Here is a 56,477-nt window from a genome sequence, read left to right on the forward strand (position 1 = left end):
GATCGATCCGCTCACAAAACCGCGCCCACTTCAACCACCCGGCACCGCTTCGTTCTGCGTCGCTGCGTCTGCAGCAGAGAAACGAGATTATGAAGGCTCTTTTTCGTTTCGTCAACAGTATTTTTTGCTTTCGCTTAAAAATCTGTTCACGTCACGGCCGCTGGTTTCTACTGCGGCCCTCGTTCGCAAACGAGGAGGCGAATCTTAGGTGAACCTGCGCCTCGTGACAAGGGTTTAGCCGAATCTTTTTTGACGACTCACTTTCGGGGCAAACTCGTCAACGCATCTACCGGTACCGCTTCGCCCATGGCCGTGTAGCCGGCATCGCTCGGGTGAATGTGGTCGCCACTGTCAAAAACCCGTTGCAAACGGTCGGGCTGCGCCCGGTCACGTAGCGCGGCGTCGAAATCGACCACGCCGTCAAATGCATGGCTGGTACGAATCCACTGGTTGACGGCAACGCGAATGCTTTCCCGCTCCGCCGGCAGCGACGCTGGCGTCAACGTTGCGCCGAAGACCTTGACGCCGCCATGCCGCGCGGCCGCAATGATCCGCTGATAGCCGGTGATCAGATCCGCCGCCGTCACCGAGGTATGCGGAGAGTCGCAATCGAGTCCGCTGCGGGGCGGCATCGCCGCGAAATTGATGTCGTTGATACCGATCAGCAGAATCGCCGTCTTGACGCCAGGCCGATGCAAGACGTCGCGGTCAAAACGCCGCGCAAGCGCGTCGCCATAACAGGCGGAGTCGCTCAACAGCCGGTTTCCGCTGATGCCGAGATTGACCACCGCAGTCGAGTGGTCGCCCGTTTCGGCTAGCCGGCGAGCCAACGCGTCAGGCCAGCGGCGATTCTGGTTCAGGCTGGAGCGCATGCCGTCGGTGATCGAGTCGCCGATTGCGGCGACCGCGGACGTCGACGGCGTCGCATCGACCGACAGCCCCGTCACCCACACATACTGAGTAAAGCGTCCGCGAAATGCGTCGGCCGATGCGTCCGCCGCGTGGTTACCCGGTGCGGAGATGTAATTGACCTGGCTCGACACGCGATGCCACGCGGCAATCCGCTGTTCCGGCCCCATGAACGCGCTAATCGCGTAGGGCTCGCCTTCCTTGATCTCGAAAACAACGGGATCGCTGTCCAGCTCCCCTCCGGCCGGAATGCTCACCCCGCCCTTGCCGCCAAAAGTCACGCTCGCCGAATCTTTTCCGGCACCCGCCGCGCCGCCCGCCGACCGCGCGATGCGCAGGTCGTCGATCACGAGCGGCTTCGTGCCGTATTCGTTACTCAAGTGGATTCTTGCGGAGTTGCCGGACAGCGTCGGGTAAATGATCTGGCGAACGGTGCGTCCGGCCACTTCAGGTGCGCGGTACAACGCCGGAAGCTCAGCCCGCTGCGGAATGGGTTGCAGCGCCGTCGCCCAGGCGGCGACCCAATGCGCGGGGGCATCGGCGGCGAAAACGGTGGGGGAAACGGCAAATTGCGCTAGCAGCGCCGCGCCGCATGCGGCAGCCAAGGTGCGAATGGTCATTCGGATCGTCGGTGGAGGGTTCAGGCCAAGCGTGCATTGTGCCCGATCACACCAACGATCGCGGGCGGCCGCTCACGCACGCCGCCCCGTCCAGCTTAAGCCGACTGCGCCCCCGTCATGTTCAACGCGAGCGCTTCGGCAACCTCGATCCCGTCGATGGCAGCCGAATAAATCCCGCCCGCATACCCGGCACCTTCGCCCGCCGGATAAAGGCCCTCGACATTCATGCTCTGATAGTCGTCCCGGCGACGCACACGAATCGGCGACGACGTTCTCGTCTCCACGCCTGTCAACACCGCGTCGTGCATGGCGAAACCGGCGATCTTCTTGTCCATCTGCGGCAGCGCCTCGCGAATCGCCTCGATCACGTAATCGGGCAGCGCAGTGCTGAGGTCAGTGGGATGCACGCCTGGTTTGTACGACGGCACGACAGACCCGAGCGACGTAGACGGCCGACCCGCAATGAAATCGCCAACCAGCTGGCCCGGCGCCATATAGTTGCCGCCGCCCAACTCGAACGCGCGCTCTTCCCACTTACGCTGGAACGCGATACCGGCGAGCGGGCCGCCCGGGTAATCGTCCGGCGTGATGCCGACGACGATACCGGCGTTCGCATTGCGCTCGGCCCGCGAATACTGGCTCATGCCGTTGGTGACCACCCGGCCCTGTTCGGACGTGGCCGCGACCACCGTGCCGCCCGGGCACATGCAGAAGCTATACACCGCGCGCCCATTACTGCAGTGATGCACCACCTTATAGTCGGCGGCGCCAAGCTGTTTGTGACCGGCGAATTTTCCGAATCGGCTGCGATCGATCAAACCCTGCGGATGCTCGATCCGGAAACCGAGCGAAAACGGCTTCGCTTCGATATAGACGCCCCGGTCGCTCAGCACCTGAAAGGTGTCGCGTGCGCTGTGACCGACCGCCAGCACGACGTGATCGCAGCGAAGCGTCTCGCCCGTCGACAGTTTCAGGCCGCGCACCTTGCCGTCATCGATCTCAATATCGTCGACGCGGGTTTCAAAGCGCACTTCGCCGCCCAGTTCGTGAATGGTCGCGCGCATCTTTTCGACCATGCTGACCAGGCGGAACGTGCCAATGTGCGGCCGGCTCAGGAACAGAATATCTTCCGGCGCGCCGGCCCGGACGAACTCCTCGAGCACTTTACGGCCGTAGTGCTTTGGGTCCTTGATCTGGCTATAAAGCTTGCCGTCCGAGAACGTACCCGCGCCGCCTTCGCCGAACTGCACGTTCGACTCGGGATTGAGCACCGACTTGCGCCACAACCCAAACGTGTCCTTGGTCCGCTCGCGCACGGCCTTGCCGCGCTCGAGAATGATCGGCCGGAAGCCCATCTGCGCGAGGATCAACCCGGCGAACAGCCCGCACGGTCCCATGCCGATCACCACCGGGCGCAGCGTGGTCAACTGCGCCGGCGCCTTCGCGACAAACTTGTACGCCATATCCGGCGTCACGCCGCAGTGCGGCACGTCGGCGAGCCGCTTCAGCGCGGCCGCTTCATCCATTACCTCGACATCGACGATGTACGTGAGCTTGATGTCGGCGCGTTTGCGGGCGTCGTGCGCACGGCGAAACACGGTGTAGCGGATGAGCCCTTCTTCACCGACGCCGAGTTCCGCGAGACGGGCGCGGACGGCCGCCTCCAGAGCGCTTTCGGGATGATCGAGGGGAAGTTTGATTTCGCTTAGACGTAACATGAGATACCGGGGATGCAGGTGGGCCGCAAATCGCGGCCAATTCGCAATTTTATAGGTTAAGTGTGGGCGCGGGGCGGCGACGCTGACGAAACGCCTCCACAACGAAACTGGGCGCACCTCTATCGACCTCCTGCACTGACCATAAAAAATTTATTAACCGACCGGTCGGTTGGCTTATACTGTGCCGACACAGACAACTTCCGCAGAGAGCGTCCCCATGTACACGCAATCCCTGGATATTCCCGGCAACGTCGCATCGCTCGAAGCCGGTGCGAGTTCGCCCGAGCAGGTTCAATTCGACGCGGTCATGGCCGCCGACGGCAAGATCGAAGCGCAGGACTGGATGCCCGACGCGTACCGCAAGACGCTGGTGCGGCAAATTTCGCAACACGCGCATTCCGAGATTGTCGGCATGCTGCCGGAAGGCAACTGGATCAGCCGCGCGCCAAGCCTGAAGCGCAAGGCGATCCTGCTCGCCAAAGTGCAGGACGAAGCCGGTCACGGCCTCTATCTATATAGCGCGGCCGAAACGCTCGGCGTATCGCGCGATCAGCTGATCGCCGCGCTGCATTCGGGCAAGGCCAAATATTCGAGCATCTTCAATTACCCGACGCCCACGTGGGCCGATGTCGGCGTGATTGGCTGGCTGGTCGACGGCGCGGCGATCATGAACCAGATTCCGCTGTGCCGTTGCACGTACGGCCCGTACGCGCGCGCCATGATCCGCATCTGTAAGGAAGAGTCGTTCCATCAACGCCAGGGTTTCGACGCGCTGATGTCGATGATGTCCGGCACCGAAGCCCAGCGCGAACTGGTGCAGCAGGCGGTGAACCGCTGGTGGTGGCCGGTGCTGATGATGTTCGGCCCGAGCGATAAAGATTCGATCCACAGCAATCAGTCGTCGAAATGGGGCATTAAACGCATTTCGAACGACGATCTGCGCCAGAAATTCGTCGACGCCACCGTCGATCAGGCCAAGGTGCTCGGCGTCACGCTGCCCGACCCAGACCTGAAATGGAACGAAGCGCGCGGCCATCACGATTACGGCGACATCGACTGGGAAGAATTCTGGCGCGTCGTCAACGGCGACGGCCCGTGCAACCGCGAGCGCCTCGCCACCCGAGTCAAAGCCCATAACGAAGGCGCGTGGGTCCGCGAAGCCGCCCTCGCCCACGCCGAAAAACAGCGCCAGCGCGCACAACAGCACGCCGCTTAACTCAAGCGTCACGCCGGACAAAGAATCAGGAGATGAGCATGAACAAGGAATGGCCGATCTGGGAAGTCTTCGTGCGCAGCAAGCAGGGACTCGACCATAAACATTGCGGTAGTTTGCACGCCGCCGACGCGCCGATGGCGCTGCGTATGGCCCGCGACGTCTACACGCGCCGCCAGGAAGGCGTGAGCATCTGGGTGGTGCCGTCATCGGCGATCACGGCATCGGCGCCGGAAGACAAGGCGGAGCTGTTCGAACCGGCCGGCGACAAGATCTACCGCCATCCGACGTTCTACACGCTCCCCGACGAAGTCAACCACATGTAAGCGCGGCCATGAACACGACGCCCCAACATCTCCAATACGTACTGCGCCTCGCGGATACCGCGCTGATCCTCGGTCAGCGCAATACCGAGTGGTGCGGCCACGGCCCGATCCTCGAAGAAGATATCGCGCTGTCGAATATGAGCCTGGATCTGATCGGCCAGGCGCGTCTGCTGTACACGCACGCCGCCACGCTCGAACAGCAGCTCACCGGCAACACGCGTACGGAAGACGATTACGCGTACTTCCGCGCCGAGCGCGAATTCGCCAACTACACGCTCGCCGAGTTGCCGCATTTCGGCCCGCTCTCCGGCACGGCGCAGGCCGAGAAGGATTACGCGGTCACGATCGTGCGCAATTTTCTGTATTCGACGCTGATGGCGCATGTGTGGACCGCGTTGACCACTTCCGCTGACGAGCAACTCGCGGCTATCGCGTCGAAGTCGATCAAGGAAACCAGCTACCACGTGCATCACGCGAGCGAGTGGCTGATCCGTTTCGGCGACGGCACCGACGAATCGCACCGCCGCGCCCAGGCCGCGCTGGATTATCTGCTGCCGTACACGCGCGAGTTTTTCAGCGCCGACGCGGTGGAAGATACGGTCGCGGCGGCAGGTATCGGCCCGAAAACGTCGGACCTCGAAGCAGCCTGGCTCGACGACATCCGCGCCACGCTCGACGAAGCCACGTTGACGCTGCCCGAAGCGGTCAAGCACATCACGACCGGCAAGCACGGCGAGCATTCCGAGCATATGGGCTTCGTACTCGCTGAAATGCAGAGCCTCGCGCGCCAGCATCCCGGCGCGACCTGGTAATCAACGGCGACCCGAACATGACGACGACTTCGACAGCCCCCCAGACAGCCGACGCCACGCTCCAACGTGCGTGGGCCGTACTCGAAGCGGTGCCGGACCCGGAAATCCCGGTGGTGTCGATTCGCGAACTCGGCATTCTGCGGGACGTGCGCCGTGACGCCGACGGCACACTCGAAGTCGTCATCACACCGACCTATTCCGGCTGCCCGGCGATGTCGCAAATTGCCGAGGACGTCGGCCATGCGCTCGACGCCGCGGAACTCACGCCCTACCGGATCGCCACGGTGCTCGCGCCCGCCTGGACCACCGACTGGATGACCGCCGACGCCCGCGAAAAACTGCGCAACTACGGCATCGCGCCGCCCACGGGCAACTGCGGTTCGGCCGCGCCGTCGCAGGAAAAAGTGGTGCGCTTCGTGCCGCGCTCGTTGCCCGCGCCTTCGTGTCCGCGTTGCGGCTCGGCGCACACCGAGCGTCTCGCGCAATTCGGCTCGACTGCCTGCAAAGCCTTGTACCGCTGCGTCGACTGCCGCGAACCCTTCGACTACTTCAAACCATACTGATATGGCCACTCCGCAATTTCATCCGCTGCGCATTCGTGAAGTTCGGCCCGAAACCGTCGACGCCGTTTCGGTTGCCTTCGAAGTCCCCGTCGAACTGCGCGATCACTATCGCTTCACGCAGGGCCAGTTCGTCACACTGAAAACCCATATCGACGGTGAGGAAACGCGGCGCTCGTATTCGATCTGCGTCGGCGTGACCGATTACGATCGCGACGGCGAGTTGCGCATCGGTATCAAACGCGTGCGCGGCGGGCGTTTCTCGAATTTCGCGTTCGACACGCTGCAACCGGGCCACACCATCGACGTGATGACGCCGGACGGCCGTTTCTTCACGCACCTGAACGCGGACCAGGGCCAGCAATACCTCGCGTTTTCGGGCGGCTCGGGCATCACGCCGGTACTGGCGATCATCAAGACCACGCTCGAAGTCGAGCCGCGCAGCACCTTCACGCTGGTGTACGGCAACCGCAGCGTCGACCAGATCATGTTCGCGGAAGAACTCGAAGATCTGAAGAACCGCTTCATGAACCGGTTCGTGCTGTACCACGTGCTGTCCGACGATCTGCAGGACGTCGAGTTGTTCAACGGCGTGCTCGATCAGGAAAAGTGCGCAGCCTTCATCGAAAACCTGCTGCCGGCCGATGCGATCGACGAAGCGTTCATCTGCGGCCCCGGTCCGATGATGGACGCCGCCGAAGCCGCACTGAAAGCGGCTGGCGTGCCGACCGAAAAGGTCCACGTGGAGCGCTTCGGTTCGCCGCTTCCGCAAGCAGGCGTGCCGCCGGTCGAGATCACCGAAAACACGCCCGCCGCCGATCTCGAAATCGTGCTCGACGGTAAACGCCGCAAGCTGCGCCTGCCGTATCAGGGCGTGAGCGTGCTCGATGTGGGTCTGCGCGCAGGTCTTGCGCTGCCCTATGCGTGCAAGGGCGGCGTTTGCTGCACGTGCCGCGCGAAAGTGCTCGAAGGCGAAGTGAAGATGGAAAAGAACTACACGCTGGAGGAACACGAAATTCGCGACGGTTTCGTGCTGACCTGCCAGTGCCATCCGATCAGCGACCGCGTGGTGGTGAGCTACGACGAACGTTGAAGCGCGCGTCGTGAGCGCGCGTGGTGCGACATCCACGGCGCTTTCAGCCGTTCGGCGATCCGCTTACACTAGGGGCCGCCCGCGTCCGGACACCCGTTCCGGCCGACGGGCGGCCCCTTTTGTTACTGCCACGCCCAGCCACTGCCAATGAGCACGATCCACCTCACCAATGGCGATGTCGCCGCCGAGTCACTGCGCGCCGCGCTCCACGAAGCGGGCCGCGACGACCGCGTGCACGCGCTGCGCGACGATCTGGCAGTCGGACCGCTACGCGGCATCGACGACATGGCGGAACTGCGCGCGAACTTCTGGGATCGCGTCAGCGCGGACAACCGGCGCGATTTCCTGCGCGAGTGCCGCGAACAGACCACGGGGCTGGAGAACATCGCCAGAGGCGAAGCCAATCTGGTGGTCTGGCACGGCGAAAGCGCGTCGGATCAGTTGATGCTGCGTCGTGTCTGCTACCACCTTCGCAATAGTCCACAGCGGCTGAACGAAGTGCGTCTGTCGATTCGCGATCTCACCGATCCGGGCGCGTGGGCGCATAGCCGCAAAGACCGCGCGACTTCCGTCGGCATGTTCGCGCCGGACGTGTTGCTGGGCCGCCTGCCGGAAGCCGCCCCGATTTCGGTGCTGCGTATCAGCCGGCTCGCGCTGGAGTGGCAGGAAGTCAAACACGCGAACGGCGAGACGCGACGCTGGCGCGACAACACGTTCAAAAGCGGCACCTTCGCCGAACTGGACACGCTGATTCTCGACCGTATCACCGAAGACTGGCAGCCCGCGTCGCGCGTCGCCGCCGACGTGATGAGCGCCGAACTGTGCTTCCTGGTCAGCGACAACATCGTGCTCTGGCGTTTGCGCGAACTGGCCGCGATCCGCCGCATCAGGCTGCGCGGCGACGCGAGCGCCTGGCGCACACTGGAACTGAGCGCAGCGCTCACCCCCTGTCCACACTATTAAAACAGACGACTATGGCCCGTACCCGAGCCCCCGACCACGAAACCCAACGCGAGCAGATTCTCGAACTGGCTGCGGCAAAATTCGCGCAAACCAGTTACCCCAGCACGTCGATGGCCGACCTCGCGGCCGCTAGCGGTACGTCGAAAGCCCGTCTGTATCACTATTACGCGAGCAAGGAAGCGATCCTGTTCGACCTGCTGGATAGGTACACAAAGCGGTTGATGCTCATCATCGCCGAAGTGGAAGGCGCGAGCCAAAGGCGCGGTCTCACTGAACGCGAGACGTTCGCCGAGTTGATCCGCGCGTTTCTTTCAGAGTATGAAACGTCGCACAGCCGGCACGTCGCGCTGTTGAACGACGTGAAATACCTGGTCGATGCCCAGCGCGAAGTGGTCCTTAACCGTCAGCGCGACGTGGTCGCGGCTTTTGCGCGGCAGCTGTCACGTGCTTATCCCGACCGGGCCACACGCGAAAACCAGACCGCGCTCACGATGATGGTGTTCGGCATGATCAACTGGACTTTCACCTGGCTTAAGCCAGACGGCCGCATGGGTTACAGCGAATTCGCCGAACAGGTGGTCAGTATGGTCGACCATGGTTTGGGCTCGGCCGAGCATTCTTGACGCAAAGCAACAATCTACTGAGCAATGCGCGACGCATGTGTCCGTCGCGCGACACCGCGTCACGAACGCTCGTTCATTTTATTTTTCATTAAAAATCAATGCTCTAAAAATAGGGCGCAAGCTTTTTAGTCACCTTCTTCAGAATTGAATACGGGTTTTCCCTAGTGATCGACGGCGGTTTCCGCTAAAATCGTTTTTGCGGTGCACCACGCCGCTCGATCAAAAGGAGAACCCGACCATGAACATTCTGACTAACCGCACCGCCGAGCAGATCGTCGCGCACGATCGCCTTCCGCGGACAGCCGGTCGTGCGCCTGTTCTGGTTCGTGAGCTCAACGCGATCGACCGTGACCGGCTGCTGGCTCACTTCCTCGCACTCGACGAAGACGACCGCCTGCTGCGCTTCGGCCAGGTCGTGCCGAATCACGTGATCGAAAACTACGTCCGCGCTATCGATTTCTCGCGCGACACCGTTTTTGGCGTTTTCAACAGCAAGCTGGAACTCAGCGGCGTCGGGCACCTTGCCTATCTGCCGGCCGAGGGCGACAAACGCACGGCTGAATTCGGCGTGTCGGTGCTGGAAAGCGCGCGCGGTCAGGGCATCGGCTCGAAGCTGTTCGAGCGCGCCGCCATCCGCAGCCGCAATACTCACGTCACCACGCTGTACATCCACTGCCTGTCGCGCAATTCGACGATGATGCACATCGCGAAGAAAGCCGGCATGAAGATCGAATACGCGTACGGCGAAGCTGATGCTTATCTGACGCTGTCGCCGGCAGATCAAACGAGCATCATCGCCGAGATGCTGCAGGAACAGGCCGCGGTGTTCGACTACGCGCTCAAGCGCCAGGCGCGTCACGCGTCCAAACTGTTCGAGTCGTTCATGCCCACAGCGGCTGCGGCCTGAAAAGCTTGGGTTGAGGCGACTTCGGACGCTTCGACGGAATAACAAAAGGGCAGCCTTCCGGCTGCCCTTTTTGCATGCTACGCGCCATTCACCGCTCGCGACGCTCTGCCGCCAACCTGTTGCTTACAAAATAGGCAGCGCCGTCGTCTCCTTGAATTTCTCCAACGAAAAACTCGATTTCACGTCGATCACCGACGGATGGTGCAGCAGTTGATCCTGCACAAAGCGCGAAAAATGCGCCATGTCCTCGACCTGCACACGCAGCAAATAATCCATATCGCCGGTCATTGCGTGACACGCAACCACCTCGGGCCACGTCTGAACCGCCGCGCGAAACAAGTCGGCGTGCGTGACGTCGCCACGCGGACTCAGCGCCGATCCGCCGCGCTTTTCCAGCCGGACATTCACGTAAGCGAGCAGATCGAGTCCCAGCTTCTGCGGATCGAGCAACGCGACGTAGCCACGAATCACCCCGCTCTCCTCCAGCCGCCGAATCCTTCGCAGACACGGACTCGGCGAAAGATTGACGCGCTCAGCAATCTCCTGATTGGACAGCCGCCCATTCTCCTGAAGGATGGCCAGAATGCGCCGGTCAATTGCGTCTATCTCAACGTGAGCCATTTTCTGCCGTCCAGGAAAAGATTTGAGCTAAAAAATAGCTCAAGCGTATCGACCGACGATTAAGTTCGCAAGTTTTCGTCGCCATGACAAATCTACACTTGCTCCATTCAGTTCACGTCAGTCGCGGCTCAGGTCGCAATCAAGCAAACATTCCCCCCGCGCACATCAGCCGGCGCTATCAGGAGACAGACAATGAAGGTCACAACTTGGGACAACCCGGTCGGTACTGACGGTTTCGAATTCATCGAATACACCGCGCCGGACCCGAAAGCGCTCGGCAAACTTTTCGAACAGATGGGCTTCACCGCCGTCGCGAAGCACCGCCATAAAGATGTGACGCTGTATCGCCAGGGTGAGATCAACTTCATCGTCAACGGGGAAAAGGATTCGTTCGCGCAGCGCTTCACGCGTCTGCATGGGCCGTCGATCTGCGCCATCGCTTTTCGCGTCCAGGATGCCGCAAAAGCCTACGAACAGGCGCTGGAAAAAGGCGCGTGGGGCTTCGACAACAAAACCGGCCCGATGGAACTGAACATTCCGGCCATCAAAGGTATCGGCGACTCGCTGATTTACTTCGTCGACCGCTGGCGCGGCAAGAACGGCGCGGAGCCGAACAGCATCGGCAACATCGATATTTACGACGTCGACTTCGAACCGATTCCGGGCGCGAATCCGAATCCGGTCGGCCACGGCCTGACGTATATCGATCACCTGACGCACAACGTGCATCGCGGCCGCATGCAGGAATGGGCGGAGTTCTACGAGCGCCTGTTCAATTTCCGCGAAGTGCGTTACTTCGACATCGAGGGCAAGGTGACGGGCGTGAAGTCGAAGGCGATGACTTCGCCGTGCGGCAAGATCCGCATTCCGATCAACGAAGAAGGTTCGGACACGGCCGGCCAGATTCAGGAGTATCTGGACGCGTATCACGGCGAGGGCATTCAGCATATCGCGCTCGGCAGCAACGACATTTACCGTACCGTCGACGGTTTGCGCGCGTCGGACATTTCGCTGCTCGACACGATCGACACCTACTACGAGCTGGTCAATCGCCGTGTGCCGGATCATGGCGAACCGCTCGACGAACTGCGCAAGCGCAAGATTCTGATCGACGGTGCGCCGGACGATCTGCTGCTGCAAATCTTCACCGAGAATCAGATTGGGCCGATCTTCTTTGAGATCATCCAGCGCAAGGGCAATCAGGGTTTCGGCGAGGGCAATTTCAAGGCGCTGTTCGAATCGATCGAACTCGATCAGATTCGCCGCGGTGTAGTGCAGGATAAAGCCTGACAAGTGAAAATTGACAGTTGGCAAGTCCAGATTGCCGACCAGAAATGAAAAGGGCGGAGATCGCGAGATCTCCGCCCTTTTCATTTGCGCTGTCGCTCAGGTTAAGCGAACAGCCGGTTATCAACCAATGCGCCGCCTGTGCGGTGCATCACGAATTCTGATCTTCCTCGTCCGATCTCGTGGAGCGCGACACACGCGCCGTTGCCACGCTGACGGGAGAAACTTGCGCCGTACGGCTAATCGCGTTCGACAGCGCCCCTGCGCTGCCCGAGTTGGAGCGCACCGGCGCGCTCATCGCGAAGAATGCTGCTGAGACCATCAGGAAGGTCTGAATATTTCTAGTGTTCATGCGTACTCCTTTTCTAACTGCCCTGTTGTCCTGAAGCTTCGCCGAATGCGAAGCGTTGCGTAGACATTGCTCACAGGTGCCGGTTAGACACCAATTTGCACGACGGTTCCGCGATTTCTTCGCTTTTACAGCTTGTTACAGCCACGCTTAATTAATCAGCAGCGAATCGATACATGTGCCCGTTTTCGCCGCAAATCACGCTGCATTGCGGCAATTTTGACCCAAGGCGGCGGGTTTCTCCGAGTGCTACCATCACTTAAAACACGTCAATATGACGGTCCCGGCCCCACGCATTCACAAGATGCTGCCGGCCCAAAAAAGTTTTGGTGATCCCAAGCTGAGTGGAGGAGTACACATAATGAATGCCCCGCTAGACGCCGGTCAGCGAGCCACGCTCGAAGCCGCGCTGACGTCCGTCACGCTCGACGATAAATACACACTTGAACGCGGCCGCGCGTACATGAGCGGCATCCAGGCGCTGGTCCGTCTGCCGATGCTGCAACAGGAACGCGATCGGGCCGCTGGCCTCAACACTGCCGGCTTTATCTCCGGCTACCGTGGATCGCCGCTCGGCGGACTCGACCAGTCACTGTGGAAGGCGAAAAAGCATCTCGCCGCGCACCAGGTCGTATTCCAGCCCGGCGTCAACGAAGACCTCGCGGCGACCGCCGTCTGGGGTTCGCAGCAAGTCAACCTGTACCCCAGCGCCAAATACGACGGCGTGTTCTCGATGTGGTACGGCAAGGGCCCAGGCGTCGACCGTTCCGGCGACGTTTTCAAGCACGGCAATTCAGCAGGTTCCGCGCGAAACGGCGGCGTTCTCGTGCTAGCCGGCGATGACCACGCGGCCAAGTCCTCCACCCTCGCGCATCAGTCCGAGCACATTTTCAAGGCGTGCGGTCTGCCGGTGCTGTTTCCGTCGAACGTGCAGGAATATCTGGACTTCGGTCTGCACGGCTGGGCGATGAGCCGCTACTCCGGCCTGTGGGTCGCGATGAAGTGCGTGACCGACGTGGTGGAATCGTCGGCTTCGGTGGATATCGACCCGCATCGCACCAAAATCATCCTGCCGGAAGATTTTGCGATGCCCGATGGCGGTCTGAATATTCGCTGGCCCGATCCGCCGCTCGTGCAGGAAGCGCGTCTGCTCGACTACAAGTGGTACGCCGCGCTCGCCTACGTGCGCGCGAACAAGCTGGATCGCATCGAGATCGATTCGCCGCATGCGCGCTTCGGCATCATGACCGGCGGCAAGGCGTATCTCGACGTGCGCCAGGCGCTCACCGACCTCGGTCTCGACGATGAAACCTGTTCGCGCATCGGCATCCGGCTCTATAAGGTCGGCTGCGTGTGGCCGCTCGAAGCGCAAGGCGCGCACAGTTTCGCGAAGGGGCTCGACGAAATTCTGGTGGTCGAGGAAAAGCGCCAGATTCTCGAATACGCGATCAAGGAAGAACTGTACAACTGGCCCGACGCGCAACGTCCGCGCGTGTTCGGCAAGTTCGACGAGAAAGACGGCGCAGGCGGCGAATGGTCGGTGCCGATGGGCAACTGGCTGCTGCCGGCGCATTACGAACTCTCGCCCGCGATCATCGCGAAGGCCATTGCGACGCGGCTCGACAAATTCGATCTGCCGTCCGACGTGCGCGCGCGCATCGCCACGCGCATCGCGGTGATCGAGGCGAAGGAAAAGGCGCTCGCCCGGCCGCGCGTCGAAGCCGAGCGCAAACCGTGGTTCTGTTCGGGCTGTCCGCACAACACGTCGACCAATGTGCCGGAAGGCTCTCGTGCGATGGCCGGCATCGGCTGCCATTACATGACGGTCTGGATGGACCGCAGCACCAGCACGTTCAGCCAGATGGGCGGCGAAGGCGTCGCGTGGATCGGCCAGGCGCCGTTCACCAACGACAAACACGTGTTCGCCAATCTCGGCGACGGCACTTACTTCCACTCCGGGCTGCTGGCGATTCGCGCAGCAATCGCGTCGAAAGCGAATATCACGTACAAGCTGCTCTATAACGACGCGGTGGCAATGACGGGCGGCCAGCCGGTCGACGGCGTGTTGACCGTGCCGCAAATCACCCATCAACTCGCCGCCGAAGGCGCGTCGAAGATCGTGATCGTCACCGATCAGCCGGAGAAGTATTCGGCGAATGTCGGGCTCGCGCCGGGCATCGACATCCATCATCGCGACAAGCTCGACGACGTGCAGCGCGAACTGCGCGAAATATCGGGCACCACGATCCTGATCTACGACCAGACCTGCGCGACCGAAAAACGGCGTCGCCGGAAACGCGGCACTTATCCCGATCCGGCGCGGCGCGTCGTGATCAACGAGGCGGTGTGCGAAGGGTGCGGCGACTGCTCGGTGAAGTCGAACTGTCTGTCGGTCGAACCGTTGGATACCGAATACGGCACCAAGCGCCAGATCAATCAGTCGACCTGCAACAAGGATTTTTCGTGCGTGAACGGCTTCTGCCCGAGCTTCGTGTCGGTTGAAGGCGGCCAGTTGCGCAAGCCGAAAGCGTCGTCCGGCATAGCGAGCGACGGCAATGCGATGCCGCCGGTACCGGAGCCAGAGCTGCCGTCGATCGAGCGTCCTTACGGCGTGCTGGTCACGGGCGTCGGCGGCACCGGCGTCGTGACGATCGGCGCGCTGCTCGGCATGGCTGCGCATCTGGAGAACAAGGGCGTCACCGTGCTCGACGTCACCGGCCTCGCGCAAAAAGGCGGGGCCGTGATGAGTCACGTGCAGATCGCGAACAATCCGGCCGATATCCACGCCACCCGCATCGCGATGGGCGAAGCGAGTCTCGTGATCGGTTGCGACGCGATCGTCACGGCCAGCGACGAATGCGTGTCGCGGATGCAGGCCGGCCACACGCGCGTGGTGCTGAACAGCGCGCACACGCCGACCGCGGAACTCATCAAGAATCCGAACTGGCGCTTTCCGGGCAGCAGCACGGAAGCCGACGTGCGTGCCGGCGCGGGCGACGAAGCTGTCGATACGGTCGATGCAAATCACTTCGCCGTTGCGCTGCTCGGCGACGCGATCTACACGAATCCGTTCGTGCTCGGCTATGCGTGGCAGAAGGGCTGGGTGCCGCTCACTTACCAGTCGCTGATGCGCGCAATCGAGTTGAACAACGTGCAGATCGAGAAGAACCGTGCGGCGTTCGAATGGGGCCGGCGTGCCGCGCACGATCTGGCCGCGGTACGCAAGCTCGCGCAATCGCAAGGTCGCGGGGCGGCGGAAGAAACGGTGAGCAGCAAAATCATCGCGCTGCACACGCCGAAGGCGCTCGACACGCTGATCGACAAGCGCGCACAGTATCTCGCCGCATGGCAGAACCAGGCGTACGCGGATCGTTACCGCGCGCTGGTGTCACAAGTGCGTGCAGCGGAATCGGCGCTCGATTCGATCGACGGCCAATTGCCGCTGACCGAAGCCGTCGCGAAAAACCTGCACAAGCTGATGGCGTACAAGGACGAGTACGAAGTCGCGCGCCTCTACAGCGACCCTGCGTTTATCGAAAAGTTGAAGGCGAGTTTCGAGGGCGACTGGAAGCTGCACATCCACCTCGCACCGCCGACGTTCTCGAAGAAAGACGCTCATGGTCATCTGGTGAAGAAAAAGTACGGCCCCTGGGTTTTCAGCGCAATGCATGTGCTGGCCAAACTCAAGTTCCTGCGCGGCACGGCGCTCGATGTTTTCGGCAAGACGGAAGAGCGTCGGACCGAGCGGGCGTTGATTGTCGAATACGAAGCGCTGGTACGCGAACTGATCGGCGGGCTGACTGCGCAGAAACGCGACCTGGCGCTTGAACTCGCGAATCTGCCAGACGGCATTCGCGGCTACGGCCACGTGAAGGAGAATAATCTGAAGGGGGTGCGGATCAAGTGGAACGAGTTGCTGACGCGCTGGCGCTCGCCGGAAACCGGGAAGACGCAGCACGCGGCTTGATCTCGATTTTTTGACCTGGCGAGTCCAGGTGGAATGAAAAAAGCGGTTGTCCTTTCGGACAACCGCTTTTTTTTGCATGCCTTGAAACGCGCTACGGAGTCGTTCCCGCAGCGCGCCCAATCACACGTTACTTGTTGTTCACCGGCTTGCGCGCGTTAGCCGAGGCCACCGCCGTCATGTTGATGATCCGGCGCACGGTCGCAGCCGGCGTCAGGATATGCACCGGCTTTTCAGCGCCCAACAGGAACGGACCGACGGTCACGCCTTCGCCACCGATCATCTTCAGCATGTTGTACGTGATGTTCGCGGCTTCGACGTTCGGCATGATCAGCAGGTTCGCTTCGCCGCTCAGCGTCGTGCCCGGGAACGCAGCCTTGCGGATCGCTTCAGACAACGCCGCGTCGCCATGCATTTCACCGTCGATTTCGAGCGTCGGCGCGCGTTCGGCAATCAGCTTGCGAGCCGCCGCCATCCGTTGCGACGACGACGACGGCGCGCTGCCGAAGTTCGAGTTCGACAGCAACGCGATCTTCGGCGTGATGCCGAACTTCTCGATTTCGCCCGCAGCGAGGATCGTCATGTCGGCGAGTTGCTCGGCGGTCGGCGTTTCGTTCACGTACGTGTCGCAGATGAACAGATTGCGGCCCGGCAGCATCAGCAGATTCATCGCGGCGAAATTCTGCACGTTCTCCGCCTTGCCCAGCACCTGCTCGATGAACTTCAGATGCGTGTGGTACTGGCTGATCATCCCGCAGATCATGCCGTCGGCTTCGCCCAGACGCACGAGAATCGCGCCGATCAGCGTGTTGAACTTGCGCATCGCGGCCTTCGCGACGTCCGGCGTCACGCCTTCGCGCGCGCCGAGTTCGTGATACGCCTGCCAGCATTGCTGGTAGCGCGGATCGTCTTCCGGGTCGACGATCTCGAAGTCTTCACCGCACTTCAGCTTAGAGCCCATCTTCTTCAGACGCATCTCGATCACCGACGGACGGCCGACCAGAATCGGCTTGGCGATCTTTTCGAGCAGCACGAATTGCGCGGCACGCAGCACGCGCTCGTCTTCACCTTCGGCGAACACGATGCGCGCCGGTTGCGACTTCGCAGCCGCGAACACCGGGCGCATGACCATGCCCGTGCGATACACCGTCGTGCCGAGTTCTTCGCGATACGCGTCCATGTCCTTGATCGGACGGGTCGCGACGCCCGAATCCATCGCAGCCTGAGCGACAGCCGGCGCGATCTTGATGATCAGGCGCGGGTCGAACGGCTTCGGAATCAGGTATTCCGGGCCGAATTCGAGCGAGTGGCCTTCGTACGCCTTCGCGACCTCGTCGCCCTGATCGGTTTCTTCGGCCAGTTCAGCGATCGCGCGCACGCACGCCAGCTTCATTTCTTCGGTGATCGTGGTTGCGCCGACATCCAGCGCGCCACGGAAGATGAACGGGAAGCACAGCACGTTGTTAACCTGGTTCGGATAGTCCGAACGGCCGGTCGCGACGATGCAGTCGGGGCGAACCTTCTTCGCTTCTTCCGGGCGGATTTCCGGTTCCGGATTGGCCAGCGCCAGAATCAGCGGCTGGGTGCCCATGTCGACGACCATTTCCGGCTTCAGCACGCCTGCGCTCGAGCAGCCGAGGAACACGTCGGCGCCGCGAATCGCGTCAGCCAGCGTGCGCGCTTCGGTGTTCGCCGCGTAGCGTTCCTTCGACGGATCGAGATTGCCGCGACCTTCGTAGATCACGCCCTTCGAATCGGTGACGAGAACGTTCTTCTTCGACAGACCGAGGTTCACCAGCAAGTCCAGACACGCGATGGCCGCAGCGCCCGCGCCCGAACACACCAGCTTCACTTCGTCGAGCTTCTTGCCGACCACTTTCAGGCCGTTCAGAATCGCCGCCGACGCGATGATCGCCGTGCCGTGCTGATCGTCATGGAAAACGGGGATCTTCATGCGCTCGCGCAGCTTCTTCTCGATGTAGAAGCACTCGGGCGCCTTGATGTCTTCGAGGTTGATGCCGCCCAGCGTGGGTTCGAGCATCGCGATGGCGTCGACCAGCTTGTCCGGGTCGGTCTCGGCGAGTTCGATATCGAACACGTCGATGCCGGCAAACTTCTTGAACAGACAGCCCTTGCCTTCCATCACCGGCTTCGCGGCGAGCGGGCCGATATTGCCGAGACCGAGCACGGCCGTGCCGTTCGTGATCACGCCGACCAGGTTGCCGCGCGACGTGTATTTCTGGGCGTCGAGCGGTTCGTCGTAGATCGCCATACAGGCCGCGGCGACGCCCGGCGAGTAAGCGAGCGACAGATCGAGCTGGTTCGACAGCGGCTTGGTGGGCGTAACCGAAATCTTGCCGGGTTTCGGATTCTGGTGATATGCGAGAGCGCTTTGCTTGAGTTGTTCGTCCATTTTTTTAGCCTGCGAGACGTAAGAAATTGGCCGGGCACCCTGCACCGTTGACGTCGTATTCATCTATCGAATAGACAATTGACCGAGGCGGATTATTGCGTGCGCCGAGTAGGCGACGCGCCGAGCCGCGACGGGGGACGAGACAGTGCGGAGTGCTTCGCGGGCCGATCAGTGTACACCCCGAAAGCGTCGCTGAACTGCGTGGTTAACACTGCTCACCATACGCGAAACACCCGCTGGCTATGGTGCGCCGCCGCATGACGTGAACTGGTTGTCGCAGGGTTCGGTGCGGATACTGGCGCGCGTTTCAACGCTCATCTGCACAAATCGCAGGCAGTTCGCGGAGCGCTTTTTCAGCAAACAAACTGCGTGCGAGCTTATTCGAGCTCCGCGCCGCGTCGTTCGGGAATCAGAAAGAGCGTGGCGAAGATGTCGAGCAGGTAGATCGACGCCAGAAAGGCCAGCGCGGCGCCGAATGAATAACGTGCGGCGAGCGCGCCGACCACGACCGGACCGAAGCCGCCCACCGCGCGGCCCACGTTGAACAGCACGTTCTGAGCGGTGGCCCGCGCATCGGTCGGATAAAGCTCGGAAATCAGCGCGCCGTAACCGCCGATCATCCCGTTGACGAACACGCCCATCGCCGCGCCGCCGATCAGCAAGGCCATGGGCGTGCTCAGGTGCGCGTAGACGAACACCATCACAACTGCGCCCACCTGATAGAACAGGAAGGTCGGCTTGCGGCCGAAGCGGTCGGCGGCCAGGCCGAACAGCCAGATGCCGGCCGCCATGCCGAGCACCGTGACCGCCGTCCACACGCCGGATCTGGTCAGCGAATAGCCGAATGTTTTCGACAGATAGCTCGGAAGCCAGATCATCAGCCCGTAATAGCCGAAGTTCTGAACCGAGCACAAGATAGCGACGCCGATGCTTGCCCGCGTGGTGCGGCCATCGGCGACCAGCAGCCTGAACGGCTGCTTGCGCATGCCGCGCGCGACGCGCTCGGTGAACAACGCGGGTTCCTCGACGCGGCGTCGCACGAAAAACGACACGATGGCGGGCAGCAGGCCCAGCGCAAACATGCCGCGCCAGCCGATCAGCGGCAACAGGAGCGGCGTCAGCAGCGCAGCCGCCAGCACGCCGAGCTGCCAGCCAAGCCCGACATACGACGACGCCCGCGCCCGCTGCGACGCCGGCCACGCTTCAGCGACCAGCGTCATGCCGATGCCGAACTCGCCACCCAGCCCGATTCCGGCGATGGTCCGGTAGATCAGCAGGTCGGTATAGCCCTGCGCCAGCGCACATAGCCCGGTGAAGACCGCGAAAATCAGGATCGTCCACGTCAACATTTTCACGCGGCCGAAATAGTCGCTCAGCGCCCCGAAAATCACCCCGCCCGCAACCGCGCCGATCAACGTCCACGTGACCAGCGAGCCCGCCTGCGTCGAACTCAGGTGCAGATCGACGGCGATCACGGGCAGCATGAAGCCGAGAATCAGCAGATCGAAGCCGTCCATCGCGTAGCCGAGCACCGACGCGATCAGCGCCCGTCCCGCGTAGCCCTTCTGGGTGGAGGCGCGAGTGTCGGTGGCGGAGGAGGCGGCATTCATTGGAAGCATTCCGTAGGTCAGAGGGGCACGCGGGGCGTCGGCAAGATCGCGGCGCCCGAGAAATTCGCGTGAGTGTAAAGCCGCTCCAGACTGCTCACAAGCAGGCAAAAAAGGGCGGAGAGCCGTTACGAGCGCAGTGCCGCCATGGTCCGCAAAGCCCGAGCCGCGCGGCCGTTATGACCGCCATTCGCGCCGGCCGCGCACGACGGCCTCCTCGGGAGCACCCATTTCGGGTAAAATATCGGCCTACGCGCGTAGCAAAAACCGGCCTGCACTCCAGACCGGCAGCGTATTCCGCCCAGCATGGCGCGGCATACCTCGCTTGCTGCGCCACCGGGCCCCGCGCCCGCTTCTCCCGCTCATACCCAAGGATCCCGCCCATGACAGGCTTCGATCGCCAGACGATCTCCGACACGACCGCAAAAATGCTGCTGGAAGTTCAGGCAGTGCACTTCAACGCGGAGAAACCGTACATTTTCACGTCCGGCTGGGCGAGCCCGGTTTATATCGACTGCCGCAAGCTGATTTCGTATCCGCGCGTACGCCGCGGCCTGATGGAAATGGCCGAAGCCACCATCCTGCGCGATGTCGGCTATGAGCAGATCGACGCGGTCGCCGGTGGCGAAACCGCGGGCATCCCGTTCGCGGCATGGCTCTCCGACCGCCTGATGGTGCCGATGCAATACGTGCGCAAGAAGCCGAAGGGTTTCGGGCGTAACGCGCAGATCGAAGGCCTGCTGACCGAAGGTCAGCGCGTGCTGCTGGTCGAAGACCTGACCACCGACAGCCGCAGCAAGATCAACTTCATCAACGCGCTGCGCACCGCCGGCGCGACGGTGAACCACTGCTTCGTGCTGTTCCACTACAACATCTTCAAGGAAAGCGTGTCGGTGCTGAAAGACATCGACGTCGATCTGCACGCGCTCGCCACGTGGTGGGACGTGTTGCGCGTCGCGAAGGAAAACAAATACTTCGACACGAAGACGCTCGACGAAGTGGAAAAATTCCTGCACGCACCGGCTGAATGGTCGGCCGCGCACGGCGGCGCAAACGCGACGCCGCAGTAAGCTTCGCCGCGTCTGGCAGATTAAGCAGACCCGTTGAGTTGAAAAAAGGCCGCCTGTCTTACGACAGGCGGCCTTTTTGTTTCCCACGCTTCGGGGCGAAAAAAGAATTCACTGAGGAATTTCGCCCTTATCGCCCGCCGAATGCGATGACAGGTTCAGCAAGCCATTGCTCTGCGCGTACTGAAACAGTTCGGAATCGCGATCAATGCCGAGTTTGCGCATGGCCGTATTCTTTTGCGTGCTGATCGTCTTGATGCTGCGGTTCAGTTGCTCGGCAATCTCCTTGATCGTCATGCCGGATACGAACAGGCGCACCACTTCCAGTTCGCGCCTGGACAGCATTACTTCGTCGCTCTTACCACCGGAATTTATGCGAAGTGCGTCAAGCGCGGCTTTAACTGACGGGCTCATATATTCCAGATTGCGGCTGACGTGTTGCACCGCTAATCCAATATGACTCAAATCGTCCGATTTGTTGACGACCGATATCACGCCGAGCTCGCGCAACCGTTGAAGCAACGCGGCATTTTCCAGCATGGTGAGGACGACGATAGGTAGATTGGGAAAATTCCGACGCAGGTATCCAATTAGTGGCAAGCCGTCGCCGTACTGGCCGCCAGGCATGGCCAGGTCTGTAACGAGCACATCGCAGGCGTCGTTCTGCAGCATCTTGATAAGTTCTGTCGACTGCCGCGCACGCCCGACAATTTGCATTCCTGGAAACTTTAGCAGCGCATGTTCCGCGCCGAACAGGATCACCGGGTGGTCGTCGGCCACGATCACTCTGAGTGGATTTGGCATTGCCCTCCTCTTGATACAGAAAAACCACTCTCCACAACGTCAAACATTTCTTTTTTGAATTCTAAATAAGCAGGGAATAAGTAACCCGCTAAAAAGGCGCGCGGAGAATACTTTGACTATATCCGATTTCCTCTCTTTTCAGCGTCGGATGATGCATCGGAGAGCTAATGTTAGACTTGATTCGACCCTCGGGCAAAAATTAGGGACAATAATCATCGTGAGGAATCGCCTCGCGCCCTGACAGGAGAAGCGGCACATGCGCTCGCGTTGGCTGGTTGTTTCGCTTGCTTCGCCGTTCTACCGTACGCCGCCCTTTGCCTGCGCAATCCTGGGTGTCGCGCTCTATGCAGTGTCATGCCCGCGCGCGTTTGCCGAAGGTACCTTCGCGATCAGCAGCGCCAGCTTCAAATCGGGCGGCAACGTAGACGCCGCGCAGATTTTCAATCAGGACGACTGTAAAGGCGGCAATCGCTCGCCGCAATTGACGTGGCACGATGCGCCACCCGGTACCCGCAGTTTCGCCGTCACCATGTTCGATCAGGATGCGCCTGGCCGGGGCTGGTGGCACTGGGCGGTCGCGGGCATTCCGGCAACGGTCAGCAGCTTGCCTGAGAACGCGAGTTCGTCGGGTTTCCTTACCAAGCTCGGCGCGGTCGAAGCGCGTAATGACTTCGACACCGATGGCTACGGCGGCCCTTGCCCGCCGCCAGGCAAACCGCATCGGTATATCGTCACCGTTTATGCATTGAGCACCGCCGATTTGCGCCTCGCGCAAGGTCGGCCCGCGCTGATGTTCGATCACGAAATCGGCACGGCGGCGCTGGGTAGTGCGCGGATGGTGGTGAATTACGGACGTTGACGCAACTAGATGTCTGCGCGTGTGGCGATGGGCTGTAGCAGTCGAAGCGTCAGAGGATTCGTGAGCTTTGCAGCGAGCCTCGGGGAAACAGCGACCTTCTCGCGCCTAAGGAGACGTTGGTATTTATCGCGCGCGGCGGCCGAACGCTCCGAACGCTACCGGTATTGCAGGAGCATTCGCGTCGATTTCCACAGCATTGCTGACGAAAACCAACTGGCTTGCCAATTGCATCGCATCGGATTGCCGCCCGCGTGGAACGAATGTCATCCGCGTGGGTTAATGTCAGGCGGAGCGGCATGCGTCATGCTGATCGAGACGGCGCGGCCGCATCGTCGCACCATGGTCGTACCTCACCCCATCCCGTGTCATCTTGCCGGAGCGTTGCATGTCAAAAATTGTCATCGTTTATCACAGCGGCTACGGCCATACGAAGAAAGTCGCCGAGGCCGTGCTGACGGGCATGCTCGAAGCAGGCGCGCAGGCGAAGCTGATGCCGGTCGGCGACATCGACGATGCGGGCTGGGCCGAGCTGGCCGAAGCCGACGCGATCGTGTTCGGCGCGCCCACGTACATGGGCGGTCCATCGGCCGATTTCAAAAAATTCGCGGACGCGAGTTCGAAACCGTGGTTCGGTCAGACATGGAAAGACAAGATCGCGGCCGGCTTCACCAACTCGGCAACCATGAACGGCGACAAGTTCTCGACGATCCAGTACTTCGTCACGCTCGCGATGCAGCACGGCATGATCTGGGCGGGCACCGGCATGATGCCGTCGAATACCAAGGCAGCCACCCGCAACGATCTCAACTACGTGGGCGGTTCCACGGGGTTGCTCACGCAGTCGCCTGCGGATGCGTCGCCTGAAGAAGCACCTCCTTCCGGAGATCTGGAGACGGCGAGGATGTTCGGCGCGCGCGTCGCCGGCGTCACGGCGCGCTGGATTGCGAACGCGGGCTAGGTTGTTGGGGGGATGCGGGGCGCGTTTGGTGCCGGGTGGCTTGTGAAAAGTGACGACGCTTGCCGGGTGGGTTCGACGGCTTCGACATCCTGGCCCGTCAGCCCAATGTCCCGCCTCCCCTCAAACCACCACCAGTCCCATAAACCCGCTTCAAACGCGCACAGCAAGGACACGCCAATCCACCACCCCCAATCCCCACCCTGTTCTCCCGCCAACTCGATGCCATCAGCCTGCATCTGCCGCACAACAGGTCACGTCAGTGTCACTTTCAGCGCGCATCGTCGTTTTTTCACCCTTTTTTGCCCCGTTACGCACGTCCGCCGCCGTGTGGTCTTAAAATAACGTTCCGGCGCGGCGTCGCGCCCCGTTTCCAGCAAGCGAGTGAGATCGAGATGAGCACGAAAGTTTTTGTCGACGGACAGGAAGGCACCACCGGCCTGAAGATTTTTGAATATCTGTCGTCGCGCGCCGACGTAGAGATCCTGCGTATCGAAGAAGCGAAACGCAAAGATATCGAAGAGCGCCGCCGTCTCATCAATGCGTCGGACGTCACGTTTCTGTGCCTGCCCGATGTCGCGTCGCGCGAATCCGCTTCGCTGGTCGACAACGACCGTACCGTGCTGATCGACGCGAGCACCGCGTTCCGCACCTCTGCCGACTGGGCGTACGGCCTGCCCGAACTGGCCCGCTCGCAGCGCGAACGCCTGCGCACCGCGAAACGCATCGCCGTGCCGGGCTGCCACGCGTCGGCCTTCGTGCTGGCCATGCGTCCGCTGGTCAAAGCAGGTGTCGTCGCGCCGGAGTTCGCCGCGCACGCCTACTCGATCACCGGCTACAGCGGCGGCGGCAAGAAAATGATTGCCGACTACGAAGCCGGCGGCAACGACAAGCTCAAGAGCCCGCGTCCCTATGCACTCGGTCTCACGCACAAGCATCTGCCGGAAATGGCGGCGCACACGGGCCTGAAGTCGGCACCGGTCTTCACGCCGATCGTCGGCGATTTCTACAAGGGCCTGGCCGTCACCACCTTCTTCTCGCCGAACCAGCTCGCCAAGAAGACGACGCCGCAAGACGTGCAGGCGCTGTTCGCCGAGTACTACGCAGGCGAGCAGTTCGTGCACGTCGCGCCGTTCGACGCCGAAGCGAATCTCGACAGCGGCTTCTTCGACGTGCAGGCGAACAACGACACGAACCGCGTCGACCTGTTCGTGTTCGGCAATGAAGAGCGCTTCGTGACCGTCGCGCGCCTGGACAATCTGGGCAAGGGCGCATCGGGCGCGGCGATCCAGTGTATGAACCTGGCCATCGGTGCCGCCGAAGACGCAGGCTTGAAACGCTAAATCCATTCAGACGCAGACGGTAATCAACCGTCGCTCTGCCGAAAAGCCGGTCTTTCAGACCGGCTTTTCTGTTTTAAAAATCCATCGATTTAAATTCCCGCAAAAACTTTATCGGTATTAGTCCGCATTACTTGAAAAATAAAATGCGGAATGCGTTCCAAAGCGCCGGTAATTCATTCCTGAAGCTGACCGCACAGCATAGTTTTCCGCCTAGGGAAAGTCCGCATTCTTACGCGAACGGTCGTTCGAAGATGATAGAGCCATTTTGCTGTAACGCCTGTCGGTAAAGGGCGTGCGCCTAAGCAACGGACCGGCTTCCAAGGCGAAATTTCATTTTTTGTTTAAAAGGGCCGCTGACGTCCACGCTGTCTACGCATGCTGAAATTCTCGCTGTTTGAATCGGTCTTTTTAGACACCTCATTCAATTGACAGGCATTAACCGCGCAGCGAAATTAGTCCGCACAATTACATGACAGGGAGATAGCCGCATGTCGAATGCCATGATTCGAGGCGTTGCAATGGCAATTGCCACCACGCCATTGCTGATTGCATGCGGAGGCGGCAAAGCCGACAATCCGGCCGCGATTAATTCACCTCAGTGCTCGGGTTCGAGTTGCGGCACACAGGGCGCGCCCGCCAGCAGCGACAGTTCGGCGGCACTCTGCCCGGCCACCGCCGACATCGTCAAAAGCACGTATCTGGGTGGAGCGGGTAGCGGCGAAGTCGTGCAGTTGAACATCGACGCCACCGCGATGACCTACACGCTGAAGTGGCTCGAATCGCCGATTCCGTTGCGCACCGGCCAAGTCACGCCGACCCGCGCGGGCACCACGATCACCGGCGCAGTGATCCACCCGCCTACCGGTGCGCTGCCAACCGCCGAGCAAACGCGTTGCGCATTCATTCTCGGCGCGGGCAGCGGCACGGCAGCGGGCGACGGTCAGCCTTATACGACGCCGGACTACGTCAACAACCCGAACCCGCCGATGGTCCTCGTCGGCCTGGGTGTGGCCGGCGGCGGCATTCCCGGTGCGACGGTCGAGTTCGACGGATTGACGATCCCGATCGTCGGCTCCGGCATTGGCGCGGTTCCGAACCGTCATTTCGACTTCTATCCGTTTCTGGGTTTCGCGAGCACGACGACCGACATCAGCAAATTGCCCGGCACGTATAACGGTCTGCTGTATCACCTCGCACCGTCCGGCAACTATGCGACGGTCGCCACCAACACGGTCGAGACCTTCGACGCCAGCGGAAATTGCACCAGCAGCAACACGGCCAACGCCAGCTACTCGGCCAACGCGGGCGGCTGTCTGACCACTGGCAATGCGTTGACGCTGAACAGCAACGGCTACTTCGACAGCCAGGCGGCGCCGCAAATCGTGCCGCAACTCCAGCTTCCGCTGATTGGCGCGACCGGCAAATCCGCGACGGCACACATGATCCTTGGTCAGATCAACGGCGCAACCGTGCCCCTCGTGGTCCGGACGGGTTTCGTCGATCTTGGCACTGCGCCGCTCCATCTCGATGCGAAAGTCGACGACGAATCCGGCATCGCGATGCTCGCCGCCGCCACGCCGCTGGCGTCCGGCGGTTTCGACGGCGGCTATGTCGGCGCGGATTCGAACTTCAAGTCGACCGCGACCCTGATCCAGGGCGGCGTCGGCTCGTTCATCAACCCGTCGACCTCCGCCGCCGAAGACGGCTTCGGCCTGACCTACGGTCTGCAAAGCCCCGGCCTGGTCGGCGTTGCGCAGGCGAACGGCCAGACCGGCTACGCAATCGCGTCGGGCGGCCTCTACGCAATCGAAATCCAGGGCACGGTCAACGGCGGCATCACGTCGACCTCGGCCAATTCAGATACGCCGAATGCGCCGTACTTCGGCATCGGCGCGCAAATCAGCAAATGAAGTAACGCAAACGCATTGAAGCAGAGGAATCAGTAAAGGCATCACGTCGCAGTTCGTACTACGGGACCGACATAAGCAAAAGGTGGCCGGACTGGGAGCCGGCCACATACAACGAAAATATTCTGGAGGCGGTATGAAATGGAGAATCCTTTCGGTGCTCGCTCTTGCTGCACCGTTGCTGGGGGCGTGCGGCGGTGGCGGCGGCGGAGATGGACCGGTGACGGAAGTGCGTCTGTGTCCTGCGTCGCTCGACTACGGCACGGTGTTCACGGGCGGCGGCGGTGACGGCGAACTGGTCAAGCTGCAACTCGACACGACCAAGATGACCTGGCAGATCAATTACATCGAGTCGCCGATTCCGGCGACCACCGCCACCGTCGTCCCGACGCGCGCCGGTCAGACTGCCAGCGGCACCCTCACCCAGGAAACTCTGCTGCCGACCAACAAGCTCAACCAGTGCGCGTTCCGGCTGAACGGCGCAAGTCTCGACCCGACCCGTCCGGCGCGTATTTTCGTCGGCGAAGGTGTGGCGGGCGGCACGATTCCGGGCGCGGAAATTTCGTTCGGCGGGATTCTCGGCGTGGGCGCGGTGCCGGACACCACGTTCCCGTACTACCCGTTCATCGGTTTTTCGTCGATTGAAACGAATCTTGCGAACGTCGCCGGGACTTATAACCAGCTCGGTTATCACCAGGTGCCGTCGCAAAGCTTCGCGCCGGTCGCGGTCGATTCGAAGATCACGATCAACGCCGACGGCACATGGACGGAGTGCGACAACTCCGGCGTCAACGCGGGCAAATGCCAGCAGCCGGGCAGCAACTTCGCCGCGGCGACCGACGGCAGCGGCGCGTTCCAGACCAACAACTTCCAGGGCCAGGCCAAGCCGACACTCGCGACCACGCCGCAAGCGCGCGGCTACATGATCGTCGGCAAGCTGAAAAACCAGCTGGTGCCGATTCTGGTGCGCACGGGCGCGGCCAACTCGTCGGTGACCACGCCGGTCAATGGCTCGCTCGGGCCGTTCGCCGACGACGAGTCGGGCATCTCGATCCTGTCGCCGCAAACGTCGGTCGCGGTGAACTCGCAGAACGGCGAGTACATCGGCGTGGATAGCCAGTTCGACTATCGCACGACCGCGCTCGAAGGCACCGAGGCCACGCTGCTGGATCCGTTCAACGCGTCGCAGGCATCGCTCGCGACCGCGCTGAATCTGGACTTCACGCAAGCCACGCCAGGCGTGGTGACGACCACACAGGTGGGCGCATCGACCGGCACCACGCCGACCGGAAAGATGATTTTCACCGGTGGCGTATTCGGCTACCTCGATCTGACCAACGCGACCTCGCCGTACTTCACGATCGGCGCCTTCGTCCAGTAAGTCAGGTAACGGGCGCCGCACGCGCCGTCTCGCAGCAGCGAGGCGGCCGCGTCCCGGCTGCTGCGCGAAACCACGATGCAGCGCAGCGGCCGGCGTCCCAACGAATATCCAGCGCACTGGCCGGGTCGATGACCCGCCGCCGTCCATCGCATGCGATGAGCGACACGAGCGCCTGAGGAGAAAGAAGATGAAAAAAGTCTGTCTCGCGATACTGTTCGCTGTCCTGTCGGCCAGTGCGTACGCGCAGCACGCGGGCGACAACGTCGCCGTGCTGGGCTGGTTCCACGTGATGCCGCAGGATTCGAGCACGCCGCTCACCACCAACGTCGCGCCGACGCCGATCAATACGCCGCTGCGTCTGCCGAGTTCGTTCACGTCGCCGGGCACGGGGTTGTCGACCAATAGCGCCAATACGGTCGGTCTCGTTTTCAGCCATTACCTCACCGATCACATCGCGGTGACGACGGTGGCGGGCGTGCCCCCGGTCTTCAAGATTTACGGTCACGGCACGATTCAGCCGCCGGGGCCGGCGGGCGCGCTCGGTCAGCAGGATCTGGGCGATCCGCAAGCTAATCCGATCGTGAAGAGCGTGCGCCAGTGGAGCCCGGCGCTGCTGTTCCAGTATTACTTCAACGAGCCGACCGCGAAATTGCGTCCGTTCGTGGGCGTGGGTGTGTCGTACAACTGGTTCTCCGATGTCCAGTTGAGTCCGAACTTCGTGGCATCGACGCAGAACAATCTCGGCGCGGTGCTGGCCGCCGGTGCGGGCAAGCCGGGGACGACGCAGGTGTCGGCGAAGGCGTCGTCATCGTGGGCGCCGGTGTTCAACGCAGGTCTCGCGTACAACATCACCGATCACTGGGGGCTGGTGGCCTCCGTCACGTACATCCCGCTGAAGACGACCTCGTCGGTCATCATCAAGGCGGCGGACGGCACGGAGCTGGGGGTGTCGAAAGCGGAGCTGAAGGCGGACCCGATCATTTCCTTCCTGGCCGTTTCGTACAAGTTCTGAGTTCGGGCGTTCTGCCTGGGACGTTCAGGACGCTCACACGACAAAGCCGGCGACCTCACGCGAGAGGTCAGCCGGCTTTGCTTTTTCTGGTATCGATCGGGTCGGGCGAAGCGCGAATAAGATTCGCCGGGAAATTCTGGGCAAAAAAAAGCCCACCTATGTGGGTGGGCTGAATCCATATCAGAGGAGACATGGAGGAGACAAGGCAAATCTTAGCAAAAGGTTTGATGCGGCGCAACATGCAAATTAGGGTAGACCCTCAATGTCACAAAAATACAACGCAGCGCTTTTTAGCCTTGTGTCCCCTTTTGGTCACTCTGTGTTCTGGCCTTTCGCTTAGTGGCGTACCAGCGCCATCATCGCGCCAAAGCCGACAAAGACCCCGCCAGTCAGACGATTGAACACGCGGGCGACGCTCCGGCTCTTCAATTTCGCCCCAATGCGCGTGCCGAAACCCGCATACACGAGATACCAGCTCACTTCGATCGCGGCGAAAGTGGCGAGCAGCACCGCGAATTGCGGCAGCTTGGGCTGTGCGGCATCGATGAATTGCGGCAGCAGCGCGGCCGCGAACAGAATCGCTTTCGGATTGCTGCCCGCCACGAGGAACCCGTTGCGATACAGAGCGAAGCGCGAGCGCGCGGGTTTGGCGGCCAGCTCGTCGGCGTGTTCGGCGGCGGCTTCGTCGACTGGAGCGCGCCATGCCTTGATGCCCAGGTAGACGAGATACACCGCGCCGATCATCCGCAGCGCGTTGAACATGGTCGGCCACGCGGCGAGAAACACGCCGAGCCCCGCCGCCGATACCGCCAGCATCAGCACCAGCGCCGACAGACACCCCGCCATGGTCGCGCTCGAACGACGCAAGCCGTGCTGCGCGCCGTGCGTCATCACGAGCAGCATGTTCGGACCGGGAATCGCGGAAACGACGAAGACGGTGGCAACGAACAGCCACCAGGTATGCAAAGTCATTGGAATCAACGCGGATAAAAGAATCGGGCAGCTATTATGCCTGCCCGGTCAGAACCCAAGCGACAGCGGCGGTCGAACCACGACCCGCCACCCACGCCACGCCGCAAAGAAAAAGCGCGGCGAGACGCCGCGCACATGGGCCTTTCACACGCCGCTGTTCGCTCAGAAACGGCCAATCGGCCGCTTAGCGCCCTGCGCGCCGCGCAGCGACTTCACCCAACACGGCGAAATCCTTCTCGCCATCACCGTGAGCGACCGCTTCGATCAGGCTGTCGCGCACGACGCTCGCAATCGGCATCGGCGTCGTCACTGCGTCGGCGGCGGCCAGCGCGAGGCGGATGTCTTTCAGACCGAGACGCGCCTTGAACAGCGCCGGCTCATAGCTCCGCTCCGCGATCAGCTTGCCGTAGCCCGAATAAACCGGCCCCGGAAACAGACCGCTCGTGATGACATCGAGGAAATCCTGCATCGCGAGACCGTGACCGGTCACCAGCGTCGCGGCTTCACCGAGTGTCTCGACCGCCGCGCCCAGCATGAAATTCGCGGCCAGCTTCATCACGTTCGCCTGTTGCGGCAGCGAGCCGATGCGCCACGTTTTCTGGCCGATCGCGTCGAAAACGGGCTGAACCCGGTCGATCGATTCCGCCGGACCACCCGCGACAATCGTCAGCTTGCCCGCTGCAGCCACATCGGGCCGGCCCAGCACGGGCGCAGCGACGTAGTGAACGCCGCGCGACGCATGCGCCGTCGCCAGTTCTTCGGCCAGCGCCACGGAAATGGTCGCCATGTTCACGTGGATCAACCCACGCGGAGCATGTTCGAGCAACGACGCAGTGATCACTTCGCGCAACGCGTTGTCATCGGCCAGCATCGAGAACACGGCTTCGCCCGCAAACGCTTCGGCCGGCGTGGCGACGAGTCGCGCTCCTGCGTCGACGAGCGCTTGCGCCCGTTCCGGCGAGCGGTTCCATACGCGCACCTGATGCCCGGCTTTCAACATGTTTGCAACCATCGCGGCGCCCATCTCGCCGAGACCGATAAAACCGATGTCCATCTGTCACTCCGTCTTCTAAAGAACCTGAAGTAAAGCACACCCATGCGACAAGCGCAGGACAACGTGCAATGAAACATGCAATCGGACACAGTGCGATACTGCGTAAATGGTCACCGCGACATTCCGCTTCTATGAGGAGTTGAACGATTTTCTCGCCCGGCCGCTGCGCCGGCGCGAGTTCAGTTGCGCATGCGCGCGCGGCGCGACCGCGAAGCACATGATCGAAGTGCTCGGGGTGCCGCATACCGAGGTCGAACTGATTCTGGTGAATGGCGAGTCGGTGGGTTTCAATCATCCGTTATCGGACGGCGACCGCATCGCCGTTTATCCGAAGTTTGAAGCGCTCGACATCCAGCCTCTGCTGCGCGTACGCGAGCGGCCATTACGCGTGGTGCGTTTTATCGCCGATGCGCATCTCGGCGGCCTTGCACCGCTGCTGCGGCTCGCCGGCTTCGACACGCTGTACGACAACCACTATCCCGATGCCGATATCGAAGCGCTCGCCGCCGCTCAGCAGCGCATTGTTCTGACGCGCGACCGCGAGTTGTTGAAACGCCGCAGCATCACGCATGGCTGCTATGTCCGCACGCTCAGGCCGCGCGAGCAATTGCGCGAAGTGTTCGAACGGCTCGATCTCGCGCACAGCGCGCAGCCGTTCCGCCTATGCCTGATGTGCAACGCGCCGCTACGGCGAATCGCCAAAGATGAGGTCGGCACGCGCGCGCCGGATGGCGTCCTCGAGCGGCATAACCAGTTCGTCACCTGCGACGTTTGTCAGCGGGTGTTCTGGGAAGGCACCCATTGGCAGAGAATGCGCGCGCTGATGGACAGTGTCGCCGCGCTGGGCCGGCTGCCACACGCCACCACGCAAACGCCTGGCGCGTGACTCACCGCGCGTACAATACGGGGTTACTTATCTGGCAGAGGCCTTCCGTATGGCGATGAAAAAAACCGACCTTGAAAAGAACAAGGCGCTCAAGCTGAACAACGCGATGAAGCTGTCGACCGCCGACCGCTTCGGCAAAGCCTCGGCAGCCGAGCCGAAACTCGACCGCCGCGAACAGCGCAAGCTCGATCAGGCGCAAGGCCTGGTGCCGTTTGCCTGCAAGCTGAACAGCGAGCTGGTCGAAGACCTGAAAGCGCGCGCGGCGAACCACCCCGAGGGTCTGAGCGGTCTGTTGACCGAAGTGATCAAGCGCGGTCTGGCTGACTGAAGCCGGATCGATCGCGTATCGCAAGAACGGCGAAAAACGCGAAAAGAATGCAAAAAGGCCAGAGCACACGCTCTGGCCTTTTTGCTGGTCACGCCCTTTTCCACTTTGCGCTGCATGAGCCGACTCGCGACAAAATGCGGCCAAGCGGAACAGCTCGCCCGATTGAACGGGCCTGAGCTTAGTTTTGCGTACCCTTGTCGTTCGTGCCCGCTGCCGAAGCTGCTGCGGAAACGCCAGCGCGCTTGCCGTGCGTCTTCAGCTTCTTGCTGTGATGCTTAGCCGGAGCTGCTGCAGCGGCCGGTGCTGCGTCCGATGCCTGTGCGAAAGCTTGAACGGAAACCAGCGCGATCGATGCGGCTGCGAGCGAGATAATGACTTTTTTCATGTGTTGTTCCCCAAACCTGACGACTGATTCAATGTGAATGAAGTAGCTGCACGGTAAAGCAGACAGGGCTTGAGGCGCCTCCCGCTCCCCGCGGGAGAGTATTACCCAGGTGTAGGCCATTTGTCATGCCCAAAACTTGATATGTATTTTCCGGGAGACAGCGTGCTTTCACGGTGCTTTCAGACATTCAGCATTCCGTATCAGGGATATCACTTAGGCGGTTTTGGGCCGCTAATTCAAGCATCTGATTCGAGCCGCGATTCAGACCAGATTACGCAGCAGACTCGCGGTCTCCAGCAACGTCGGCAGTACACGATGCAGCGCGGCATTGGCCGACTCCTGGCCGATCGGCATGCTGACGCTGATCGCCGCCACCACCGACCCATGCCGGTCACGCAACGGCACTGCGACACCGCGCACACCCAGTTCGAGTTGCTGATCGGTGACCACGTAGCCGGTGCGGCGAATCTCGGCGAGCACCTCGCGCAATCGCTCGATGGTGGAATACGTGTGCGGCGTGAACACCTTGATTGGATAAGACGCGAGCCACTGCTCGATGCTTTCGGGCGCCTGGAACGCCAGCAACACCAATCCCGCCGACGATAACGGCGCCGGCGCGCGCGAGCCGAGCACGAAGCCGACCGCCATCGCCCGATTCACTCCGTTGCGCGCGACGTACACCACGTCGTGTTCATCGAGGATCGCGACCAGCGCGGTTTCCTGCACCGTTGCGGTAATGCGTTGGAGAAACGGCTGCACGGTGCGCGGCAAGCGCGCGGAATCCAGATACGACTGCCCCAAGCGCAATACGCGCGGCGCGAGCCAGAAAAGCTTGCCGTCGGTGTCCACGTAGCCGAGTTCGCGCAGTGTCAGCAGATAACGGCGTGCCGCCGTGCGTGACAACGCAGCCCGCACCGCGACCATGGTCGGTGTCATGCGGGCGTGTTCTTCGTCGAATGCTTCGATGATCGCCAGCGCCTTCGCGGCGCCCGCGATCCAGTCTTTTTCATCCATGGAATTTGCCTGAATTTGCGTGGGAATGTGGAGGACGATTCCGGTCGTAGGCCGCGTGGAGTTTGCGCGATTATCGCGCGAGTCGGTGCATGCGCGGTGGCGGGCGTCGAGTGCCAGGCGAATCGGGCTTGATCCGCGACGTTCTTCCGCGCAGCGCTTACACCCTTGCCGATCCCGAATGCTCGTCGTAAGGTGCACTGCGCTGTCGTCACACGGTAGGTGCCGAGCGCCGCACAACAACCACAACTTCCGACAAACCTCCTTTGAATTCCGATACCCACCAACACCTGCGCGCCAATCTGCTGATGCTGATCGCCGCCATCATCTGGGGCTCTGCTTTCGTCGCGCAACGCCTGAGCTTCGACGCGATCGGCCCGTTTCTGTTTACCGGATTGCGCTTCCTGCTCGGCGCCCTCGTCGTCCTGACGATGATCGTCTGCGTCAGACGCTCCGCACTCGCGGAACTGACCAAGCGCGGACCAAACGGCGCACGCGAACTGCTCGGCGCAGGCGGCTCGCTTGGCGTGGTTCTCGCCGTATCGATCTCGCTGCAACAGATCGGCCTGCAATACACGAAGATCGCCAATGCCGGTTTTATCAGCTCGCTTTATGTCGTGATCGTGCCTCTGCTGGGCGTGTTGTTCAGGCATCGCACGGGATTCGGCACGTGGCTCGGCGCAACGCTGGCGGCGATCGGCATGTACTTCCTGAGCGTCGACGAACATTTTTCGATGCTGTACGGCGACTGGTATCAACTCGCCGGCGCACTCGTCATTTCCGTTCAGATGATGCTGGTCGGCCGCTTCGCGCAACGACACGACACACTGATGCTGGCGCTCGTGCAGTTTGTCGTGTGCGGGCTCGCGTGCCTGGTTGTCGGGCTGGTCATCGAGCCGGTCAGCCTCACGGTGATAAAGCGCGCCGCGCCGACCATTGCGTACGGCGGAGCGTTGTCGGTCGGCGTCGCGTATACGATTCAGGTGGTCGCTCAACGCTACGCGGCACCCTCGCACGCGGCGGTGATTTTCAGTATGGAAGGCGTGTTTGCAGCGCTGGCCGGTTGGTTCGTGCTCGGTGAGACGCTGTCGGAGCGCGCGCTGATTGGATGTGCGCTGATGCTGGCGGGTTTGATCGTCTGTCAGGTCATGCCGAACTGGCGGCGGGACCGCGTTCCTCGGGCGTCTTCGTCTTAAGCGCGACGGGAATCGCGCTTTGTGGGCCGACGATCTAAATGATCTGCTGTATTCAACCGTCGGAACCTTGATGCGCCAACGGTTCTCGCCCAGCCCTAAGCCGCTCGCGGATGAGCGAAGAAAGTGGGTGTATCCGCGGTGGGTGGGAATACGCACCAGCAGCCATCGTCATGTCGAAAGAAAAACAGGCTTCGCGAACCCGCTTCAACCGATGTCTCGACACGCACATAACGCCGCCCGCCCACGCGGGTCCGGCTGAATTCAGTGACATGGACGGGCGCCGAAGGTAACGGCGCGAGCCATTTCTCAACCAGAAAACGCAATGACTGTTCGCTTGCGGCTCTCATGATCCGCTCCGCACGGGCTTGGTTTGATGCGCTTCGCGGATGGCGTCGGCGTTGTTGTCGGTGTCGTCGGCATCGGCGTCTTCTTCAGCGGATGCAAGGGCGATTGCCCGGTTGGTCGCTGCTGCCCGCAACGTACTGCAATGGGCCGCATGCCGGATATCCGAGAGAAGCCGGACTAGCTGTCGTGCTGATCTGCGTTTCATACACCCCCCGCACTGCACCAAGAACCTCAGAAAACACTTTAACTCTATGCCTGGATCAAGCGTTGCCGAAATGGTTTTGACGAAATAGCAACACTCGCGCTTGCAAAAAGAGAGACGCAATCTTCGTACCGCGCATCTTGAATGTGCGCGTGACGTGGGAGGTGGTCTGTACGCTGGCGAGCGGTTTACGTCGCAGGAAATGCCGATGAATTGGCCGCAGGAAATATTGCTAAAAAATTGGGCACTGGGAGGAGGGAAAAATACTCGCCGAAGGGAAAGTTATCCACAATTGCCTATGAATAACTTCGGTATAGCCCCCTGAACAGCCTGTGCGCGGAATCTTGATAAGAGCAGCTTGTCACTCAGCGCCATCAAAGTTATCCCGGTTATGTAGTTTTTCTACAGACGTATTCCGCAGAGTTATTGTTTCTGCACGGCGTTGATGTCACGGAACATTTGGGAGTTATCCACAGAAGGGGTTAACCCTTGTTAACTATTACTACATATGTATACAAACAAAGTAAAAGACATAGGATAAGTACCGCTTCGGCGCTGAGTTTCGAGGCTGTGCAAGTTAACCGCCCTTCTCCTCGAAGCCCGCGTTCGATCAAGGCGTGACGAAGTTAACTCCACTTGCCGGCAAAGTCGCCGCAGCAGCGGCCTGGCCGATTGCATCCGGCAGAGCAGGAGCAGGTGCCGAAGTTGTCGTTTCAACCTGAATCTGGACCGGCACCGGCAGCAGTCGTGTTTCGACCGAACTGCTCGTCACCGGCTGCGTGCGCACCACCGTCTGAAGATAGTGATCGACGAGTCCGAAGAAACGGTCGTAGAACTTGCCCGAAGGAATCGTCTCGCTCGACACCTTGACCATCGCGTCGTTGTTCGAGCGAATAGGCAATGACAGCGAACCCAGCACGCTGAGCCCGACACTGGCCGAGGTATCGCTTTTCTTCAGTGCAAAACCGTTCTGCACCGCGTTGACGTAAACGATGCTCGTATCGGCCGCCTCTTCTCCCGGCGTGCAGACCACATGAAATTCGACGACCACATGGGTATCGCCGGTCGGCTGAAAATTCTTGGTGCCGTCGACGGTATCGGTGCGCGGCATCGTCGTCAGATAGCCTTGGCTCAACAGTGCGCGGCGAGCGGCTTCGCAGCTGTCCGTCGTGCTCGAATTGAAATTGCGCGCATAAGGGCTCGCGCCCGTTTCGAACAATTCCTGCTGGAATTTGGGCTGTGGCGTGCTGCTGCAAGCCGCGAGCGTGAACAGGCCACATAGGCCGAAGGCGCCGAACAGAGCGGAAACTGTGCTTTTAGGGGACGAGGGCAACATGGTCGATCGCAAGAAACGCTGCGTGAGCGCGGATGGGAAAGCATTGTAGAGCGGTTATCCGGCGTGCGTAAAAGCTCGCCAGGCAGCCCGTAGAGCGGTACGGCGCGGTCGTTTACATGCAGGGAAAGAGATGACCGCAGCCAGGGTGCCACGGCGGTAAAAAGCCACGCAGAAAACGCGGTTTTATTTCGAGGCGGCAGTCGATCCGACGGCAACCGGCTTCGACGCCGCACCACTGCTCTCGCCGATGGCATTGAGCATCGGTACGGTAAACGCGTCGGTCCAATGATCCAGCGGCAACGGTGCGCAGCGGTCTGCTTCGCATACGTCCGTTTTTACGTCGGACGACGACGCGGCGTCTTCCGGTGCGGCGACCGCGGCGAAATCTTCGACGCGCAAGCTCACTTTCTGCGCGTACGCCTGCGACCCGCCGTAGCTCTTGAGCGCGGCATTCATGTCGCCGTTGGCGTTACGCATGTAGCCGTAAAGAATGGCCGACCCGACTTCGATGTTGGCGGTCGGTTCGGTGAGGTCCTTGACGTTCCTCAGCAGCCCGCGATGGGCGCCCGGCACGACCTGCATCAGCCCGGTTGCGCCGTTGGCGCCTCTGGCCTTTTCCTTGAAGCGGGATTCGATCGAGATGATGGCCAGCAGAAGCGCCGGCGGGAGGGAATATTTCGACGCGGCGGATTGCACGGCGTCGGAAATCTTTTGAGCTTTTTCCTTTGCCAGACCGAATTTCTGCGTCAGATACGCGGACATGCGGTCAGTATTTTCGTCGGCCGAAGCGGTTTGCATCAGGCCGAGCGAAAGCACGATCAGGCAAAGTAACCGGCTCATAGCGGTGGACGGGAAAGGAAGGGATTCGGGCATTATAGCGCTGCCCCAAAAAGAGGCACGGATCGGCGAAATTTTCCCTTTTGAATCAAGGCCGATCGGCAATCCTTTTCGTCTTACTTAAGCGGTTTCGACTTGAGATCGTAGTCGTCGTTGAGGGTAGTCAGGAAGGCCGCGACATCGTCGATATCGCGTTCGGACCACACCGGGCGTTCACCGGCTTTGCGGGTCAACGGTTCGTCTGTCGTATCGACATTGCCGCGCAACGCGACCGGCAAATCGTTGAACTTGTCCACCTTGCCGTGCGCGTCTTTCGGATACCACTTCGCCGGATTCGTATCGCGCTGCACGTAAAAACGCAACGCATCCTTCAGCGTGTGGAAGCGGCCATTGTGGAAAAACACATGACGTGTTGCCGTATTGCGCAACGAAACCGATCTGAACAGTCCGCAATTGATCTTCTCTTTCGACTGATCGGTGCGCAGCGGTCCGCACAAACCCATGTCGAAATACTTGGGATCGGCGTTCGCTTTCAACTCAGGATTGCGCGGCACGCCGAGCGCCTGGAAGTTGAAATCGGTGAAGAGCGGATGGGACCCGTCGACACCCTTCTGGTCGATATGGCAGGACGCGCAATTGCCGCCCGCTGGATTGTCGAACAGTTTCTGACCTCGTAATTCTTGTGCCGTTAGTTGCACTTTTCCGTCGAGGTAGTAGTCGTACTTGCTGGTATACGGGTGGAAGCTCGGGTCTTCGAGTTCGAAGCGCTCGATCGCGTACATCGCCTGAGCGAACGCCTTGGTGCGATCCACGAAGATGTTCTGGCCGAACACCTCCTTGAACCGTCCCGCATATGGCGCCTGCTCCAGCTTCGCCAGCACGGCGGCCGGGTCCTTGTTCGCCATCTCGCCCGGATTGAACAGCGGGAAGGTCGCCTGATCGTGCAAGCTGTTAAAGCGTCCATCCCACGCGAAGCCGCCGACTGGCGCGTTGTCCGTTTCGCTTAACCGCTCGGAGAGACTGGCCGCCTGTGCATGGCTCCAGATCGGCGTGCGGTTGAGGATGTAGCGCAGGCTCGGCACGGCCCGCGTGCCCTGCTGATGCATATCCGCCCCTCCCAACTGCGCGGCCAGCCCGTCAGGCGGCCCGTACGCGTGCGAGGGGCTATGGCAGCTCGCGCACGACATCTTCCCCGACGCGGACAGCGACGCGTCGAAGAAAATCAATTTGCCGAGCGCCGCGGCATCGCTATAAACGGGTTTGGGGCCGGCCGACGAGGCGGGCTTTGTATCAACCGGGGTCACCAAAGCAGAAGCCGCGGCATGGGCCGCGGCTGGCAGCAAAGCGGCGGCGCTGAGCAGAGCAGCAAGCGCTGCCCAGCGCGCGCCGCCGCGCGCTGTGAGTCGTGTTGCGGAAAACAGCATCGAATCGCTTACAGGTTCGTGAAAATGTCGCTGCCGAAACCAACCAGACCCGCCTGACCTGCATAGCCGAGGTGATCCAGCTGGAAGATGTCCTCAATACTCTTGAGCATCGAGTAATGGTTGTACGGCACCGTCGACACCGTGCCCGGCTTGATGAACTTCGAGATCATGACCGCGCCGGTCTGGTCGCCGCCGTAGCTTTGCTTGGTCAGGTTGATCGTGATGCCCTGGTAGGTCAGCGACGAAGTCTGCGGATACGGCGCGAGATTCGGACCCGGCTGTTCGCTACAGCAGGTCGCGCCGGTGAACACCAGATCCTCGCCTGTCGCCGAAGTCGTCACGGTCGCGTAACTGCTTTCGTCGAAATTGATGATCAGCAGGCCGTCCTTCTGGAATGCCGGCGACGCCGTGATGATCGGCACCCACTTCTGCAGGAACGTGTTCGCGCTCGTCAGGCCGCCAGGCTGGCCGTTCACGCAAGGCGAGTCGTGACCGTCATCGCACAGGCTCGGCGTAATCAGGTTGAAGTTGGCGGTGGTCGAGATCGACTGAAGATCGCTGGTGAGGTTGTTCAGATTGACGACGTGCTCCCCGCAATCCGACGAATCGATGATCGAGTGGAAGTACATGAACGGGTTGTGACGCGTCGCGTACTGGTCGCCCAGCGGCACGGCGGCGCTCGGCGCTTCTGCAGATTGCGTCAGGTCGGTCGTGTTCAGCGTCGGGTGACCGCAAGTGGCGGCTTCGCGTGTCGGGTCGTTGCCCATGTCGCCTTCATAGCCCTTCCACGTGTAACCGGCCGCCTTCAACTGGTCCGGCAGCGTCTTGATGCTCGCGGGATACACGCAACCCGAGCCGATCGCCTGACCATCCGACGTCGTGCCCGTGAGCTTGTAGTCCTCATAGGTGATGCAGTCGTTGTCGGTTTCGGTCGTCGGCGCCTGGCCGCTGATCATCGAGATGTAGTTGTCGAGACTCACGTGGCCCGTGCCGTAGTACTGCTGCACCATCGCGCCTTGCGCCGCGAGTGTCTGCGCGAGATACGGCGCCTTGGTACTCGCGCCGAACGTGGTCGCGTAGTTTTCGTTTTCGAGCGTGATGACGAAGACGTGGCGGATCTGCTGCTGGCCCGTCGGTCCGATCGACGACGAGCCGCAAGCCGCGACGATCACGCTGACTAAGGCCGCGAAAACGACCAGAAATAAAGCACGCAAGCCATTGCGTTTTGACATGTCTTTTTGCCCCTGGGGGATTAGAGTTTTAATAAGCGGGGCAGACTTTATGCAGCGTCTGTGACATGCGCGTGAATTGCGCGACGTAGTGTCACAGGTGGAATATATACAGCGACGAATGATTGTTTTCGCGGAAGAAACTTGCATAGCCCGCAAACAGGCCGGCTTTGGCGGGATTTGAGACAATAGGCGACGCCGGTGAATATGTCGTCTCTGTCGTCAGTACGGCCGGTTGCACCAGCGTTGGCCTTTCGTGCCGCATTTCAGCACCGGATTTGCGTGCCGGTTTCCGCGCCGACAGCGGTCCATCGAACAACAGAAGTTTCCAGATTTCAGGTATGAGCAAGACTGCATTTATCCCCAGCGTCCCTGCCAGTTCGGAGGACGATTTCGACATCACGGCCATGTCCAAGATGGCGGGCTACCGCCGTTTCTACGGCGTGTTGAAAGTGGTTCGAACCACCGACGGCCGCGTTCTGTTTCCGTTCGACGGCGCGCCCGAACTCGGCCCGTACGCCACCAAACTCGAAGCCATCGCGGCCGCGCAGGTGTACGGCGAACACATCGTGACGAGCGACCTCGCGCGTCCGGAAATGTAGGCGTGCGTCGTCGTTGCACGAGGCGGCCTGCGTGAAGACTTTGGGAGCTACGCATGACCTCCTGGCTGCGCAACATGAACTCATCGGCTGCTGTCACGCGGAGCGCGGCCGCGCTGCTAAGCGCCCTGTCGGCCGCCTTCAGCCCTGCGGGATTCGCACAGGACGCCACCAGTTTCGACGCCGCGCAAACCGCGCTTGGCAACGCCGAAATCGTCCACGCGCAGGTTCGGGTCGCCGCGATCTATGCCCCCACCAACAGCGTCACGATCCGGGGGGCGCACGGCAATCTCGCGGATGTCGACGTCAATCCCGCCGTGGCCGATGTCAGCCGCCTGCAAGTCGGCGACCGGCTTAACGTCGCGTACCAGCAGGCCATCCTGATTCACGTCGACAAACTGGCGACCCGAGGCGTGCGCGAGCGCGTCGAAACCACCGTGGCAATTCCGGCGTCGGCGGGATTCGTGTCGTCGGCGCACCGGGTGCGAGTGGTCGCGACGGTGGTCGCTATCGATCGAAAAAACCGCATGATGACGCTGCGTGGGCCGAAGCACCGGCAGGTGCTGCGGGCATCCAGTGCGATCCCGCTCGACGAGCTCAAAGTCGGCGACAGCGTGCGGGCGGAGTTCGTGTCGGCGGTCGCCGTGGAACTCGTGAGGGACTGACGTGCACGCGTTTCGCTGCGCAAGCGGCCCGAATCCGCGCATTTAACGGTGCGGCGGCAATGACTTGCCTGCATCACAGGCGCTATACTCGCCGGATGGACACGAAACCGACCCCGCCGAATCAGCATCGTTGGTGGCACGCCTAACCTGGGCGGCCCGTTTCTACTCGTACATCGAAAACGTGATGCCGCCAGTTCTGGCGGCATTGTCGTATTTGCGCGCCAGGTACCGGTGGGGTCGATAACCACGGAACACCAGACTATGTCGCAAGCAGAACAATCGTCGAAACAAGCCGTCATTCTCACCGGCGACCGCACGACCGGCCCGCTGCATCTGGGTCACTACATCGGTTCGTTGCGCTCGCGCGTGCAGCTTCAGCACGAAGCACAGCAATTCCTGCTGCTGGCCGACGCACAGGCCATGACCGACAACGTCGGCAAGCATCAGAAAGTGACCGAGAACGTGATCGAAGTCGCGCTGGACTATCTGGCGGTCGGCATCGACCCGGCGAAGTCGACGATTTTCATTCAATCGCAAGTCGCCGAACTGGCCGAACTGACGCAATATCTGCTCAACCTCGTCACGGTCGCGCGTCTCGAACGCAATCCGACCATCAAGTCGGAAATCGTGTTGCGCGGATTCGAGCGTGATATTCCTGCCGGCTTCCTCACCTATCCGGTCAGCCAGGCCGCCGACATCACCGCATTCAAGGCAACGCGCGTGCCGGTCGGCGACGACCAGTTGCCGATGATCGAGCAAACCAACGAACTCGTGCGCCGCTTCAACTTCACCGTCGAGAAGGAAGTGCTGGTCGAATGCCAGGCGGTGCTGTCGCACGTCGCGCGTCTGCCGGGTATCGACGGCAAGGCGAAGATGAGCAAGTCGCTCGGCAATTCGATCCCGCTCGGCGCGACGCCGGATGAAATCTCGCAAGCCGTGAAGAACATGTACACGGACCCGAACCACCTGCGCGTCGCCGATCCGGGTCAGGTCGAGGGCAATGTCGTGTTCTCGTTCCTCGACGCATTCGAGCCCGACACGGCGAAGGTCGACGAGATGAAGGAGCACTATCGTCGCGGCGGCCTGGGCGACAGCGTAGTCAAGCGCGCGCTCAACGAACGCCTGCAGGAAATGCTGACGCCGATTCGCGAGCGTCGCCGTGAATTCGAGGCGGATCGTGGCGCGGTGCTGGAAATTCTGCGTCAGGGCACCCTGCGCGCACGCGAGGTGGCGGCTGCGACTGTGTCGGAAGTGAAGGCAGCGCTGGGGTTGAACTACTTCCAGAGCTAAGCGCGTGATTTTGCGCTGAAGGGAGTTTGTTTTGCGCGCGATTCAAAACATTTGAATCGCGCGTTCTCTGCTTTTCCAGGCTGGTGCCAGGACGACCGGCCCGTCGTCCGAATGAACGGAACGGCAGGCCGCGAAACCGCTTATTCCACCGTGACCGATTTCGCCAGATTCCGCGGCTTATCCACATCGGTTCCGCGCGCACACGCCGTGTGATACGCCAGCAACTGCAGCGGCACGACGTGCAGGATCGGCGACAGCAAGCCATAGTGTTCCGGCATCCGGATCACATGCAGACCTTCGTCGTTGACGATCTTCGTATCCGCGTCGGCGAAAACATAAAGCTGACCGCCGCGTGCACGCACTTCCTGAATATTCGACTTCAGCTTTTCGAGCAGCGCGTCATTCGGCGCGACCGTCACCACCGGCATCGCTTCGGTCACGAGCGCGAGCGGCCCGTGCTTCAACTCGCCAGCCGGATAAGCCTCGGCGTGGATATACGAAATTTCCTTGAGCTTCAGCGCGCCTTCGAGCGCGATTGGGTAATGCAACCCGCGGCCCAGGAACAGCGCGTGTTCCTTGCGCGAAAACTCTTCCGACCACGCGATGATCTGCGGCTCCAGCGCCAGCACGCTGTTCAGTGCAGCCGGCAAATGGCGCAACTGCTTCAGATAACTGGCTTCCTGTTCGTCGTTCAGATGACCGCGCAGTTTCGCCAAAGTGGCGGCCAGTACGAACAGCGCGACCAGTTGCGTAGTGAACGCCTTGGTCGACGCCACGCCGATCTCGCGGCCCGCGTGCGTGAGGAACGACAGTTCCGTCTGACGCACCATCGCGCTCGTGCCGACGTTGCAGACGGCCAGCGTGTGCTTGTGTCCGAGCGACTGCGCATGCTTGAGCGCGGCGAGCGTGTCGGCCGTTTCGCCGGACTGCGAGATCACCACCACCAGCGACTTCGGATTCGGCACCGATTCGCGATAGCGATACTCGCTCGCGATTTCCACCTGGGTCGGGATCTTCGCGATCGATTCGAGCCAGTACTTCGCGGTCAGCCCCGAGTAATAGCTCGTGCCGCACGCGAGAATCAGCAGGCTGTCGATCTCGCCGAACACCTTCCCCGCGCTCTCGCCGAAGATCGACGGATCGAATGAATCGGCTTGCGGGATCGTGTCGGTGATCGCGCGCGGCTGCTCGAAAATTTCCTTCTGCATGAAGTGGCGATACGGGCCGAGTTCGACCGCGCCGCCGTATGCCGCAACCTGACGCACTTCACGCTGCGCGTCACTGCCGTCGCGATCGGCGATACGCACGCCGTCGAGCGACAGTTCACAGACATCGCCTTCTTCGAGGAAGATGAAGCGCTCGGTGCTGCCAGCCAGCGCCAGCGCGTCGGATGCGAGGAAGTTCTCGCCGTTGCCGAGCCCGACCACCAGCGGCGAACCTTGCCGCGCGCCGACTACCGTGTGCGGCTGATTCTTATGCAGCACCGCAATCGCGTACGCGCCGTGCAATTGCGCGATGGCTTCGCGCACAGCGGCGAACAGATCGCCCTTGTACACGCTGTGCACCAGGTGAGCGATAACCTCCGTGTCGGTCTGCGAGACGAAGGTATAGCCCTTGCCGCGCAGCATTTCGCGCAACGACTCGTAGTTCTCGATGATGCCGTTGTGTACCAACGCAAGCTCATCTTTCGAGAAGATCGGGTGGGCGTTGTCGGTGACCGGCGCGCCGTGCGTGGCCCAGCGCGTATGCGCAATACCCGTGATGCCTTCGAGATGGCTCTCGCGCACCTGTTCTTCGAGATCGGCCACGCGCGCGACGCTGCGCGCCCGGCGCGGACCATTTTCGCCGAGCACGGCGACGCCGCACGAATCGTAGCCGCGATATTCGAGGCGTCGCAGTCCTTCGATCAGGACGGGAACGATATTACGTTGCGCAACCGCGCCGACAATGCCACACATGTCTTCTTCCTTTATTCAGTGCTGGATTTCAAGGAGCACGCCTTGCGGCGCGCGTCGCTGCCGTCAGCTCTTCTTCTTGACCGGGCGCACATAGCCCGTTTTACTGGTTTGCGTCTTGTCGTTCAGAACCAGCGTGCCGGCTTCGACGTCCTTCCAGACCGTCGTGCCCGCCGCGATCGACGCGCCGCGTTTCACGCGCACCGGCGCGACCAGCTGGGTGTCCGAGCCGACGAACACGTCGTCTTCGATCACCGTGCGGAATTTGTTCGCGCCGTCGTAGTTACAGGTGATGGTACCCGCGCCGATATTCACGCGCGCACCGATGTCCGCGTCGCCGATATAGGTGAGGTGGTTCGCTTTCGAGCCGTGGCCGAGCACCGCATTTTTCACTTCGACGAAGTTGCCGACGTGCGACTCGTCCTGCAGCGACGCGCCCGGACGCAAGCGCGCGTACGGCCCGAGCACCACGTTCGCGCCGACTTCGGCGCCTTCGATATGCGTGAACGCATCGACCCGTGTGCCGGCGCCGATGCTCGCATTGCGGATTACGCAGTTCGGTCCGATGGTCACGTTGTCGGCCAGCGTCACGCGGCCTTCGAACACGCAGTTCACGTCGATGGAAACGTCGCGGCCGCACTCGAGCGAGCCGCGTACGTCCAGACGCGCCGGGTCGGCCAACGTCACGCCCGCGATCAGCAAGGCGTCGGCGACGTTGTGCTGGTGAATGCGCTCCAGTTCGGCAAGCTGCTGCTTGCTGTTCACGCCGAGCGTTTCCCACTCTTCATCGGGCTGCGTGGTGACGATCTCAAGACCCGCTTCGATCGCCATCTCGACTGCGTCGGTCAGATAGAACTCGCCTTGCGCGTTGTCGTTTTTCAGCGACGCGAGCCAGCCCGCGAGCCGTTCGGTCGGCGCCACGATAATGCCGGTGTTGATCTCGGCGATCTGCAGCTGTTCCGCGCTCGCGTCTTTCTGTTCGACGATGCGCTGCACCTTGCCCTGCTGATCGCGCACGATGCGGCCGTAGCCGCTCGGGTCGTCCAGCGTGACGGTGAGTACGCCGTAGCCGCCCTGCCCCGCGCGGTCGGTCAGCGCCTGCAGCGTGCTGGCGCGCGTGAGCGGCACGTCGCCGTAAAGCACCAGCGTGGGTTCGGACGGATCGAGCAGCGGCAATGCCTGCTGGACTGCGTGCCCCGTGCCGAGTTGCTGTTCCTGCACGGCAAACTGGACGTCGGGCGCCGCGACGGCCTTGCGCACGGCTTCAGCGCCATGTCCGATCACGACGACAAGACGCGCGGGTTTGAGCGCGCGAGCCGTGTCGATAACGTGAGCGAGAAGCGGCTGGCCAGCCAGAGGATGGAGCACCTTGGGAAGCGCGGACCGCATACGCTTGCCGGTGCCTGCCGCCAAAATAACGATGTTCATGGCGTTGGCAATGGGACGAGTTTTGAGCCGTGGATTCTATCACGCAGCCTATAACGACAAAGGCCGCTAGTGCGGCCCCAAGTCATGCTGAAATGTGCGGAAACGCCCATTTTTCAGGGCGTTTTCCGCTTTCGTCAAAGATCGTCAAACTGCACAATCGAGATCGTTTTCGACGCGGTGAGCGGCGCACCTTCACCGCTGTCCGGCGAACACGGATCTTCGTCGAATGCAATGTCGCCTTGCGGATCGGCTTCGCCGGTCGCGCGCAGATTGGCGAACGGATACAGCTTGTGATCCATCAAATGCGACGGCACGACGTTCGACAATGCATTGAACATATTCTCGATGCGGCCCGGGAAACGCTTTTCCCAGTCGCGCACCAGCGCCTTCATTTCCGCGCGTTTCAGGTTCGGTTGGCTACCGCACAGATTGCACGGAATAATCGGGAATTCGCGCAGTTCCGCGTACTTTTCCAGATCGGTTTCCTTCACGTAGGCGAGCGGACGGATCACGATGTTCTTGCCGTCGTCCGATTGCAGCTTGGGCGGCATTCCCTTCAGCTTGCCGCCGTAGAACATGTTCAGCAGCAGCGTTTGCAGAATGTCGTCGCGATGATGGCCGAGCGCGATCTTGGTCGCGCCGAGTTCGCCCGCCACGCGGTACAGAATGCCGCGACGCAGCCGCGAGCACAGCGAACAGGTGGTTTTGCCCTCAGGCACCAGCCGCTTGACGATGCTGTACGTGTCCTGATTCTCGATGTGAAACGGAATGTCGAGTTGCTTCAGGTATTCGGGCAGCACGTGTTCGGGGAAGCCGGGCTGCTTCTGGTCGAGATTCACCGCGACGATGTCGAAGTTGATCGGCGCGCGCTCGCGCAACCGCATCAGGATTTCGAGCATCGCGTAGCTGTCTTTGCCGCCCGACAGGCAGACCATCACCTTGTCGCCGTCCTCGATCATGTTGAAATCGACGATCGCCTCGCCGACCTGGCGCGCGAGTCGCTTGAACAGCTTGTTGTTCTCGTACGCTTCTTTCTGCTCGCGACGCGTGAGCGGTGCCTTGACCCTGGCTGCGGGCGCGGCGGCAGTTGCGCCGTCGTTCAGGATGTCTGGAGCGTTCATGGCTCAGTCCTCTTTGATACGGAAGACTTCGACGCCCACAGCGTCGCAGTCCGGGTACACGTCCGGCTTCTCAGTCGACACGCGCGCCGCCCGCACTTGCGGATGTTCGAGCATGGTCTTCACGAGGTCGTCGCACAGCGTTTCCTGCAGGTGAATATGACCCTGCTCGACGCGGCGCGAAATGGTGGAGCGCATGAAGTCGTAATCGACGACTTCGTTGAGCTTGTCCTGAACCGGCGTGGACAGCGCGAGCGGCACGAACAGTTCGACGTTGATCACGACGCGCTGTTCGCCGCGCTTTTCGAAATCGTGCACGCCGATGTTGATATGCACTTCGTAATTGCGCAGAAAAAGGCGGCGGCAATCGGCGAGCCGGGGATGCGAAAGAGCGGCAAACATGTTCGTTCCAGTCAAAAAAGCGTGCGGGGCACGCAGGGGGCGCTTGGGTGGCGCGGCATTTTTCTGTCTGCCAGTAGACAGCAGAACCGCCGCGCGCGTCAGGCGCCCGTCAAAAACATAACGTCGCGCGGCATGGGCAGCAGATGCTGCCCGCCGTCGACCACCAGCGTCGTACCGGTGACGCCCGCTGCATCGGCGAGATACAGCGCGGCGGCGACAATATCTTCGGGTCGCGACGCGCGGCCCAAAGGCGTAATACGGTGAGCGGCTTCAAAACCGTCTTGCGTCTGGTCGCCGGATTGCAGCGTCAGACCGGGCGCGAGCCCGACCACGCGCACTTTCGGCGCCAACGCCTGGGCCAGCGCGACCGTGGCTGTCTGTAACGCCGCCTTCGACAGCGTGTACGACAGATAGTCCGGATTCATGTTGTACAGCTTCTGATCCAGCACGTTGATCACGACGCCGCGCAGGCTTTCGTCCGTGCGCGCGGCCTCGGGCGTCGCCTCGAACAGCATGCGCGCCAGCACCAGCGGCGCGCCGAGATTCATCGCGGTCAGCTTCAGCAGCAGCTCGTAACCGACGTTCTGCGCCGTGTCCTCTTCGAAGCGCGACGCATTGTTGACGATACACGCCGGCCGGCCGAGCGCCGCGATGCAGTCCGGCAAAAGCCGTTCAACCTGCGATTCGTCGCCTAATTCGGCCTGCAGAGCCACCGCGCGGCGGCCCAGAGCGGTGATTTGCGCGACCGTTTCGTCGGCTTCCTCGCGGGACGCACCGTAGTGAACCGCCACGTCCCAGCCGCGAGCGGCAAATCCGAGCGCGAGCGCACGCCCGATGCGGCGGGCGGCGCCGGTTATCAGCACGATACGCGGCGTTTCGCGAGTTTCCGGCGAGCGGGCGGCGGCGGTGTCCACGGGGGTATCCGAAGAGGCGGTCATTTACAATACGGGGATGAATCCGAAAGCTCACCAACCCGATAGTTTACCTGCTCCCGGCCCGAGCGCGCTCGCGCAGTCCGAAGCGCTGGTCTCGCAGATCCGCTCGGAGCTCGAAAATGCGGGCGGCTGGCTGCCGTTCGACCGCTATATGGAACGCGCGCTTTACGCGCCGGGACTCGGCTATTACAGCGGTGGTTCGCGCAAATTTGGTCTGCGTGGCGACGACGGCAGCGACTTCGTGACCGCGCCGGAATTGTCGCCGCTATTCGCCGCGACGCTCGCGCGCCCGCTGGCCGAGGCTTTGCAGGCAAGCGGCACGCGCGACGTGATGGAATTCGGCGCGGGCACAGGCAAACTGGCCGCTGGCCTGCTGAACGCGCTCGACGGGTTGGGCGCGGAGTTCGACAGCTATTCGATCGTGGATCTGTCCGGCGAACTGCGCGAGCGTCAGCGCGAGACGATCGCGGCGGTCGCGCCTGCTTTGCTGGCGAAAGTCCGCTGGCTGGACGCGTTGCCTGAGCAGTTCGAGGGCGTGGTGATCGGCAACGAGGTGCTGGACGCGATGCCGGTGCGGCTTTTCGCGTTCACCGGCGGCATCTGGCACGAGCGCGGCGTGGTATGGCGCGACGACGCGTTCGCGTTCGACGACCGTCCGGTTTCCGGCACGTCTACCGACCTCGCGTTGCTGTCGGAAATCGACACGAGCGCGGGCGATGACTACGTCGCCGAAACGCACGAAGCGGCGAGCGCGTTCACGCGCACCGTCTGCACGATGCTCACGCGCGGCGCGGTGTTTCTGATCGACTACGGTTTTCCGCGACACGAGTATTACCACGCGCAACGCGCGCAGGGCACGCTGATGTGCCACTACCGGCATCGCGCGCACGGCGATCCGTTCCTTTATCCGGGCTTGCAGGACATCACCGCGCACGTCGAATTCACCGGAATCGCCGAAGCGGGCGTCGAAACGGGCGCGGATTTGCTGGGTTTCACGTCGCAAGCGCGGTTTTTGCTGAACGCGGGAATTACTGAAGCGCTGTCGGAAATCGATCCCGCCGATACCGCGCGGTTTCTGCCGGCGGCGAATGCGGTGCAGAAGTTGTTGTCGGAAGCGGAGATGGGTGAACTGTTCAAGGTGATCGCCTTCTCACGCGGACTTGACGACACGCTGCAAGCCTTTTCCAGCGGCGACCGTTCGCATACGCTGTGATTTCCGGCCTACTTCGTCTCAGGAACGCACGATGATCCGCTGGCTATTGACTACGTTTATTGCGGTGGCGGTGCTGTCGTCCTGCTGGCCGTGGCTGCGGAAAATCGGCATTGGCCGGATGCCCGGCGACGTGACCTTGCGCATGTTCGGCCGCGAGTATCCGTTTCCTTTTATGTCGACGCTGGTGTTGTCGATGCTGTTGTCGCTCGTGGCGCGGATGTTGTAGGTTTTCGCCTGCCTCGGCGATTGCCCTCTGCGTTCGATCACAGCCGGCCGCAACCGCAGCGGTCCGTTGTGATCGAAGCGCAAAAGACAAAGCGCACTATCCCAGCGCAGCCTCCACTGCGCGAACCCGCTCCTGATGCACCGCGTCCTTGATCCCGGCAGGCGCATCGGCGAGACGTTTGGCCACTGCACCGGCATCCACACCCCGCGCAGCGACCAGCGCCACGCGTAAGCGCTCGGCCTGTGGATAATCCCGCGTCTCAAAACCGAGCCGCCCGCGCGCATCCGCCTCGCAAGCCTGCAACGCCTCGGCGAAGCGCGCCGGTTTGCGGATTGCGTCGCCGCGTTCCAGCAGCCTGACCAGTGCAGCCGCCCCCATTTCCATCACGCGATGAATGTTGCCGTGCTCGCGCGCCACCAGCAGCGCCAGATCGCGGCAGTCGTTCGGCACGCGCAGGCGCTCGCAAAGCGGTTTCAGCAGATCGACGCTGCGCCCTTCGTGGCCGATATGTCTGGGCAGCACGTCGTCGGGCGTGGTCGCCTTGCCGAGGTCGTGCGTCAGCGCCGCGAACCGCACCGGCAGCGCGTAGCCCTGCTGCGCGGCATGATCGACCACCATCATCACGTGGACGCCCGTATCCACCTCCGGGTGATAGTCGGCCCGCTGCGGCACGCCATAGAGCGCGTCGATTTCCGGCAGAATCCGCGCCAACGCGCCGCATTCACGCAGTACCTCGAACATTCGCGAAGGCTTTTTCTCCATCAGGCCGCGCGACACTTCCTGCCACACGCGCTCGGCCACCAGCGCGTCCACCTCGCCGTCGGCGACCATCTTGCGCATCAGCGCCAGCGTTTCCGGCGCGACGTTGAAGTCGACAAAGCGGGCCGCAAAGCGCGCAATCCGCAGAATCCGCACGGGATCTTCGAGAAACGCATCGCTGACATGGCGGAAGAGCCGTGCCTGCAAGTCGCCTTGTCCATTGAACGGGTCGATCACCGGACCGGTCAGTTCACCGTCCGGGCGAACTTCGCGAGCCATCGCGTTGACCGTCAGGTCGCGGCGCGCGAGGTCCTCTTCGAGTGTGACGTCCGGGGCATAGAAAAACTGGAAGCCGTGATAACCCGCCGCCGTCTTGCGCTCTGTGCGAGCGAGCGCGTATTCCTCATGCGTCTGCGGATGCAGAAACACGGGGAAATCCTTGCCCACCGGCCGATAGCCCTGCGCCACCATCTGCTCGGGCGTCGCGCCGACCACCACGTAATCGCGATCCAGCGCCGGCACGCCCAGCAATTCGTCGCGGATCGCACCGCCTACCGCGTAGATTTTCATGGGCATACGTCTTGGTACGGAATCGCGTGGGTTTCGCGACGCGACGCGTCGATCCATTCGCGGACAGCGGGCACCGCGTTGATCCGCTCGACATAAGCCGAGGCGGTGTCGGACAAGGCCGGCTGCCAGGTGTTGAAGCGCATCACGACCGGCGCGTACATCGCGTCGGCAATACCGAACTCGCCGAACAGGAACGGCCCGCCATACGTATCGAGGCAGTCGCGCCAGATCGCCTCGATTCGCGCGATATCGGCGAGCGCCTCGGGCGTCGCGTTCCTGCCTGGAAACGATGCGCGGATATTCATCCACATATTCGAGCGCAATGCGCCGAAGCCCGAGTGCATTTCGGCGCTGACGCTGCGGGCGCGCGCACGCGCCAACGGGTCGCGCGGCCACAGCGCGTGCTGCGGAAAGCGCTCGGCCAGCGTCTCCGCAATCGCGAGCGAATCCCACACGGCGGCGCCGGTTTCGTCGATCAGACACGGCACCTTGCCCGGACCTTGAGGCGCGTGCGCGAGCACCGCCGTAGTCGTGTCGGCCTGGTACAGATGGATCAGCACTTCTTCGAACGAAATATCGAAATGCTTCAGCAGCAGCCATGGGCGCATCGACCATGACGAATAATTCTTGTCACCAATAATCAGCTTCATGCTTCGTCTACTTGGTTTAACCGCAGATTCAAGCGGGTTTGAACAGAAAAAAGAAGTTGCTTCAACGGCCCGCGGTGGCGCGGAACGCATCGAAGCGCGAACGCGTAGACGCGCCCGTCAGATACACCGGCGCGATGGTTTCGATGCTGGTCGGCTCGATGCCGAGTTCAGGCGCGACCGGTGCGCTCAACACGTTGTCGACTTTCATCGAATCGAGATTGTCGCGCGAGATGACCGGCTTACCGGGCGCCATTTCGAACGTGAGCGCCTGCAAACGCGCGAACGCTTCCGGCAGACGGATGATCCGCGCGTGTTTGCCGATCACGTCGCCGCAATAGCTGACGAGATCTTCGAGCGTGTAGACGGTCGGGCCGCCCAGTTCGTAGGTATGGCCGCTGGCGGCGTCGAGGTCGATCACGTTGGTGATGGCCTTCGCCACGTCGCCGACATACACCGGCTGAAACTTTGCGTCCGGCATCGCGAGCGGGATGACCGGAAACATCCGCTGCAAGAACGCGAACTTGTTGAGGAACTCGTCTTCGGGACCAAACACCACGGACGGACGAAACACCGTCCACGCCAGATTGGCCGCGTGCACCGCTTTCTCGCCGTCGCCCTTCGAGCGCGCGTACATGCTCGGCCCGTTCGAATCTGCGCCGAGCGCGCTGACGTGAATCATCCGATGCACGCCCTTGCCCTCGCACGCGGCGACGATGCGGGTCGGCAACTCGACATGCATCAGCGCGAATTCCGAACCGTACGGTTTGCCGCGATTGCCGTTCAACGTCGCCACGAGATTGATCACGCAATCGGCGCCCTCGACAAAGCGCGCGAGCTGAACCGGATCGAACACATCGGTTTCGATCACGTCGATTGGCAACAAGGTGAGATGGCGGGCGTTATAGCGCCGCCGGGTGGCGATGCGAACGTCTTTGCCCAGTTCGACGAGCGAGTTGACGAGGTGGCTACCGATAAACCCGGAACCGCCGATGATCGCAATGGCTTGATGTCGCATTTTCGACTCCCTGGTGGAAGCCGCGGCAACGGCTGGCGTGGCGCGCTGCAGCCTCGGGCGAGGCTGCAGCGGCACGGCGCTTACGGTGCGATGTAACCCAGACGCGCCTTCAGCGATTGCGGACGGCCTTCGAACAATGCCGCGTAGTAGACCGTGTTGGACAACACGTTCTTCACGTAGTCACGCGTTTCCTGGAACGGAATCGCTTCGGCGAAGATCGCGCCTTCAACCGGATGCTGCAACGAAGCCCGCCAGTTGCGCGGACGGCCAGGACCCGCGTTATAGCCTGCGGTGGCCAGCACGGCGGACCCGTCGAACTGATTGTAGATCATGGACAGGTAGTTGGTCCCGAGCAGGATATTGGTGTTGATGTCGTTCATCTGTTCGCGCGAAATCGGGCCGAGGCCGATCTTTTTCGCGACCAGTTGCGCGGTGCCCGGCATCAATTGCATCAAGCCGCTCGCGCCGACTTCGGAGCGCGCGTTCATGATGAAGCGCGATTCCTGACGGATCAGACCATACGCCCACTCGACGTCGAGCCCGTTCGACTGCGCGTCGCGGTCGACGATATCGCGGAACGGCGACAGATACCGCAGCGAGAAATCGTGTTCGCTCTTCGTGCGGTCGGCCGTGTTGACGGTGCGGTCATAAAGCTGGATACGGCGCGCGTATTCGGCGGCCGCGAGCAGTTGCCGGTCGCTCATGGTGCGCAGCGGCCAGTTCCATTCGCGATTGCCTTCAAGCCGCAGATTCATCGCGTAGAACCGCTGCGCGAGATCGAAACCAGGCGTGTTTGCAGCCTGCTGGACTTCGGCATCGCTGACAGTGGTTTTCGGCGGAACGGTGATTTTCTGGCCGAGTTCTTCAGCGGCCAGTTGACCGTAGAAGTTGAAGCCCGGCGAGATCGATGCGAATTCCTGGTTGGCGGTGGCCGTGTCGCCGGCCTGCTTGAGTGCGCGCGCATGCCAGTACACCCACGACGGCTGATTGCGCAATGCCTCGGGCATCTGTTCGATCGACCAGCGCACCATATTCCAGTCGCCGGCCAGCAGCGCGGTGCGGGTGCGCCATTCATACGCGGGATTCGACAGCGGCGCATTCGCCGACAGGCGGTACCAGTCGACTGCGCTCGGCATCTGCTTGGCGGCGGCCTGATAGGCAATCGTGCCCCAGCCGATGGCGCGCTCCGGCGAACTCAGCGACGGCGCCACCGACGCAAACGTAGCCGCGGCCATGGCCGGGTCGTTGCGCGCCATGCGCGTGATCGCGAGCAACGCCAGCTGATGCGATTGCGAATCCGGACCGACACCACGCGCCAGCAACAACGGCGGCGCATTGGTAGCCTGCGCGAACAGCGTGGGATCGGGCGGATTGTTGCTCAGCGCGTCGACGAGCTTGCTGCCGGTGTTGGTGTTGTTCTGCTCGTAAGCGAGACGGATCTGTTGCCAGATGTCGTCGGTGCTGAACTGGCGGCTCACGCCCAGCGTCGTGATCAGGTCGACACAGCCGTCGCCGTACCACTTCGGATCGACCAGCAGCGCACGCGCCGCGTCGGCCACGTTTTCACCCCGCGACGCCCGCGATTCGAGCGCGTAGCACTTCACCTGCGTGTCGTCGTTCAACACGAAGCGGGCGTACTGCTGATCGAAATTGCGCCAGTCGTGACGCGTGCCGAGCACCGTGAGGTAGTCGTTGCGCATGCGGTCGGCGATAGCCTGGCCGTCGTACTTCTGCAGAAACGCCAGCACCGGCGCGTCCGGCGCGTCGACGCGTGCATGGCCGGACGAATCGAACAGTTGCGGCTTGATCTGGAAGTACTCCAGATAAGCAGGCGCCGGATAGTTCGGGATCATGCTCGCCAGTTGGGCTGCACGCGCCGCGTCGTTATTGCGGGACGCTTCGCGCAACTGGACGAAGGTCTGGTCGTCGTTGGTGAGCTGCGAAAGGGGGATGGGCTTGACGGCTACGGCCGTGCTGCACGCGACGAGTGCCGCAGCGGCAAGCGCCAGACCGGCCGCGCGATATACTCGGTAAAGGCGTTTTGACATCGTTGTTTCTGGAGCGCGAATTGAACCCAAGCATAGCATGCAACCCTGTCCCGGAATCGAAAAAGGCGTTGCGTCGAATGCTATTGGAAGCAAGGCTACAAGCGGCTTCCGACCCGGCATACAACGCTGCGCTCGGCCGTCGTGTGCTGGACGCGCTGAAGCACTTCGGAGCAGCCAGCGTGGGCTTCTACTGGCCGCTCGCGGGTGAGTTCGACGCACGTCCCGCGGTCTCGGTCTGGTTGACGGCCAATGCGCAGCGCGAAGCCAGTCTGCCGATTGTCAAGGAGCGTGGCGCGCCGCTCGAATTCCATGCATGGACCCCCGCGACGCCGATGAAAATCGGTCATCACAAGATTGCTGAGCCGACCTCGGGACAGGTAGTCGTTCCCGAACTGCTGTTCATACCGTGTGTGGGATTCGATGCCGATGGCTACCGGCTAGGCTACGGCGGCGGATACTACGATCGCACGCTGGCCGCGTGGCCGGGATCGAAGCAACCGGTCACGGTGGGCATCGCTTATGAAGCGTGCCGCACGCAAGATCTTCAACGTGAAGCGCACGACATTGCGCTCGATCTGATCGTCACCGAGGCTGGGGTTTATCCGCCCCGTTGAATTGAACGCCGGGCGAGCGCCACCCGGCTACAAAGACGCCGCCGCCCGCGCCGCCGTGTCGTACAAGCCGGACGCGTTGCGCATCAACTGCGCCGCGTCGCCGATCTGCTCGTTGGTCAGGCCGCTTTCCTTCAGCGTCGAAATCAGGCAACTCTCGCGCACTTCCCGATATTTCAGACACAACTCGCGACCCGCTTCGGTCGCGGAGAAGAACACTTCCTTGCCGGTCTTTTCGCTTTTTACATACCCTCTAGCTACGAGTTTCTTCAGCGCGTAGGTGGCGACGTGGGTGTCTTCTATGTTCAGCACGAAGCAGATGTCCGCCAGTTTCTTGCGACGTTCGCGATGGCTGACGTGATGAAGCAGCGATACTTCGATGGCGGTCATGTCCTTGTCGCCGGCCGCCGACATGCAGCGCACCATCCACCGGTTGAATGCATTGCCGGCCATGATCAGCGCGTACTCGAGTTCG

At 61.7% G+C, this 56,477-nt stretch carries 55 protein-coding genes (1 of these 55 running past the window's edge); 27 read left to right on the forward strand and 28 right to left on the reverse strand.

Translation table 11 applies throughout. The features are described 5' to 3' along the window. Positions 1-208, forward strand: a 208-nt coding sequence (locus ABH945_RS09190; RefSeq protein ID WP_429250390.1) for a hypothetical protein, incomplete at its 5' end; no start/stop codon positions are given. A 49-nt stretch (positions 209-257) separates the two neighbouring features. Here the strand turns inward: ABH945_RS09190 and ABH945_RS09195 are convergent. Together ABH945_RS09195 and ABH945_RS09200 are read right to left on the reverse strand one after the other, a co-directional pair. After that, complete coding sequence (locus ABH945_RS09195) at positions 258-1,529, reverse strand: SGNH/GDSL hydrolase family protein (RefSeq protein ID WP_429250391.1); 1,272 nt, start codon at positions 1,527-1,529, stop codon at positions 258-260. 95 nt (positions 1,530-1,624) lie between these two features. Further along, a complete protein-coding gene (locus tag ABH945_RS09200) occupies positions 1,625-3,247 on the reverse strand; it encodes an NAD(P)/FAD-dependent oxidoreductase (RefSeq protein ID WP_429250392.1) in 1,623 nt (540 codons plus the stop codon). 217 nt (positions 3,248-3,464) lie between these two features. On the opposite strand from ABH945_RS09200, the gene paaA reads away from it, so the two are divergent. The 8 genes from paaA to ABH945_RS09240 all read left to right on the forward strand — a co-directional run bounded on the left by paaA (position 3,465) and on the right by ABH945_RS09240 (position 9,744). Beyond that, positions 3,465-4,463 (forward strand): 1,2-phenylacetyl-CoA epoxidase subunit PaaA, encoded by a 999-nt coding sequence (paaA, locus tag ABH945_RS09205; RefSeq protein WP_074762378.1) that lies wholly within the window; start codon positions 3,465-3,467, stop codon positions 4,461-4,463. Positions 4,464-4,501: 38 nt separating this feature from the next. Further along, positions 4,502-4,786: a 1,2-phenylacetyl-CoA epoxidase subunit PaaB gene (paaB, locus tag ABH945_RS09210; RefSeq protein WP_007179854.1), complete on the forward strand. Its 285-nt coding sequence runs from the start codon at positions 4,502-4,504 to the stop codon at positions 4,784-4,786. Positions 4,787-4,794: 8 nt separating this feature from the next. Further along, entirely contained in the window at positions 4,795-5,598 is an 804-nt protein-coding gene (gene paaC, locus ABH945_RS09215; protein ID WP_074762379.1) for a 1,2-phenylacetyl-CoA epoxidase subunit PaaC, read from the forward strand. Positions 5,599-5,615: 17 nt separating this feature from the next. Then, the gene (gene paaD, locus ABH945_RS09220; RefSeq protein WP_429250393.1) at positions 5,616-6,161 is read left to right on the forward strand and encodes a 1,2-phenylacetyl-CoA epoxidase subunit PaaD; all 546 of its coding nucleotides are present in this window, start codon (positions 5,616-5,618) and stop codon (positions 6,159-6,161) included. A gap of 1 nt (position 6,162) precedes the next feature. Then, on the forward strand, positions 6,163-7,251 hold the full coding sequence (gene paaE, locus ABH945_RS09225; RefSeq protein ID WP_074762381.1) for a 1,2-phenylacetyl-CoA epoxidase subunit PaaE: 1,089 nt from the start codon (positions 6,163-6,165) through the stop codon (positions 7,249-7,251). A 147-nt stretch (positions 7,252-7,398) separates the two neighbouring features. Beyond that, positions 7,399-8,214: a DUF1835 domain-containing protein gene (locus ABH945_RS09230; RefSeq protein WP_429250394.1), complete on the forward strand. Its 816-nt coding sequence runs from the start codon at positions 7,399-7,401 to the stop codon at positions 8,212-8,214. An 11-nt stretch (positions 8,215-8,225) separates the two neighbouring features. Further along, positions 8,226-8,837: a TetR/AcrR family transcriptional regulator gene (locus tag ABH945_RS09235; protein WP_429250395.1), complete on the forward strand. Its 612-nt coding sequence runs from the start codon at positions 8,226-8,228 to the stop codon at positions 8,835-8,837. A gap of 238 nt (positions 8,838-9,075) precedes the next feature. Further along, the gene (locus ABH945_RS09240) at positions 9,076-9,744 is read left to right on the forward strand and encodes a GNAT family N-acetyltransferase (RefSeq protein ID WP_074762384.1); all 669 of its coding nucleotides are present in this window, start codon (positions 9,076-9,078) and stop codon (positions 9,742-9,744) included. A gap of 123 nt (positions 9,745-9,867) precedes the next feature. Here ABH945_RS09240 and ABH945_RS09245 read toward each other — a convergent pair whose 3' ends face one another. Next, complete coding sequence (locus tag ABH945_RS09245; RefSeq protein ID WP_074762385.1) at positions 9,868-10,365, reverse strand: Lrp/AsnC family transcriptional regulator; 498 nt, start codon at positions 10,363-10,365, stop codon at positions 9,868-9,870. 192 nt (positions 10,366-10,557) lie between these two features. Here ABH945_RS09245 and hppD point away from each other — a divergent pair, with 192 nt between their 5' ends. Continuing rightward, entirely contained in the window at positions 10,558-11,655 is a 1,098-nt protein-coding gene (hppD, locus tag ABH945_RS09250) for a 4-hydroxyphenylpyruvate dioxygenase (protein WP_429250396.1), read from the forward strand. A 148-nt stretch (positions 11,656-11,803) separates the two neighbouring features. On the opposite strand, the gene ABH945_RS09255 is transcribed toward hppD, so the two are convergent. Further along, positions 11,804-12,004: a hypothetical protein gene (locus ABH945_RS09255; RefSeq protein WP_074762387.1), complete on the reverse strand. Its 201-nt coding sequence runs from the start codon at positions 12,002-12,004 to the stop codon at positions 11,804-11,806. 358 nt (positions 12,005-12,362) lie between these two features. Here ABH945_RS09255 and ABH945_RS09260 point away from each other — a divergent pair, with 358 nt between their 5' ends. Then, positions 12,363-15,968, forward strand: coding sequence for an indolepyruvate ferredoxin oxidoreductase family protein (locus ABH945_RS09260; protein ID WP_429250397.1), 3,606 nt, complete (start codon positions 12,363-12,365; stop codon positions 15,966-15,968). Between the two features lie 127 nt (positions 15,969-16,095). Here the strand turns inward: ABH945_RS09260 and ABH945_RS09265 are convergent, their stop codons facing one another. Beyond that, positions 16,096-18,378, reverse strand: a complete 2,283-nt coding sequence (locus ABH945_RS09265; RefSeq protein ID WP_429250398.1) for an NADP-dependent malic enzyme — start codon at positions 18,376-18,378, stop codon at positions 16,096-16,098. Between the two features lie 377 nt (positions 18,379-18,755). Next, positions 18,756-19,988: an MFS transporter gene (locus ABH945_RS09270; protein WP_074762390.1), complete on the reverse strand. Its 1,233-nt coding sequence runs from the start codon at positions 19,986-19,988 to the stop codon at positions 18,756-18,758. Positions 19,989-20,368: 380 nt separating this feature from the next. Here ABH945_RS09270 and ABH945_RS09275 point away from each other — a divergent pair, with 380 nt between their 5' ends. Continuing rightward, positions 20,369-21,055, forward strand: a complete 687-nt coding sequence (locus tag ABH945_RS09275) for an orotate phosphoribosyltransferase (RefSeq protein WP_042326936.1) — start codon at positions 20,369-20,371, stop codon at positions 21,053-21,055. Positions 21,056-21,163: 108 nt separating this feature from the next. Here the strand turns inward: ABH945_RS09275 and ABH945_RS09280 are convergent, their stop codons facing one another. After that, positions 21,164-21,856 (reverse strand): response regulator, encoded by a 693-nt coding sequence (locus ABH945_RS09280; protein ID WP_074762391.1) that lies wholly within the window; start codon positions 21,854-21,856, stop codon positions 21,164-21,166. A gap of 256 nt (positions 21,857-22,112) precedes the next feature. Between ABH945_RS09280 and ABH945_RS09285 the strand changes: the two genes are divergently transcribed. From ABH945_RS09285 to ABH945_RS09310, 6 genes are all read left to right on the forward strand, one after another. Beyond that, positions 22,113-22,715 carry a YbhB/YbcL family Raf kinase inhibitor-like protein gene (locus tag ABH945_RS09285; RefSeq protein ID WP_429250399.1) on the forward strand — a complete coding sequence of 201 codons (603 nt, stop codon included), beginning with the start codon at positions 22,113-22,115 and terminating at the stop codon, positions 22,713-22,715. Positions 22,716-23,100: 385 nt separating this feature from the next. Continuing rightward, positions 23,101-23,673, forward strand: a complete 573-nt coding sequence (locus ABH945_RS09290) for a flavodoxin family protein (protein WP_074762393.1) — start codon at positions 23,101-23,103, stop codon at positions 23,671-23,673. Between the two features lie 392 nt (positions 23,674-24,065). Beyond that, the gene (gene argC, locus ABH945_RS09295) at positions 24,066-25,013 is read left to right on the forward strand and encodes an N-acetyl-gamma-glutamyl-phosphate reductase (RefSeq protein ID WP_429250400.1); all 948 of its coding nucleotides are present in this window, start codon (positions 24,066-24,068) and stop codon (positions 25,011-25,013) included. 488 nt (positions 25,014-25,501) lie between these two features. Next, entirely contained in the window at positions 25,502-26,923 is a 1,422-nt protein-coding gene (locus ABH945_RS09300; protein WP_429250401.1) for a DUF2957 domain-containing protein, read from the forward strand. A 133-nt stretch (positions 26,924-27,056) separates the two neighbouring features. Beyond that, complete coding sequence (locus ABH945_RS09305; RefSeq protein WP_429250402.1) at positions 27,057-28,301, forward strand: DUF2957 domain-containing protein; 1,245 nt, start codon at positions 27,057-27,059, stop codon at positions 28,299-28,301. Positions 28,302-28,488: 187 nt separating this feature from the next. Beyond that, a complete protein-coding gene (locus tag ABH945_RS09310) occupies positions 28,489-29,313 on the forward strand; it encodes an OmpW/AlkL family protein (protein WP_074762397.1) in 825 nt (274 codons plus the stop codon). A gap of 336 nt (positions 29,314-29,649) precedes the next feature. On the opposite strand, the gene ABH945_RS09315 is transcribed toward ABH945_RS09310, so the two are convergent. Continuing rightward, positions 29,650-30,285 carry a LysE family translocator gene (locus ABH945_RS09315; RefSeq protein ID WP_429250403.1) on the reverse strand — a complete coding sequence of 212 codons (636 nt, stop codon included), beginning with the start codon at positions 30,283-30,285 and terminating at the stop codon, positions 29,650-29,652. Positions 30,286-30,469: 184 nt separating this feature from the next. Further along, on the reverse strand, positions 30,470-31,339 hold the full coding sequence (locus ABH945_RS09320) for an NAD(P)-dependent oxidoreductase (RefSeq protein ID WP_074762399.1): 870 nt from the start codon (positions 31,337-31,339) through the stop codon (positions 30,470-30,472). Positions 31,340-31,445: 106 nt separating this feature from the next. Between ABH945_RS09320 and ABH945_RS09325 the strand changes: the two genes are divergently transcribed. After that, entirely contained in the window at positions 31,446-32,225 is a 780-nt protein-coding gene (locus tag ABH945_RS09325; RefSeq protein WP_429250404.1) for a Mut7-C RNAse domain-containing protein, read from the forward strand. Positions 32,226-32,274: 49 nt separating this feature from the next. Continuing rightward, the gene (locus ABH945_RS09330; RefSeq protein WP_074762401.1) at positions 32,275-32,553 is read left to right on the forward strand and encodes a hypothetical protein; all 279 of its coding nucleotides are present in this window, start codon (positions 32,275-32,277) and stop codon (positions 32,551-32,553) included. 178 nt (positions 32,554-32,731) lie between these two features. On the opposite strand, the gene ABH945_RS09335 is transcribed toward ABH945_RS09330, so the two are convergent. Continuing rightward, a complete protein-coding gene (locus tag ABH945_RS09335) occupies positions 32,732-32,938 on the reverse strand; it encodes a hypothetical protein (RefSeq protein WP_074762402.1) in 207 nt (68 codons plus the stop codon). A gap of 261 nt (positions 32,939-33,199) precedes the next feature. Next, on the reverse strand, positions 33,200-33,952 hold the full coding sequence (locus ABH945_RS09340; RefSeq protein ID WP_429250405.1) for an IclR family transcriptional regulator domain-containing protein: 753 nt from the start codon (positions 33,950-33,952) through the stop codon (positions 33,200-33,202). Between the two features lie 305 nt (positions 33,953-34,257). Here ABH945_RS09340 and ABH945_RS09345 point away from each other — a divergent pair, with 305 nt between their 5' ends. Then, the gene (locus ABH945_RS09345; protein WP_429251073.1) at positions 34,258-35,145 is read left to right on the forward strand and encodes a DMT family transporter; all 888 of its coding nucleotides are present in this window, start codon (positions 34,258-34,260) and stop codon (positions 35,143-35,145) included. A 95-nt stretch (positions 35,146-35,240) separates the two neighbouring features. On the opposite strand, the gene ABH945_RS09350 is transcribed toward ABH945_RS09345, so the two are convergent. From ABH945_RS09350 to ABH945_RS09380, 7 genes are all read right to left on the reverse strand, one after another. Next, on the reverse strand, positions 35,241-35,492 hold the full coding sequence (locus ABH945_RS09350) for a hypothetical protein (protein ID WP_429250406.1): 252 nt from the start codon (positions 35,490-35,492) through the stop codon (positions 35,241-35,243). Continuing rightward, entirely contained in the window at positions 35,489-35,695 is a 207-nt protein-coding gene (locus ABH945_RS09355) for a hypothetical protein (RefSeq protein WP_143026190.1), read from the reverse strand. Before ABH945_RS09355 ends, ABH945_RS09350 begins: the two co-directional genes overlap by 4 nt. A gap of 607 nt (positions 35,696-36,302) precedes the next feature. Then, positions 36,303-37,028, reverse strand: a complete 726-nt coding sequence (locus tag ABH945_RS09360; RefSeq protein WP_429250407.1) for a DUF2242 domain-containing protein — start codon at positions 37,026-37,028, stop codon at positions 36,303-36,305. Positions 37,029-37,211: 183 nt separating this feature from the next. Beyond that, positions 37,212-37,868, reverse strand: coding sequence for a lytic transglycosylase domain-containing protein (locus tag ABH945_RS09365; RefSeq protein WP_429251074.1), 657 nt, complete (start codon positions 37,866-37,868; stop codon positions 37,212-37,214). A gap of 113 nt (positions 37,869-37,981) precedes the next feature. Then, positions 37,982-39,172, reverse strand: a complete 1,191-nt coding sequence (locus tag ABH945_RS09370; RefSeq protein ID WP_143026270.1) for a cytochrome c peroxidase — start codon at positions 39,170-39,172, stop codon at positions 37,982-37,984. 125 nt (positions 39,173-39,297) lie between these two features. Next, positions 39,298-40,521, reverse strand: coding sequence for an alkaline phosphatase family protein (locus tag ABH945_RS09375; protein WP_074762408.1), 1,224 nt, complete (start codon positions 40,519-40,521; stop codon positions 39,298-39,300). 91 nt (positions 40,522-40,612) lie between these two features. Continuing rightward, the gene (locus tag ABH945_RS09380; protein WP_429251104.1) at positions 40,613-40,918 is read right to left on the reverse strand and encodes a hypothetical protein; all 306 of its coding nucleotides are present in this window, start codon (positions 40,916-40,918) and stop codon (positions 40,613-40,615) included. On the opposite strand from ABH945_RS09380, the gene ABH945_RS09385 reads away from it, so the two are divergent. The 3 genes from ABH945_RS09385 to trpS all read left to right on the forward strand — a co-directional run bounded on the left by ABH945_RS09385 (position 40,860) and on the right by trpS (position 43,072). Continuing rightward, positions 40,860-41,120: a DUF6723 family protein gene (locus ABH945_RS09385; RefSeq protein WP_074762410.1), complete on the forward strand. Its 261-nt coding sequence runs from the start codon at positions 40,860-40,862 to the stop codon at positions 41,118-41,120. The genes ABH945_RS09380 and ABH945_RS09385 overlap by 59 nt on opposite strands. A gap of 53 nt (positions 41,121-41,173) precedes the next feature. Beyond that, a complete protein-coding gene (locus ABH945_RS09390; protein WP_429250408.1) occupies positions 41,174-41,782 on the forward strand; it encodes a hypothetical protein in 609 nt (202 codons plus the stop codon). A 261-nt stretch (positions 41,783-42,043) separates the two neighbouring features. Then, on the forward strand, positions 42,044-43,072 hold the full coding sequence (gene trpS / locus ABH945_RS09395; protein WP_074762411.1) for a tryptophan--tRNA ligase: 1,029 nt from the start codon (positions 42,044-42,046) through the stop codon (positions 43,070-43,072). 140 nt (positions 43,073-43,212) lie between these two features. Here the strand turns inward: trpS and glmS are convergent, their stop codons facing one another. From glmS to ABH945_RS09420, 5 genes are all read right to left on the reverse strand, one after another. Next, a complete protein-coding gene (gene glmS / locus ABH945_RS09400) occupies positions 43,213-45,030 on the reverse strand; it encodes a glutamine--fructose-6-phosphate transaminase (isomerizing) (protein WP_429250409.1) in 1,818 nt (605 codons plus the stop codon). Positions 45,031-45,093: 63 nt separating this feature from the next. Further along, on the reverse strand, positions 45,094-46,455 hold the full coding sequence (glmU, locus tag ABH945_RS09405; protein WP_429250410.1) for a bifunctional UDP-N-acetylglucosamine diphosphorylase/glucosamine-1-phosphate N-acetyltransferase GlmU: 1,362 nt from the start codon (positions 46,453-46,455) through the stop codon (positions 45,094-45,096). A gap of 134 nt (positions 46,456-46,589) precedes the next feature. Beyond that, on the reverse strand, positions 46,590-47,576 hold the full coding sequence (gene ttcA / locus ABH945_RS09410; protein ID WP_429250411.1) for a tRNA 2-thiocytidine(32) synthetase TtcA: 987 nt from the start codon (positions 47,574-47,576) through the stop codon (positions 46,590-46,592). 3 nt (positions 47,577-47,579) lie between these two features. Beyond that, positions 47,580-47,975: a dihydroneopterin aldolase gene (locus ABH945_RS09415; RefSeq protein WP_012434647.1), complete on the reverse strand. Its 396-nt coding sequence runs from the start codon at positions 47,973-47,975 to the stop codon at positions 47,580-47,582. 98 nt (positions 47,976-48,073) lie between these two features. After that, entirely contained in the window at positions 48,074-48,913 is an 840-nt protein-coding gene (locus ABH945_RS09420) for an SDR family oxidoreductase (protein WP_429250412.1), read from the reverse strand. Positions 48,914-48,926: 13 nt separating this feature from the next. Between ABH945_RS09420 and ABH945_RS09425 the strand changes: the two genes are divergently transcribed. Together ABH945_RS09425 and ABH945_RS09430 are read left to right on the forward strand one after the other, a co-directional pair. Next, complete coding sequence (locus ABH945_RS09425) at positions 48,927-50,123, forward strand: class I SAM-dependent methyltransferase (RefSeq protein ID WP_429250413.1); 1,197 nt, start codon at positions 48,927-48,929, stop codon at positions 50,121-50,123. 31 nt (positions 50,124-50,154) lie between these two features. Continuing rightward, a complete protein-coding gene (locus tag ABH945_RS09430) occupies positions 50,155-50,349 on the forward strand; it encodes a DUF2905 domain-containing protein (protein ID WP_074762417.1) in 195 nt (64 codons plus the stop codon). A gap of 96 nt (positions 50,350-50,445) precedes the next feature. Here ABH945_RS09430 and ABH945_RS09435 read toward each other — a convergent pair whose 3' ends face one another. The 4 genes from ABH945_RS09435 to ABH945_RS09450 all read right to left on the reverse strand — a co-directional run bounded on the left by ABH945_RS09435 (position 50,446) and on the right by ABH945_RS09450 (position 55,391). After that, positions 50,446-51,678, reverse strand: a complete 1,233-nt coding sequence (locus ABH945_RS09435) for a multifunctional CCA addition/repair protein (protein WP_429250414.1) — start codon at positions 51,676-51,678, stop codon at positions 50,446-50,448. Next, positions 51,675-52,328, reverse strand: a complete 654-nt coding sequence (locus ABH945_RS09440) for a glutathione S-transferase family protein (RefSeq protein ID WP_074762419.1) — start codon at positions 52,326-52,328, stop codon at positions 51,675-51,677. Before ABH945_RS09440 ends, ABH945_RS09435 begins: the two co-directional genes overlap by 4 nt. A 61-nt stretch (positions 52,329-52,389) precedes the next feature. After that, entirely contained in the window at positions 52,390-53,343 is a 954-nt protein-coding gene (locus tag ABH945_RS09445) for a complex I NDUFA9 subunit family protein (RefSeq protein ID WP_429250415.1), read from the reverse strand. An 80-nt stretch (positions 53,344-53,423) separates the two neighbouring features. Beyond that, positions 53,424-55,391 (reverse strand): lytic transglycosylase domain-containing protein, encoded by a 1,968-nt coding sequence (locus tag ABH945_RS09450; RefSeq protein WP_074762421.1) that lies wholly within the window; start codon positions 55,389-55,391, stop codon positions 53,424-53,426. A gap of 77 nt (positions 55,392-55,468) precedes the next feature. Between ABH945_RS09450 and ABH945_RS09455 the strand changes: the two genes are divergently transcribed. After that, positions 55,469-56,005, forward strand: coding sequence for a 5-formyltetrahydrofolate cyclo-ligase (locus ABH945_RS09455; RefSeq protein ID WP_253189594.1), 537 nt, complete (start codon positions 55,469-55,471; stop codon positions 56,003-56,005). A gap of 27 nt (positions 56,006-56,032) precedes the next feature. Here ABH945_RS09455 and ABH945_RS09460 read toward each other — a convergent pair whose 3' ends face one another. Continuing rightward, positions 56,033-56,477, reverse strand: partial view of a winged helix DNA-binding protein gene (locus ABH945_RS09460; RefSeq protein ID WP_042327041.1) — the 3' portion only. 68 nt of this gene lie beyond the right edge of the window; the window shows 445 of its 513 coding nt (coding positions 69-513); its start codon lies off the right edge, out of view — the gene reads right to left on this strand; its stop codon occupies positions 56,033-56,035.

The organism is Paraburkholderia sp. GAS333 (assembly GCF_050435665.1).
GTDB classification, from domain to species: Bacteria; Pseudomonadota; Gammaproteobacteria; order Burkholderiales; family Burkholderiaceae; genus Paraburkholderia; species Paraburkholderia fungorum_A.

Coding starts and splice junctions, on each gene's coding strand:
- ABH945_RS09320 (WP_074762399.1), bottom strand. CDS start 31,339: ATGGACATCGGTTTTATCGGTCTCGGCGAGATGGGCGCCGCGATGGTT.
- ttcA (WP_429250411.1), bottom strand. CDS start 47,576: ATGAACGCTCCAGACATCCTGAACGACGGCGCAACTGCCGCCGCGCCC.
- ABH945_RS09270 (WP_074762390.1), bottom strand. CDS start 19,988: ATGAATGCCGCCTCCTCCGCCACCGACACTCGCGCCTCCACCCAGAAG.
- ABH945_RS09445 (WP_429250415.1), bottom strand. CDS start 53,343: ATGCGACATCAAGCCATTGCGATCATCGGCGGTTCCGGGTTTATCGGT.
- ABH945_RS09310 (WP_074762397.1), top strand. CDS start 28,489: ATGAAAAAAGTCTGTCTCGCGATACTGTTCGCTGTCCTGTCGGCCAGT.
- ABH945_RS09415 (WP_012434647.1), bottom strand. CDS start 47,975: ATGTTTGCCGCTCTTTCGCATCCCCGGCTCGCCGATTGCCGCCGCCTT.
- ABH945_RS09360 (WP_429250407.1), bottom strand. CDS start 37,028: ATGTTGCCCTCGTCCCCTAAAAGCACAGTTTCCGCTCTGTTCGGCGCC.
- ABH945_RS09450 (WP_074762421.1), bottom strand. CDS start 55,391: ATGTCAAAACGCCTTTACCGAGTATATCGCGCGGCCGGTCTGGCGCTT.
- trpS (WP_074762411.1), top strand. CDS start 42,044: ATGTCGCAAGCAGAACAATCGTCGAAACAAGCCGTCATTCTCACCGGC.
- ABH945_RS09265 (WP_429250398.1), bottom strand. CDS start 18,378: ATGGACGAACAACTCAAGCAAAGCGCTCTCGCATATCACCAGAATCCG.
- ABH945_RS09420 (WP_429250412.1), bottom strand. CDS start 48,913: ATGACCGCCTCTTCGGATACCCCCGTGGACACCGCCGCCGCCCGCTCG.
- ABH945_RS09260 (WP_429250397.1), top strand. CDS start 12,363: ATGAATGCCCCGCTAGACGCCGGTCAGCGAGCCACGCTCGAAGCCGCG.
- ABH945_RS09255 (WP_074762387.1), bottom strand. CDS start 12,004: ATGAACACTAGAAATATTCAGACCTTCCTGATGGTCTCAGCAGCATTC.
- hppD (WP_429250396.1), top strand. CDS start 10,558: ATGAAGGTCACAACTTGGGACAACCCGGTCGGTACTGACGGTTTCGAA.
- ABH945_RS09195 (WP_429250391.1), bottom strand. CDS start 1,529: ATGACCATTCGCACCTTGGCTGCCGCATGCGGCGCGGCGCTGCTAGCG.
- ABH945_RS09300 (WP_429250401.1), top strand. CDS start 25,502: ATGTCGAATGCCATGATTCGAGGCGTTGCAATGGCAATTGCCACCACG.
- ABH945_RS09440 (WP_074762419.1), bottom strand. CDS start 52,328: ATGAAGCTGATTATTGGTGACAAGAATTATTCGTCATGGTCGATGCGC.
- ABH945_RS09350 (WP_429250406.1), bottom strand. CDS start 35,492: ATGAGAGCCGCAAGCGAACAGTCATTGCGTTTTCTGGTTGAGAAATGG.
- ABH945_RS09340 (WP_429250405.1), bottom strand. CDS start 33,952: ATGGATGAAAAAGACTGGATCGCGGGCGCCGCGAAGGCGCTGGCGATC.
- ABH945_RS09325 (WP_429250404.1), top strand. CDS start 31,446: ATGGTCACCGCGACATTCCGCTTCTATGAGGAGTTGAACGATTTTCTC.
- ABH945_RS09330 (WP_074762401.1), top strand. CDS start 32,275: ATGGCGATGAAAAAAACCGACCTTGAAAAGAACAAGGCGCTCAAGCTG.
- ABH945_RS09375 (WP_074762408.1), bottom strand. CDS start 40,521: ATGTCAAAACGCAATGGCTTGCGTGCTTTATTTCTGGTCGTTTTCGCG.
- ABH945_RS09430 (WP_074762417.1), top strand. CDS start 50,155: ATGATCCGCTGGCTATTGACTACGTTTATTGCGGTGGCGGTGCTGTCG.
- paaB (WP_007179854.1), top strand. CDS start 4,502: ATGAACAAGGAATGGCCGATCTGGGAAGTCTTCGTGCGCAGCAAGCAG.
- ABH945_RS09435 (WP_429250414.1), bottom strand. CDS start 51,678: ATGAAAATCTACGCGGTAGGCGGTGCGATCCGCGACGAATTGCTGGGC.
- glmS (WP_429250409.1), bottom strand. CDS start 45,030: ATGTGTGGCATTGTCGGCGCGGTTGCGCAACGTAATATCGTTCCCGTC.
- ABH945_RS09235 (WP_429250395.1), top strand. CDS start 8,226: ATGGCCCGTACCCGAGCCCCCGACCACGAAACCCAACGCGAGCAGATT.
- ABH945_RS09385 (WP_074762410.1), top strand. CDS start 40,860: ATGAGCAAGACTGCATTTATCCCCAGCGTCCCTGCCAGTTCGGAGGAC.
- ABH945_RS09315 (WP_429250403.1), bottom strand. CDS start 30,285: ATGACTTTGCATACCTGGTGGCTGTTCGTTGCCACCGTCTTCGTCGTT.
- ABH945_RS09240 (WP_074762384.1), top strand. CDS start 9,076: ATGAACATTCTGACTAACCGCACCGCCGAGCAGATCGTCGCGCACGAT.
- ABH945_RS09200 (WP_429250392.1), bottom strand. CDS start 3,247: ATGTTACGTCTAAGCGAAATCAAACTTCCCCTCGATCATCCCGAAAGC.
- glmU (WP_429250410.1), bottom strand. CDS start 46,455: ATGAACATCGTTATTTTGGCGGCAGGCACCGGCAAGCGTATGCGGTCC.
- paaE (WP_074762381.1), top strand. CDS start 6,163: ATGGCCACTCCGCAATTTCATCCGCTGCGCATTCGTGAAGTTCGGCCC.
- ABH945_RS09280 (WP_074762391.1), bottom strand. CDS start 21,856: ATGCCAAATCCACTCAGAGTGATCGTGGCCGACGACCACCCGGTGATC.
- ABH945_RS09230 (WP_429250394.1), top strand. CDS start 7,399: ATGAGCACGATCCACCTCACCAATGGCGATGTCGCCGCCGAGTCACTG.
- argC (WP_429250400.1), top strand. CDS start 24,066: ATGAGCACGAAAGTTTTTGTCGACGGACAGGAAGGCACCACCGGCCTG.
- ABH945_RS09355 (WP_143026190.1), bottom strand. CDS start 35,695: ATGAAACGCAGATCAGCACGACAGCTAGTCCGGCTTCTCTCGGATATC.
- ABH945_RS09245 (WP_074762385.1), bottom strand. CDS start 10,365: ATGGCTCACGTTGAGATAGACGCAATTGACCGGCGCATTCTGGCCATC.
- ABH945_RS09365 (WP_429251074.1), bottom strand. CDS start 37,868: ATGAGCCGGTTACTTTGCCTGATCGTGCTTTCGCTCGGCCTGATGCAA.
- ABH945_RS09345 (WP_429251073.1), top strand. CDS start 34,258: ATGCTGATCGCCGCCATCATCTGGGGCTCTGCTTTCGTCGCGCAACGC.
- ABH945_RS09425 (WP_429250413.1), top strand. CDS start 48,927: ATGAATCCGAAAGCTCACCAACCCGATAGTTTACCTGCTCCCGGCCCG.
- ABH945_RS09335 (WP_074762402.1), bottom strand. CDS start 32,938: ATGAAAAAAGTCATTATCTCGCTCGCAGCCGCATCGATCGCGCTGGTT.
- ABH945_RS09290 (WP_074762393.1), top strand. CDS start 23,101: ATGTCAAAAATTGTCATCGTTTATCACAGCGGCTACGGCCATACGAAG.
- ABH945_RS09305 (WP_429250402.1), top strand. CDS start 27,057: ATGAAATGGAGAATCCTTTCGGTGCTCGCTCTTGCTGCACCGTTGCTG.
- paaD (WP_429250393.1), top strand. CDS start 5,616: ATGACGACGACTTCGACAGCCCCCCAGACAGCCGACGCCACGCTCCAA.
- ABH945_RS09380 (WP_429251104.1), bottom strand. CDS start 40,918: ATGTCGAAATCGTCCTCCGAACTGGCAGGGACGCTGGGGATAAATGCA.
- ABH945_RS09455 (WP_253189594.1), top strand. CDS start 55,469: ATGCTATTGGAAGCAAGGCTACAAGCGGCTTCCGACCCGGCATACAAC.
- ABH945_RS09285 (WP_429250399.1), top strand. CDS start 22,113: ATGCGCTCGCGTTGGCTGGTTGTTTCGCTTGCTTCGCCGTTCTACCGT.
- paaC (WP_074762379.1), top strand. CDS start 4,795: ATGAACACGACGCCCCAACATCTCCAATACGTACTGCGCCTCGCGGAT.
- paaA (WP_074762378.1), top strand. CDS start 3,465: ATGTACACGCAATCCCTGGATATTCCCGGCAACGTCGCATCGCTCGAA.
- ABH945_RS09390 (WP_429250408.1), top strand. CDS start 41,174: ATGACCTCCTGGCTGCGCAACATGAACTCATCGGCTGCTGTCACGCGG.
- ABH945_RS09275 (WP_042326936.1), top strand. CDS start 20,369: ATGACAGGCTTCGATCGCCAGACGATCTCCGACACGACCGCAAAAATG.